This is a genomic window from Sphingobium lactosutens DS20 (assembly GCF_000445105.1).
GTDB classification, from domain to species: Bacteria; Pseudomonadota; Alphaproteobacteria; order Sphingomonadales; family Sphingomonadaceae; genus Sphingobium; species Sphingobium lactosutens.
Window position 1 is genome coordinate 1 of record NZ_ATDP01000099.1, and the last position, 53,691, is coordinate 53,691.

The 53,691-nt window shown below is 62.2% G+C and carries 57 protein-coding genes and 6 pseudogenes; 36 read left to right on the forward strand and 27 right to left on the reverse strand.

Translation table 11 applies throughout. The features are described 5' to 3' along the window. Positions 1-61: 61 nt before the first annotated feature. From RLDS_RS45720 to RLDS_RS45730, 4 genes and pseudogenes are all read left to right on the forward strand, one after another. A complete protein-coding gene (locus RLDS_RS45720) occupies positions 62-826 on the forward strand; it encodes an IS6-like element IS6100 family transposase (RefSeq protein ID WP_001389365.1) in 765 nt (254 codons plus the stop codon). Between the two features lie 100 nt (positions 827-926). Continuing rightward, the gene (locus tag RLDS_RS56040; protein WP_152528079.1) at positions 927-1,247 is read left to right on the forward strand and encodes an MDR/zinc-dependent alcohol dehydrogenase-like family protein; all 321 of its coding nucleotides are present in this window, start codon (positions 927-929) and stop codon (positions 1,245-1,247) included. A 37-nt stretch (positions 1,248-1,284) separates the two neighbouring features. Further along, positions 1,285-1,416, forward strand: a pseudogene (locus RLDS_RS56045) (IS5/IS1182 family transposase); the annotation flags it as partial. A gap of 99 nt (positions 1,417-1,515) precedes the next feature. Next, complete coding sequence (locus RLDS_RS45730; protein ID WP_021227154.1) at positions 1,516-2,901, forward strand: OmpP1/FadL family transporter; 1,386 nt, start codon at positions 1,516-1,518, stop codon at positions 2,899-2,901. A 70-nt stretch (positions 2,902-2,971) separates the two neighbouring features. Here RLDS_RS45730 and RLDS_RS55420 read toward each other — a convergent pair whose 3' ends face one another. The 3 genes and pseudogenes from RLDS_RS55420 to RLDS_RS45740 all read right to left on the reverse strand — a co-directional run. Next, positions 2,972-3,616, reverse strand: coding sequence for an IS66 family transposase (locus tag RLDS_RS55420; RefSeq protein WP_079640072.1), 645 nt, complete (start codon positions 3,614-3,616; stop codon positions 2,972-2,974). 119 nt (positions 3,617-3,735) lie between these two features. Then, positions 3,736-5,190 (reverse strand): annotated as a pseudogene (tnpC, locus tag RLDS_RS45735) (IS66 family transposase); the annotation flags it as partial. 48 nt (positions 5,191-5,238) lie between these two features. Further along, positions 5,239-5,559 (reverse strand): annotated as a pseudogene (locus tag RLDS_RS45740) (IS66 family transposase); the annotation flags it as partial. Positions 5,560-5,588: 29 nt separating this feature from the next. Between RLDS_RS45740 and RLDS_RS45745 the strand changes: the two are divergent. The 11 genes from RLDS_RS45745 to RLDS_RS45795 all read left to right on the forward strand — a co-directional run bounded on the left by RLDS_RS45745 (position 5,589) and on the right by RLDS_RS45795 (position 12,723). Then, positions 5,589-6,227: an ArdC family protein gene (locus tag RLDS_RS45745; protein WP_021227156.1), complete on the forward strand. Its 639-nt coding sequence runs from the start codon at positions 5,589-5,591 to the stop codon at positions 6,225-6,227. A gap of 150 nt (positions 6,228-6,377) precedes the next feature. Further along, a complete protein-coding gene (locus RLDS_RS45750; protein WP_020820227.1) occupies positions 6,378-6,638 on the forward strand; it encodes a hypothetical protein in 261 nt (86 codons plus the stop codon). Between the two features lie 3 nt (positions 6,639-6,641). Beyond that, positions 6,642-7,922: a Fic/DOC family protein gene (locus RLDS_RS45755; protein ID WP_025160929.1), complete on the forward strand. Its 1,281-nt coding sequence runs from the start codon at positions 6,642-6,644 to the stop codon at positions 7,920-7,922. 329 nt (positions 7,923-8,251) lie between these two features. Then, a complete protein-coding gene (locus RLDS_RS45760) occupies positions 8,252-8,641 on the forward strand; it encodes a DUF3768 domain-containing protein (RefSeq protein WP_020820229.1) in 390 nt (129 codons plus the stop codon). Between the two features lie 11 nt (positions 8,642-8,652). Beyond that, positions 8,653-8,940 (forward strand): hypothetical protein, encoded by a 288-nt coding sequence (locus RLDS_RS45765; RefSeq protein ID WP_020820230.1) that lies wholly within the window; start codon positions 8,653-8,655, stop codon positions 8,938-8,940. Beyond that, positions 8,937-9,203, forward strand: a complete 267-nt coding sequence (locus RLDS_RS45770) for a hypothetical protein (protein ID WP_020820231.1) — start codon at positions 8,937-8,939, stop codon at positions 9,201-9,203. Before RLDS_RS45765 ends, RLDS_RS45770 begins: the two co-directional genes overlap by 4 nt. Positions 9,204-9,215: 12 nt before the next feature. Continuing rightward, positions 9,216-9,425, forward strand: a complete 210-nt coding sequence (locus RLDS_RS45775) for a hypothetical protein (protein WP_020820232.1) — start codon at positions 9,216-9,218, stop codon at positions 9,423-9,425. After that, positions 9,422-9,961, forward strand: a complete 540-nt coding sequence (locus RLDS_RS45780; RefSeq protein WP_020820233.1) for a hypothetical protein — start codon at positions 9,422-9,424, stop codon at positions 9,959-9,961. The genes RLDS_RS45775 and RLDS_RS45780 overlap by 4 nt, the downstream gene beginning before the upstream one ends. A gap of 469 nt (positions 9,962-10,430) precedes the next feature. Beyond that, positions 10,431-10,667 (forward strand): hypothetical protein, encoded by a 237-nt coding sequence (locus tag RLDS_RS45785; RefSeq protein WP_020820234.1) that lies wholly within the window; start codon positions 10,431-10,433, stop codon positions 10,665-10,667. A 341-nt stretch (positions 10,668-11,008) separates the two neighbouring features. Then, positions 11,009-11,269, forward strand: a complete 261-nt coding sequence (locus tag RLDS_RS45790) for a hypothetical protein (RefSeq protein ID WP_020820235.1) — start codon at positions 11,009-11,011, stop codon at positions 11,267-11,269. 2 nt (positions 11,270-11,271) lie between these two features. Then, positions 11,272-12,723 carry a DUF4942 domain-containing protein gene (locus RLDS_RS45795; protein WP_223811159.1) on the forward strand — a complete coding sequence of 484 codons (1,452 nt, stop codon included), beginning with the start codon at positions 11,272-11,274 and terminating at the stop codon, positions 12,721-12,723. A gap of 94 nt (positions 12,724-12,817) precedes the next feature. Here the strand turns inward: RLDS_RS45795 and RLDS_RS55425 are convergent. Further along, a protein-coding gene (locus RLDS_RS55425) for an IS5 family transposase (protein WP_107395150.1) occupies positions 12,818-13,575 on the reverse strand; the annotation gives its coding sequence in 2 pieces (ribosomal slippage) (positions 12,818-13,248 and positions 13,248-13,575; 759 coding nt in all). A 330-nt stretch (positions 13,576-13,905) separates the two neighbouring features. Between RLDS_RS55425 and RLDS_RS45810 the strand changes: the two genes are divergently transcribed. The 7 genes and pseudogenes from RLDS_RS45810 to RLDS_RS55430 all read left to right on the forward strand — a co-directional run. Next, positions 13,906-14,154 carry a hypothetical protein gene (locus RLDS_RS45810; RefSeq protein ID WP_020820237.1) on the forward strand — a complete coding sequence of 83 codons (249 nt, stop codon included), beginning with the start codon at positions 13,906-13,908 and terminating at the stop codon, positions 14,152-14,154. Next, positions 14,151-14,960: a hypothetical protein gene (locus RLDS_RS45815; protein ID WP_020820238.1), complete on the forward strand. Its 810-nt coding sequence runs from the start codon at positions 14,151-14,153 to the stop codon at positions 14,958-14,960. The genes RLDS_RS45810 and RLDS_RS45815 overlap by 4 nt, the downstream gene beginning before the upstream one ends. Positions 14,961-14,971: 11 nt before the next feature. After that, positions 14,972-15,592 carry a DUF6884 domain-containing protein gene (locus RLDS_RS45820; RefSeq protein WP_021227157.1) on the forward strand — a complete coding sequence of 207 codons (621 nt, stop codon included), beginning with the start codon at positions 14,972-14,974 and terminating at the stop codon, positions 15,590-15,592. A 65-nt stretch (positions 15,593-15,657) separates the two neighbouring features. Beyond that, positions 15,658-15,957 carry a DUF7673 family protein gene (locus RLDS_RS45825; protein ID WP_021227158.1) on the forward strand — a complete coding sequence of 100 codons (300 nt, stop codon included), beginning with the start codon at positions 15,658-15,660 and terminating at the stop codon, positions 15,955-15,957. Positions 15,958-15,980: 23 nt separating this feature from the next. Continuing rightward, positions 15,981-16,256: a hypothetical protein gene (locus tag RLDS_RS45830; RefSeq protein WP_031298590.1), complete on the forward strand. Its 276-nt coding sequence runs from the start codon at positions 15,981-15,983 to the stop codon at positions 16,254-16,256. 269 nt (positions 16,257-16,525) lie between these two features. Beyond that, the gene (locus tag RLDS_RS45835; protein ID WP_021227160.1) at positions 16,526-16,966 is read left to right on the forward strand and encodes a GNAT family N-acetyltransferase; all 441 of its coding nucleotides are present in this window, start codon (positions 16,526-16,528) and stop codon (positions 16,964-16,966) included. Positions 16,967-17,128: 162 nt separating this feature from the next. Continuing rightward, a pseudogene (locus RLDS_RS55430) lies at positions 17,129-17,458 on the forward strand (recombinase family protein); the annotation flags it as partial. 53 nt (positions 17,459-17,511) lie between these two features. On the opposite strand, the gene RLDS_RS0128535 reads toward RLDS_RS55430, so the two are convergent. Then, positions 17,512-18,276 carry an IS6-like element IS6100 family transposase gene (locus tag RLDS_RS0128535; protein ID WP_001389365.1) on the reverse strand — a complete coding sequence of 255 codons (765 nt, stop codon included), beginning with the start codon at positions 18,274-18,276 and terminating at the stop codon, positions 17,512-17,514. A gap of 61 nt (positions 18,277-18,337) precedes the next feature. Between RLDS_RS0128535 and RLDS_RS0128540 the strand changes: the two are divergent. The 4 genes and pseudogenes from RLDS_RS0128540 to RLDS_RS45850 form a co-directional block, all read left to right on the forward strand. Beyond that, positions 18,338-18,592: pseudogene (locus RLDS_RS0128540) on the forward strand (recombinase family protein); the annotation flags it as partial. 361 nt (positions 18,593-18,953) lie between these two features. Continuing rightward, complete coding sequence (locus RLDS_RS45840) at positions 18,954-19,637, forward strand: type IV toxin-antitoxin system AbiEi family antitoxin domain-containing protein (RefSeq protein WP_031298593.1); 684 nt, start codon at positions 18,954-18,956, stop codon at positions 19,635-19,637. Continuing rightward, positions 19,634-20,491 carry a nucleotidyl transferase AbiEii/AbiGii toxin family protein gene (locus RLDS_RS45845; protein ID WP_021227164.1) on the forward strand — a complete coding sequence of 286 codons (858 nt, stop codon included), beginning with the start codon at positions 19,634-19,636 and terminating at the stop codon, positions 20,489-20,491. Before RLDS_RS45840 ends, RLDS_RS45845 begins: the two co-directional genes overlap by 4 nt. Further along, the gene (locus tag RLDS_RS45850) at positions 20,488-21,465 is read left to right on the forward strand and encodes a site-specific integrase (RefSeq protein ID WP_021227165.1); all 978 of its coding nucleotides are present in this window, start codon (positions 20,488-20,490) and stop codon (positions 21,463-21,465) included. Before RLDS_RS45845 ends, RLDS_RS45850 begins: the two co-directional genes overlap by 4 nt. A 51-nt stretch (positions 21,466-21,516) precedes the next feature. Here the strand turns inward: RLDS_RS45850 and RLDS_RS45855 are convergent, their stop codons facing one another. From RLDS_RS45855 to RLDS_RS45865, 3 genes are read right to left on the reverse strand one after another with little or no spacing between them, the layout of a single operon-like run. Continuing rightward, positions 21,517-22,800 carry an NAD(P)/FAD-dependent oxidoreductase gene (locus tag RLDS_RS45855; protein ID WP_052034158.1) on the reverse strand — a complete coding sequence of 428 codons (1,284 nt, stop codon included), beginning with the start codon at positions 22,798-22,800 and terminating at the stop codon, positions 21,517-21,519. Positions 22,801-22,825: 25 nt separating this feature from the next. Further along, on the reverse strand, positions 22,826-23,149 hold the full coding sequence (locus RLDS_RS45860; RefSeq protein WP_021227167.1) for a DUF1476 domain-containing protein: 324 nt from the start codon (positions 23,147-23,149) through the stop codon (positions 22,826-22,828). A gap of 48 nt (positions 23,150-23,197) precedes the next feature. Then, a complete protein-coding gene (locus tag RLDS_RS45865; protein ID WP_021227168.1) occupies positions 23,198-23,434 on the reverse strand; it encodes a hypothetical protein in 237 nt (78 codons plus the stop codon). A 192-nt stretch (positions 23,435-23,626) separates the two neighbouring features. On the opposite strand from RLDS_RS45865, the gene RLDS_RS55440 reads away from it, so the two are divergent. Next, the gene (locus tag RLDS_RS55440) at positions 23,627-23,968 is read left to right on the forward strand and encodes an NnrU family protein (RefSeq protein WP_236616879.1); all 342 of its coding nucleotides are present in this window, start codon (positions 23,627-23,629) and stop codon (positions 23,966-23,968) included. Here the strand turns inward: RLDS_RS55440 and RLDS_RS56050 are convergent. Beyond that, positions 23,883-24,401, reverse strand: coding sequence for a hypothetical protein (locus RLDS_RS56050; protein WP_021227169.1), 519 nt, complete (start codon positions 24,399-24,401; stop codon positions 23,883-23,885). The two genes, RLDS_RS55440 and RLDS_RS56050, sit on opposite strands and share 86 nt — an antisense overlap. 464 nt (positions 24,402-24,865) lie before the next feature. Beyond that, complete coding sequence (locus RLDS_RS45875; protein ID WP_021227170.1) at positions 24,866-26,239, reverse strand: aromatic ring-hydroxylating oxygenase subunit alpha; 1,374 nt, start codon at positions 26,237-26,239, stop codon at positions 24,866-24,868. A 188-nt stretch (positions 26,240-26,427) separates the two neighbouring features. Here RLDS_RS45875 and RLDS_RS45880 point away from each other — a divergent pair, with 188 nt between their 5' ends. Further along, positions 26,428-27,813: an amidohydrolase family protein gene (locus tag RLDS_RS45880; RefSeq protein ID WP_236616880.1), complete on the forward strand. Its 1,386-nt coding sequence runs from the start codon at positions 26,428-26,430 to the stop codon at positions 27,811-27,813. Between the two features lie 353 nt (positions 27,814-28,166). On the opposite strand, the gene RLDS_RS45885 is transcribed toward RLDS_RS45880, so the two are convergent. From RLDS_RS45885 to RLDS_RS45930, 10 genes are all read right to left on the reverse strand, one after another. Beyond that, entirely contained in the window at positions 28,167-28,847 is a 681-nt protein-coding gene (locus tag RLDS_RS45885; RefSeq protein WP_021227172.1) for an OmpW/AlkL family protein, read from the reverse strand. A gap of 529 nt (positions 28,848-29,376) precedes the next feature. Then, a complete protein-coding gene (gene ccoS / locus RLDS_RS45890; RefSeq protein ID WP_021227173.1) occupies positions 29,377-29,568 on the reverse strand; it encodes a cbb3-type cytochrome oxidase assembly protein CcoS in 192 nt (63 codons plus the stop codon). After that, complete coding sequence (locus RLDS_RS45895) at positions 29,565-31,679, reverse strand: heavy metal translocating P-type ATPase (protein ID WP_021227174.1); 2,115 nt, start codon at positions 31,677-31,679, stop codon at positions 29,565-29,567. The genes ccoS and RLDS_RS45895 overlap by 4 nt, the downstream gene beginning before the upstream one ends. Next, the gene (locus RLDS_RS45900; RefSeq protein ID WP_021227175.1) at positions 31,676-32,119 is read right to left on the reverse strand and encodes a FixH family protein; all 444 of its coding nucleotides are present in this window, start codon (positions 32,117-32,119) and stop codon (positions 31,676-31,678) included. Before RLDS_RS45900 ends, RLDS_RS45895 begins: the two co-directional genes overlap by 4 nt. Next, positions 32,116-33,657 (reverse strand): 4Fe-4S dicluster domain-containing protein, encoded by a 1,542-nt coding sequence (locus RLDS_RS45905; RefSeq protein WP_021227176.1) that lies wholly within the window; start codon positions 33,655-33,657, stop codon positions 32,116-32,118. Before RLDS_RS45905 ends, RLDS_RS45900 begins: the two co-directional genes overlap by 4 nt. Continuing rightward, entirely contained in the window at positions 33,641-34,603 is a 963-nt protein-coding gene (gene ccoP, locus RLDS_RS45910; protein ID WP_021227177.1) for a cytochrome-c oxidase, cbb3-type subunit III, read from the reverse strand. Before ccoP ends, RLDS_RS45905 begins: the two co-directional genes overlap by 17 nt. Then, entirely contained in the window at positions 34,596-34,751 is a 156-nt protein-coding gene (locus RLDS_RS45915) for a cbb3-type cytochrome c oxidase subunit 3 (protein ID WP_021227178.1), read from the reverse strand. The genes ccoP and RLDS_RS45915 overlap by 8 nt, the downstream gene beginning before the upstream one ends. Next, entirely contained in the window at positions 34,748-35,485 is a 738-nt protein-coding gene (ccoO, locus tag RLDS_RS45920; protein WP_020820402.1) for a cytochrome-c oxidase, cbb3-type subunit II, read from the reverse strand. Before ccoO ends, RLDS_RS45915 begins: the two co-directional genes overlap by 4 nt. Positions 35,486-35,498: 13 nt before the next feature. Beyond that, entirely contained in the window at positions 35,499-37,160 is a 1,662-nt protein-coding gene (gene ccoN / locus RLDS_RS45925; protein WP_021227179.1) for a cytochrome-c oxidase, cbb3-type subunit I, read from the reverse strand. 23 nt (positions 37,161-37,183) lie between these two features. Beyond that, entirely contained in the window at positions 37,184-37,483 is a 300-nt protein-coding gene (locus RLDS_RS45930; RefSeq protein WP_021227180.1) for a hypothetical protein, read from the reverse strand. 557 nt (positions 37,484-38,040) lie between these two features. Between RLDS_RS45930 and hemN the strand changes: the two genes are divergently transcribed. The 3 genes from hemN to RLDS_RS45945 all read left to right on the forward strand — a co-directional run bounded on the left by hemN (position 38,041) and on the right by RLDS_RS45945 (position 40,742). Then, positions 38,041-39,354: an oxygen-independent coproporphyrinogen III oxidase gene (gene hemN, locus RLDS_RS45935; RefSeq protein ID WP_031298598.1), complete on the forward strand. Its 1,314-nt coding sequence runs from the start codon at positions 38,041-38,043 to the stop codon at positions 39,352-39,354. 90 nt (positions 39,355-39,444) lie between these two features. After that, positions 39,445-40,134: a Crp/Fnr family transcriptional regulator gene (locus tag RLDS_RS45940; protein WP_021227182.1), complete on the forward strand. Its 690-nt coding sequence runs from the start codon at positions 39,445-39,447 to the stop codon at positions 40,132-40,134. Between the two features lie 5 nt (positions 40,135-40,139). Further along, positions 40,140-40,742 (forward strand): DUF308 domain-containing protein, encoded by a 603-nt coding sequence (locus RLDS_RS45945; RefSeq protein ID WP_236616881.1) that lies wholly within the window; start codon positions 40,140-40,142, stop codon positions 40,740-40,742. A gap of 63 nt (positions 40,743-40,805) precedes the next feature. Here RLDS_RS45945 and RLDS_RS45950 read toward each other — a convergent pair whose 3' ends face one another. Further along, positions 40,806-41,372, reverse strand: a complete 567-nt coding sequence (locus tag RLDS_RS45950) for a hypothetical protein (protein ID WP_021227184.1) — start codon at positions 41,370-41,372, stop codon at positions 40,806-40,808. A gap of 323 nt (positions 41,373-41,695) precedes the next feature. Between RLDS_RS45950 and RLDS_RS45955 the strand changes: the two genes are divergently transcribed. Continuing rightward, on the forward strand, positions 41,696-42,688 hold the full coding sequence (locus RLDS_RS45955; protein WP_330217103.1) for a glycoside hydrolase family 130 protein: 993 nt from the start codon (positions 41,696-41,698) through the stop codon (positions 42,686-42,688). A gap of 39 nt (positions 42,689-42,727) precedes the next feature. Here the strand turns inward: RLDS_RS45955 and RLDS_RS45960 are convergent, their stop codons facing one another. Next, the gene (locus RLDS_RS45960) at positions 42,728-43,561 is read right to left on the reverse strand and encodes a universal stress protein (RefSeq protein WP_021227186.1); all 834 of its coding nucleotides are present in this window, start codon (positions 43,559-43,561) and stop codon (positions 42,728-42,730) included. Between the two features lie 349 nt (positions 43,562-43,910). Between RLDS_RS45960 and RLDS_RS45965 the strand changes: the two genes are divergently transcribed. Next, positions 43,911-44,843, forward strand: coding sequence for a 1-phosphofructokinase family hexose kinase (locus tag RLDS_RS45965; protein WP_021227187.1), 933 nt, complete (start codon positions 43,911-43,913; stop codon positions 44,841-44,843). 225 nt (positions 44,844-45,068) lie between these two features. Here the strand turns inward: RLDS_RS45965 and RLDS_RS45970 are convergent, their stop codons facing one another. From RLDS_RS45970 to RLDS_RS45985, 5 genes are all read right to left on the reverse strand, one after another. After that, on the reverse strand, positions 45,069-46,106 hold the full coding sequence (locus RLDS_RS45970; protein ID WP_021227188.1) for a 2-hydroxyacid dehydrogenase: 1,038 nt from the start codon (positions 46,104-46,106) through the stop codon (positions 45,069-45,071). A gap of 373 nt (positions 46,107-46,479) precedes the next feature. After that, positions 46,480-47,301, reverse strand: a complete 822-nt coding sequence (locus RLDS_RS45975; protein ID WP_021227189.1) for a universal stress protein — start codon at positions 47,299-47,301, stop codon at positions 46,480-46,482. Between the two features lie 128 nt (positions 47,302-47,429). Next, positions 47,430-47,804 carry a c-type cytochrome gene (locus tag RLDS_RS0128550; protein WP_020820414.1) on the reverse strand — a complete coding sequence of 125 codons (375 nt, stop codon included), beginning with the start codon at positions 47,802-47,804 and terminating at the stop codon, positions 47,430-47,432. A 32-nt stretch (positions 47,805-47,836) separates the two neighbouring features. Further along, positions 47,837-48,328: a GIY-YIG nuclease family protein gene (locus RLDS_RS45980; protein ID WP_031298600.1), complete on the reverse strand. Its 492-nt coding sequence runs from the start codon at positions 48,326-48,328 to the stop codon at positions 47,837-47,839. Between the two features lie 220 nt (positions 48,329-48,548). Further along, positions 48,549-49,211 (reverse strand): hypothetical protein, encoded by a 663-nt coding sequence (locus tag RLDS_RS45985; RefSeq protein ID WP_020820417.1) that lies wholly within the window; start codon positions 49,209-49,211, stop codon positions 48,549-48,551. Between the two features lie 212 nt (positions 49,212-49,423). On the opposite strand from RLDS_RS45985, the pseudogene RLDS_RS56055 reads away from it, so the two are divergent. The 3 genes and pseudogenes from RLDS_RS56055 to RLDS_RS45995 form a co-directional block, all read left to right on the forward strand. Continuing rightward, positions 49,424-49,618, forward strand: a pseudogene (locus RLDS_RS56055) (ATP-binding protein); the annotation flags it as partial. An 87-nt stretch (positions 49,619-49,705) separates the two neighbouring features. Further along, positions 49,706-52,615: a Tn3 family transposase gene (locus tag RLDS_RS45990; protein WP_021224283.1), complete on the forward strand. Its 2,910-nt coding sequence runs from the start codon at positions 49,706-49,708 to the stop codon at positions 52,613-52,615. Between the two features lie 142 nt (positions 52,616-52,757). After that, positions 52,758-53,624 carry a recombinase family protein gene (locus RLDS_RS45995; protein ID WP_006953933.1) on the forward strand — a complete coding sequence of 289 codons (867 nt, stop codon included), beginning with the start codon at positions 52,758-52,760 and terminating at the stop codon, positions 53,622-53,624. The last annotated feature ends 67 nt before the right edge of the window (positions 53,625-53,691 follow it).

Consider the following 53,691-nt stretch of genomic DNA (forward strand, 5'->3'; position numbering starts at 1 on the left):
GGCTCTGTTGCAAAAATCGTGAAGCTTGAGCATGCTTGGCGGAGATTGGACGGACGGAACGATGACGGATTTCAAGTGGCGCCATTTCCAGGGTGATGTGATCCTGTGGGCGGTGCGCTGGTATTGTCGCTATCCGATCAGCTATCGCGACCTTGAGGAAATGCTGGCGGAACGCGGCATTTCGGTCGACCATACGACGATCTATCGCTGGGTCCAGTGCTACGCCCCGGAGATGGAGAAGCGGCTGCGCTGGTTCTGGCGGCGTGGCTTTGATCCGAGCTGGCGCCTGGATGAAACCTACGTCAAGGTGCGGGGCAAGTGGACCTACCTGTACCGGGCAGTCGACAAGCGGGGCGACACGATCGATTTCTACCTGTCGCCGACCCGCAGCGCCAAGGCAGCGAAGCGGTTCCTGGGCAAGGCCCTGCGAGGCCTGAAGCACTGGGAAAAGCCTGCCACGCTCAATACCGACAAAGCGCCGAGCTATGGTGCAGCGATCACCGAATTGAAGCGCGAAGGAAAGCTGGACCGGGAGACGGCCCACCGGCAGGTGAAGTATCTCAATAACGTGATCGAGGCCGATCACGGAAAGCTCAAGATACTGATCAAGCCGGTGCGCGGTTTCAAATCGATCCCCACGGCCTATGCCACGATCAAGGGATTCGAAGTCATGCGAGCCCTGCGCAAAGGACAGGCTCGCCCCTGGTGCCTGCAGCCCGGCATCAGGGGCGAGGTGCGCCTTGTGGAGAGAGCTTTTGGCATTGGGCCCTCGGCGCTGACGGAGGCCATGGGCATGCTCAACCACCATTTCGCAGCAGCCGCCTGATCGGCGCAGAGCGACAGCCTACCTCTGACTGCCGCCAATCTTTGCAACAGAGCCGGTCAGACTGCATCTGACGGTCAACCTAGAGTCGGATGACATCACTTTGATCCGTATCACGAGTTCGGCAGGTAGTTGCGGCACCATTGCTGCGATCGGAGTTTTCTGCCACCCGGGGTTCGCTCGCAACACCGCTGATGTATTTCTGCGCGACATAAGTCTTCACATGAACGGATTTGCAAACGTTCAACCAGCAATGTGGGAAGGACTTCGGTTGCTCGAAAGAGGCGGGTTGCAGCCTGAAGCTTACTTCAACCATGAGTTTAGGCTCGAAGACATTGGAACGGCATTTTCCACGTTTAACGACAAGGCCGATGGCGCCATGAAAATGGACATCTCGAAAAACTCGTGGCGTCTGACGGTCTGAAGTGATTCACTGCTTTAGCGCGGCAGCGGAGACGATGATGGCAGGGCAGCCGGGTTTCTTCGATCTTTCGGACCGATATGAGGCGTTGAGCGCGGCGGGTGACCCGCTGGAGCGTCTGGCGGCAGTCGTGGATTTCGAGGTTTTCCGGGGACCGCTGGTAGCGGCGCTGCATTATGCCGAACTGAGACGGTTCTTCGAGGTGTCCAAATGCTTATTCGGCCCTAGTGCTATAGTCCTGCTATAAGAAACAAGAAAAGAGAGAGGAAATATGAAAATTAAAACTACGACGGTACTGGCTCTTCTTGCAGCTGAAACAGCTTCTCCGGCTTCGGCAACGGACGTTTTTACACTGGAGGGATTTGGCGCGATCTCACGCGGCCTGGGCGGTGCTGCCGTCTCGCTTGACGTGGGGCCTGCTGGTATCATGAGCAATCCAGCAACTTTATCACTTTCAACGGACAATCTGGATCCCGACTCAGATTCTCAGCTGCTCATCGGTCTCGACATCATAGCCCCCAATATCGATGCTTACAACGATGCAACCGGAGTAAAAGCCGCCTCACACACGCATTCACGTAATCGTGGGCCATATTTCGCCCCGGAGCTAGCGTATATCAGGCGCTCGGGCAAATTTACCTTCGGGATCGGCGCGTTTGCGCTTGGTGGTCTTGGAACCGAATATGGGAAGAGCAGCTTTCTTTCTAGCGGACTTTCGGGTGCGCCGGCGGGTCTGGACAACTCAAGCCGCATGTTGGCCTTGGATATTCCTGCTGCGGCGAGCGTCAAAGTAACCGACCGGCTGACGATCGGTGGTTCGATCGATGCGGTGTGGATCGGGCTGAACCTTGGCCTACAACTCCAGGCCGATCAGGTGGGATCGCTTATCGGCAGCGGAAGAGTCAGTGGTAGCCTCGTACCGGTGCTTGGTGGGATTCCCGGTCTCGACGCCGCCCACTTTGGCTTAACCCGGAATAATTACCTACTTAACGGCGTCGACGGCTGGGGCCTCGGAGGACGTGTTGGCTTTACCTACAAGCTGACGCCCTCTACAATGATCGGCGGCGCATATAATTTCAAAACCGATGTCGCAGATCTGGAAGGTCCTGCGACACTTACGGCAGTGTCGACTATCGCCGGGCAAATCCCGCTCACCGGCAGGATCCGTGTCCGCGACTTTCAGATGCCTGCGCGGCTTTCCGTAGGTGTCACTCAGAGATTTGGCCCCCAGCTCTTGATCACTGCTGAGTATCAACGCGCGTTCTGGAAAGATGCGATGAAGAATATCAATGTCGGATTCGAAGCCGACGCCGCGGGAGACATCAACGTGCTCCTCCCGCAGAACTACAGGAACCAGGACATTGTGGCAGTTGGCGGGGCCTACGAAATGGGTCCTATGACATTCCGCGTGGGCGCGCGATTTGCCTCTCAAGCAACGCCGGGAGCCACGCTTCTGGCGGTTGTTCCCACCATCCCGCGATATCATGCGTCGGCTGGCATGACTTACAAACTTGGCAAGCGCCAAGCCATCGACTTCGCATATTCACATGCCTTTAAGGAAAAGGTATCGAACGATGGCCTACCCAATACCTCACAGCCGCTCAGCGTCACACATTCCCAGAACAACCTTTCGATTGGCTATAGACTGAGCTTCTAGGAAGACGCAGCGCAACCGTGATGACAGGGCAGTTCGAAAATCACTGCGGAAAAAATAGAGCGGTTATGGATTACTGCGTGATTGATAACCGCTCACTCCAACGGTTAACGTGCGAAGCGAGCGCCGAGCCGTCGGCGCCAAACCGGACGCGCGTGGTGGCGGAAACAATCCGATCCGGTTCGGTGCGATCTAAGCTTCTTGGGGCGACACGATTCGCACGGCGGAAAAAGTGGATTTCAGGTTGAACAGTATCCGTCATCCCAGACCCACGTGGCGGAACCGTGTCGGTCAAGCGTCTAAAGAGGGGGCGGTGCGCCCTGCGAATTTTGGGGAAGTTCCAAGGCATGAGGGAATCGAGGTCCTTGTTGCTATGACCGGCGGCAAGCTTTTGCAGGGTGGTGGTGAGCCAGGCGAGTGGATCGACGTCCGAGAGCTTGCACGTTTCGAGAAGACTCGCGATCACCGACCAATTGTCGGCTCCGGCATCGCTGCCAGCGAATAACGAATTGCGGCGCGACAAGGCAATCGGGCGGATGCTTCTTTCGACCGTGTTGGTATCCAACTCGACGCGGCCGTCGAGCAGGCAATAGGTGAGCCGGGGCCAGTGGTTGAGCGTGTAGTTGATCGCCTCGGCCATCTTGCCCTTGGCGCTGAACCGGGCGAGGTTCTTCGAGAGATCGTCGCGCAGGTCGTCGAACAGCGGCTTCAGAATCAGCTGCCGGCCTTATTGTGTTGAAAAAGTCGGCTGCGGGAAGATTTGGACGGCGCTTCGCGACGGATGTGGGGTATCCGTCATCCCAGACCCACGTGGCGGAACCGTGTCGGTCAAGCGTCTTAGGAGGGGGCGTTGCGCCCGGCGATCTTGGGGAAGTGCCAGGGCATGAGGGAATCGAGGTCCTTGTTGCTATGACCGGCGGCAAGCTTTTGCAGGGTGGTGGTGAGCCAGGCGAGTGGATCGACGTCCGAGAGCTTGCACGTTTCGAGAAGACTCGCGATCACCGACCAATTGTCGGCTCCGGCATCGCTGCCGGCGAACAACGAGTTGCGGCGCGACAGGGCAATCGGGCGGATGCTTCTTTCGACCGTGTTGGTATCGAGCTCGACGCGGCCGTCGAGCAGGCAATAGGTGAGCTGCTGCCAGTGGTTGAGCGTGTAGTTGATCGCCTCGGCCATCTTGCCCTTGGTGCTGAACCGGCCGAGGTTCTTCGAGAGATAGTCGCGCAGGTCGTCGAACAGCGGCTTCAGCATCAGCTGCCGGCCTTCGAACCGCCGTTCGGGCGACTTGCCCCTGAGCGTTGCCTCGATCTTGTAGATCGCCGAGAAGCGGCGCAGTACTTCGGCCGCAACGGGCTCCTTCTCGCGAAAATCGTAGAATTTGCGCCGCGCGTGAAGCAGGCAGAATGCGAGGGTGGCACCGTTGCGACGCTTGATCTCGTTGTAGCCGGCATAGCCGTCCACCTGCAGCACCCCGGCGAAGTCGCCGAGATGGTCGATCGGATGCTCGCCGCCGCGGCCGGTGGCGTACATGTAGACGACGGCGGGTGGCGCAGTGCCGCCCCAAGGCCGATCATCGCGGGCATAGGCCCACAGCTGGCCGGTCTTGGTCTTGCCGGTCCCGGGAGCCAGCACGGGCATGCGCGTCTCGTCGGCGAACAGCTTCACCGAACTCCTGAGTTCGGCGAGCAGATGCGCGCGCAGTGGAGTCAGCCACCATCCGACGCGCCCGACCCAGTCGGCGAGCGTTGCCCGGTCGAGATCGATCCCCTGGCGGGCGTAGATCTGGGCTTGCCGGTAAAGCGGAAGGTGATCGGCGTAGCGCGCGACGATGACCTGGGCGACGAGCGCGTCGGTGGGCAGGCCCTGATCGACGATGAAGCTTGGCGCCGGCGCCTGGGTGACGCCGCCCTCGTCGCAGCCGCGGCAGCCATAGCGCGGACGGCGGGTGACCAACACGCGGAAGATGGTGGGCACGACGTCGAGGCGCTCGGTGACGTCCTCGCCGATGACATGAAGATCGCCGCCGCAGCAGGCACACTGCTTGTCTTCGATGTCGACGACCTGCTCGATACGCTCGAGATGGGCGGGCAGCGCTCCACGGTTGTTGCGGCGGCGGCGCTTTGTCTCGCTGGTCGCGTCAGCCTGGTCGATCAGCGCCTCGAGCCCGGCCTCGGCGCGCGACAAGGCAGCTTCGAGCTCTTCGAGCACGAGCTGGTACTGGTCGGGATCGAGCCGCTCGGCGCTCTGGCCGAAACGGTGGCGCTTTAACTGGTCGAGAATGTCGTTGAGGCGTATCCGTCATCCCAGACCCACGTGGCGGAACCGTGTCGGTCAAGCGTCTTAGGAGGGGGCGTTGCGCCCGGCGATCTTGGGGAAGTGCCAGGGCATGAGGGAATCGAGGTCCTTGTTGCTATGACCGGCGGCAAGCTTTTGCAGGGTGGTGGTGAGCCAGGCGAGTGGATCGACGTCCGAGAGCTTGCACGTTTCGAGAAGACTCGCGATCACCGACCAATTGTCGGCTCCGGCATCGCTGCCGGCGAACAACGAGTTGCGGCGCGACAGGGCAATCGGGCGGATGCTTCTTTCGACCGTGTTGGTATCGAGCTCGACGCGGCCGTCGAGCAGGCAATAGGTGAGCTGCTGCCAGTGGTTGAGCGTGTAGTTGGCTGACATTCAAGCAGGCGTTGGAGTTGGGCGGCAACGTCAAGAAGGGCAGCAAGGGCACCACCGTTGTCTATGCCAACAAGCTGGTTGTGAAGGACGCGGAAACCGACGACGAGCGCGCGATTCCGTTCCTGAAACGATACACCGTTTTCAATGCCGATCAGATTGAGGGACTGGACGGCAAATATCCCGTGCCCGCGCCGATCATCGTCAATCCCGAAACCCGCGATGTAGAGCTTGAAGTGATGTTCGGCCGCATCGACGCAACCGTTCGCGTTGGCGGATCGCAAGCCTTCTATCACACCCGCGACGACTACATTCAGATGCCGCCCTTCAAGGTGTTTCATTCCGCCGATGATTATTATGCCACGCTCGCTCATGAGGCAGTGCATCTTGCAGGCCATGAAAGCCGTCTGAACCGCAAGACGCTGATTTCAACAAGCCGCGCGGACTATGCGAGGGACGAGTTAGTGGCGGAGCTGGGAGCCTGTTTCATCGGCGCCATCGTCGGTTTCAAGGTCGAGGAACGGGAAGACCATGCAGCTTACCTTGAACACTGGTTGACCGCGCTCCGCAACGATAAGCGAGCCATTTTCGAGGCCGCGCGCGAAGCGCAGAATGCCGCCGATTACCTCTTGGCGATGATGCTGGATCAAGGGGGCTGAAACGGTCCCCCGCGCCAAAAAAACGGGCGGACGCCGCGTTATCGCGGCGTCCCAATTTTGAACTAGGATTTTTGCGGTCTGCCCAAGTGGTTTATATACATATCCCGATATGGTAACTATATTGCAGCCTAGGTCGTTATCAGGTGCAAAATGGAAAATATCATCAACACCTATCAGAATCGCATAAAGGCGATGGGCTTCAAGCCTCGGCGCAAGGAAGACGTTCCTGTCGTCATGGACGTCTATTGCGAAGCACTCGCAAATGCCAAAATTGAAGGGCTGGAATTGCTTGCCGATGACCATGCCTTTTGTTTGTTATTGGTAGAAACTGAAATCCCCGTCGATGTGGCGATCAATCTAGCGCAGGAATACAACCGCGATGTTCTGTCGCGGCAGAAGATTGCTGCATGACAGGTGGGTGATCCATATACCTGGCGAGACAGCACCGTTCTTAGGAACAAGCTGGGTTTACGCGACGATAAGACTCTTTCGGAACGAGAAGCCTTCTTCTCGGTCGTCCGGCATGGTGAGCTGACGTTACAGCGCGCCGCGCCGGCGATGACGGCGCGCGAGTATGGCGCCATCCACAAGCATATGTTCCAAGACGTCTATGAGTGGGCGGGCCGATTCCGCACCGTGGACATTAGCAAGCCGGGCAGCACCTTTGCGCGGGCGCACTTCATCGCGCGCAGCATGGACCATGAGTTCCGCCAGCTGCCGGATCTTCAAACTCTCAAATCCATGGACCGTGATCGCTTCGCCGACACGATGGCGCGCCATATCTCCGAGCTGAACGCCATTCACCCGTTCCGCGAAGGGAACGGCCGCACAATGCGCCTGCATTTGCAGCTTCACTCCCTCGCGGCAGAGAAGTTCGTTTCGATTCAGGCAATGGGGCCGATGGATTGGATGGAGGCGAGCCGAGACAGCTTCCATACCGGCAATCATGCCTCGCTCGCCAAGGTCATTCGGGACGCGATGCCGCAGGAGCAATCGCGCCGGGAACCGGCGCGAGGCCCCGCGGGCATCGCCATGCCGCCCGCCATGGATTCTCTTATGCCAGCGGGCGAGCGCCGCGCCATGAGCATCGAGCAGGCCAAGGAGCAGATCAATCGCTACTTGCCGACCGCGCAGGCCGTGGCCGCGCGGCAGTATGAGCAGCTGAACCGCCTCGCAGCGACTTCCGGCGACATGCGCCAGCTCGCCGAGCGTTCCGCGCAAGAGCTGGCATTCTTTCGCGATCCGAAAGGACCGCTCCACCATGTGCAAATTATCGAGCAGCGCCGCTATCACCAGATCGAGGTCAATTGGGCCGAGGGGATGGACCCCCTTCAACGGGTTCGCGCGATCAGTGCCGGCGCTGCATCCTTCCTGGACAAGATGAGCCCGCGCGACGTTCAAGCCGCCGATCGCGCGCTCCGGATGCAGGTCATGCCTCCCGGCGTCAGCCAAGTGGACTTGCGCCTTGCCGAGCAGTTCCAGAAAAATTCGCCCGAGCAGAACCGCGACGACGCGCGGCTTGCCCCCTTTCAGATCGCCATCGACAAGCGGGTTGCCGACGCCGTTGGAAAGGGCGCGTCCAAGGAGCAGCTGGCGGCGATCACCGAGAGCGCGAAATCCAATGTCGTCTCCGCGTTGCGCGAAGGTAAAATCCCTACGCAGAAGGCCGACAAGCCGAAGGATCGCGAGCGCTAGTCAATCGAGCGGCCGAGGGCCGCGCGCTGATAGTTTGTCAGCTGCCACATAGGATCGAGCGGCCCAGGGCCGCGCCCCGTCAGTGGTGGCAGCTGCCACCGGGGAACACCAAGGGCACCCGCCCTTTCGTTCCCGAAGCATAATCGACAGGACCGGGTTGCCCGACAAGTTCGGCCAGTTCCGGCGCGCTCGCGCGCGCCGGGGCCTCCCTAGTCGCGCCGCCCGCACCACTCCCATCGATTTTGCTCCCCCCTCCCCATCCCGCGCTTCGCCAGCGGGTCAGAGCCGCAGGCCGCAGGCAGCGGCTTCGCCTGAAGGAGTGAGGAAGAATGGAGATTACCCCCGAGCAGATCGCGACCATCGCGGCGCTTAACGACCTTGCGCGGCGGACCATGGGCGTCACTTGCCGCACCGTGGTTACGCAGGGAATCGGGGCGCTCGATGCCAGCGCGCAGACCGACATTTTCAAGCTGATCGAGAGCTTCGAGGATTTCACCCCGGACAATGACCCGAGGGGCGAGCATGACGCCGGTTTCCTTTATCGCGACGTGACCGGCCAATGGCATACCCGCTGGACCGACGACGACACGCGGCCCGCCCTCTCCGTCATGTGGAAGATCGACTATTACGACCGCGAGCTAGAGTTTGGCAGCGCCGAACCTTGGAATCCCGACGCCACGACGCGCGTGCTCACGATCCTTCTCGCCAACGAATATTGAAGGAGGCAGTCATGAGCAAAGCCCGTCCGGAGATCGAATTGAACTGGCGTGATGAGAATTACGGTTCCGTCTATGCCGTCGCCGCCTTCCGCAACTATGCGGGCACCTTCGATTGGAGCGAACGCACCCACCAGCGGTTTCGCGGATGCCTGAAACGCGCAGGCTTCGCCTTCCATCAGGGCCGGTGCAGCTACATCGCAAGCAGCGGCTCCCGCGAGGAAAGGAAGCGCGCTCTTTGTGACGAGCTGGACCGCGCAGGTTTCCAGATCGTTCGCGGCGACGTGAGGGGGGCAGCATGAACCGCGAGCGCCGCAAGCAGATCGCCGCAGCGCGCGCCCTGATCGATCAGGGCAAAGCCCTCTTTGATGAGGCGCGCGAAATGCTCGAAACCGTCAAGGACGACGAGCAGTCCGCCCGCGACAATCTTCCCCCGAGCCTTGCTGACGGCGAAGGCGCGGAGAAGATGGACGCCGCAATATCCGAACTCGAGAACGCGATTTCAGCCCTTGAGGACTTCGACGCCGACGAGATCGGCAACACCCTCGACACCGCCAGCGAATAGGAAGGATCGACCATGGAGCCCATGCGCCACCTTGATAGAGACACCCGCCGCGCGCGCCTCCTAGCCGCGCGGACGCGGCCCGTTGGCGGTATCAACCGCCGGGGCATCTTCACCGGCCATTGGGATGGCGGCGACGTTGTGCGCCAGTTCCGCGGCGGCACCGGATCATGGATCGGCCTTGCGCCCTACAAGGCCAAGGCGGACCCGGAGCCGCAGCCATGAAAGTCAGCAACACGGCGAGCGCGGTTCGCGCTACCCTGTCCCCAACTGAGATCAGCGAGTTGCAATTCGTGATCGAGGCGGCCGAGCGCGCGGGGCATTACATGCCCGCGCGCGTCCCCAACATGATTGCGGCGCTGGCGAGCAGCGCCGACGATGTTCGGATGAAACAGGCCGCGAAGCGCGCGGAGAAAGATCGCGTGAAGCGGATCGAACAGGATCGACGCGCGCGCGATCGTCAATTCATGCTGGGCGAACGATACAGCGTCATGGCGGGCCGCGCCGACTTTGCTGACGCGGCATCCGATCCGGACATTCGCCAATGGGTTGACCTGACATTCCACGAGATCATGGGAAGGCCGCTACCCGATCAATGCGAAATTCGCCGCGATGTTTGGCTTGTCCGCGTCGTCCAACTCAACGGCGGTTCGTTTGACGCTGTTGTGGGGAGCGATTGCACCGAAACCTCCGATCCCGCCGAAATCAACTCCCTTGCCGAGCAGCTGATCGCGCGCTTCGAGGGTGCAATCATGGAATGATGGCGTGGGTTGGCGGTGGCAGCTGCCACCGGCATCACGAAATTGTGAAGCCCGTCGCCACACACGCGCGGCGATTTTGTGTATCATAGCTTTGGGCGGTGGCATCGGAGGTTCGCAGTCTCCGGCGCAAATCCTACCGCTCAAAGGAGGTGCATTTGATTGACTACATATGAAGCCATGCAATTGACGATCGCAGCCGTTGCGCTCGTGATCGCGATTGTAAAGCTGGGGCAGCGTAAAGACTGACCCAGCGGGCGGGGGCCTTCGCAGGGTCTCCGCCCATCTATCTAACGCTTGGCGGGGCGGAAAGTTTGAGCCCGCCACGTTCGCAGCATGGCGGGCTCAGGTAGGTGCATTGACTGACCGTCAATGAAGCCATCCCCTATATAGCGCAAAATCCTTGCCGTTCCAATAAGCGGTCTATCGCGAGAATGTTCCGCTCTTGTTCTCTTTGGCGCATAAGCGCGGCATGGCCGCGAACTACAACCGCCCCAAGCCCGTTGATCCGATCTGGTATCGGCAAAGCTGCTATCTGCGCATCCATTGCGCTTGCGGGCGGCATGTCGCCGTGCCCCTGGGCGAGTTTGCCCGCTCCCGGCGCATTTCCTTCGATACGCGTATATACGAGCTGATCGCGCGGCTCCGGTGCAGCCAGTGCCGGCGCAAGCCTCATGCGGACGTGACGCGATACCGCGCCGGCAACTAAATGACGGAGGATCCGATTACTCGGATTCTTCCGGTGCTGTTTGTTGGCATGTCACAAGCGACATGCAGTATTGAGGCGGACGAGCCGCCGCGTCATTCATTCGATCTAGGGGCCTGTTCCGGCCCCCTGGCGCAAGGGCTGGACCGTCTCGGCCGCAAACGGCCTCGCTTGGCGACCATGGGGGTTTCCCCGCCCTTCCTTCGCTACGCTCCGTGCAGGCCGGGTGATCCCCCTCCCCATGCTCGGCCCTCATTTGCGCCATTCCCCGACCCCGCTCGCCGCTGGGCAGAAGTCGATGACCCGTCATCGCCTTCGGCTCCATTCTAGGCAGGGAACAGCACATGACCGACATTCCGCTGGCAACGATCCTTCGGATCAACGCCGCCCGCACCATTTCGCTCGCGCGCTATGAGGAAGAGGGCAACTTTGATCGCTTCGGCTACATCAAAGACCTTGCCGAGAACCATGGCGCTGACCTTCCCGCCGTCATCGAGATTGCCGAGCTGCTAGGGCCGGAGGAAGATTTTGACGGCCTCGTGACCACCATCGAGGACGCCGCCGAGGGCTTCGGCTTTGGCGCTCTCATTGCCGGGGAGGCGTGAGCATGGGGCAAGAGCTTATGACGCCCGCGCAGATCGCCGACATTTGCGAGGGCCGGGACAAGGCCATAACCCTTTGGCTGAACCTGTATGACACCTACCATTCGACCCGCGATGAGGCGGCGCGGCTTACCGTTGGCGGCGCGCTTTCGCTCTCATGTGGACGGGACTGGACCGAGGACACATTGACGCGCGCTTTCATCCAGTCGCAGCCTATCGAGCGGCGCGACAAGGAGACGGGATCGCGCGAGACTATCGAGGCACGCGACAATTTCGCGCGCGTCCTAACCGAAACGATGGACCGGCGATGCTGGACCGCTCTCATGGAGCAGCTGGGCTTTGACCAGCTGCTAGACCAGCAGGCCCGAAAGGAATTTCATGACGGGCTACGCGATGCCCCCGTTCCGTTCACGCCCGACAATTGCACCGCCACTTTCGGCCATATCTGGACAAATCGCCGCGACCTCTATTTGCGCGGGATCGCCAATGTCTTCGCCAAGCTGGACCGCCGCTTTCGTTCGCACAACGGTTTCAAGATCGGCGCGCGGCTCATCATCGAAGGCGCGATAAACACATGGGGATCATGGGAGCGCTACGAGCGCCGCGACACGCTGCGCGACGTGGAGCGCGTTTTTCTCGAACTGGACGGCAAGCCCCCCGTCGCCGAGGCGGCAAGCATCGCTAGTCTTGTCGGCCAGGCCGCGCGTGACCGCGCGTCACTGCCGACCGTTCTGCAGGGCGATTATTTCCGCGTCCGAATCTTCAAGAATGGCAATCTGCACATTTGGTTCGAGCGCGACGATATGTTGCAGAGCGTCAATCTCTTGCTCGCGGAGTATTACGGCGAAGCCATTGGCGACAGCTACGATACGACCGAGGCCGAAACCGCCCCCGCCTATCACGTCACGCCTGCCAAGAATTTCGGCGCGTTCATGACCTCGCCAGAGATCGCGGCGCAAGTGATCGAACATGCGAGGATCGGCCAAGGCCAGCGCGTTCTAGAACCAAGCGCAGGCAAGGCCGCGCTCGCGACTGCCGCGCGCGATGCCGGCGCCGATGTTACGTGCGTCGAGCTGCAACCCGGCTTCGCTCACGAATTGCGCGTCGTGCATGGTTTTGCGGATGCGATCGAGGGGGACTTTCTCGCCCTGGACCCGCAGCACTTCACACCGTTTGACGCGGTGATAATGAATCCGCCGTTCGATCGCGGCCGAGACTGTGACCATGTGCGCCACGCGCTCGCCTTCCTGAAACCCGGTGGCGTGCTGGTGGCGATCATGAGCGCCCGCGCCGAATATGGCGAGGATCAGCGCCATAAGGCCCTGCACCGCATGATCGAGGGGTGCAGCGCTATCTATTTCCATGGTCGGAAATGGATCGACCTTCCTCTCGGCTCTTTCGCCCACGCCGGAACCAACGTGAACACCGTTTTGCTGGCGATCCGAAAGCCGGGATGATTGGCGCAGGCGGTGGCAGCTGCCACCGCCTGCCTTGCTGGCAGATCGAGGCGACAAAGCCGCCGCGCCGTTTTCGACTAAGGCCTGTGGACATTCACTTCGCGGCGAGGATTGTCGCGACGAGGTGCCAGTTGGCGGTGTAACTGCAGGCAGTTTTCTCGTAGCGCGTAGCGATGGCTCGGAACTCCTTGATCTTCGCGAAGAAGTTCTCGACCAGGTGTCGCCACTTATAGGCATGCCGGTCGTAATTGCGCTTGATCTTGCGGTTCGCTTTGGGCGGAATGACTGCGCTCGCGCCGCGCACATCCAACTCGGCAAGCAGCCAGTCAGCATCGAAGGCCTTGTCGGCCAGAAGCGCATCGAATGCTACGTCCTCGATCAGCGGTGCGACGCCTTTCAGGTCATGAGCCTGACCCGGCAGGAGAACAAGGTTGAACAGGTTTCCAAGCGCATCGACCAGCGCCACGATCTTGGTGGTCAGTCCGCCGCGCGAGCGCCCGATGGCCTGAGCGTGAGTCCCCCCCTTGCGCCGCTCGCCTTCTGGTGAGCCTGAACGATAGTACCGTCGATCAGCGCGTATTCAAAATCCGGCTCGCCGCGGATCTCTCTGAAAAGACGTTCGAAAACACCACCCTTCGCCCATCGCCGGAAGCGCCGGAACACGCTGTTCCAATTGCCGAATTCCGGCGGCAGATCCCGCCATGGAAGACCGGTGCGCACACGCCAGAGAACCGCCTCTAAAAACATGCGATTGTCCTTACCCGTCACACCGCTATCGCTCTTCTTGCCGGGAAGGTGGGGTTCAACGCGCGCCCATATCCCATCCGTCACCACAAATCGCTGCTCGTCCATTCAGAACTCCCCTTGGGAATCCTGAATCAGAAATCAGGCAGCGTGGGAATCCTGAATGTCCACAGGCCTTAGATCGCAAGCGGATCTAGTCCAGGCGAAGGGGGGCGGCCTCCCCCCTTCCCGTCAAGGGCCTGGCCGTCTCGGCCGCAAGCGGCCTCCCTTGGTGATCGCGGCGGTTTCCCCGCCCTTCCGCGCTTCGCTTGTGCAGGGCGGGTGATCCCCCTCCCCCGCGATCAGCCCTCAATGCCGGTTCATCCCCCCCGGCTTCGCCAGCGGGCAGAAGTCGATGACCGTTCATCGCCTTCGGCTCCATTTAAGAAGGGAAAACACATGAAAATCCGCATCTACCGCCAGACCGAGCAGGGACTTGACCGGATCGAGATCGAGGGCGGGACAGTTGAAATCATCGTGAACCGAGCCGCCGTCGAGGGCTTCCAATGCACCGACTATAACAGCAACCCGCGCCAGCGTTTTGAATTGCAGGGCGCGCCGAAGTTCGCAGGCGTTTCCGGTCCTATGTGGGATGGCGATGCTATCCGTTACGAGTGCAGCGCCACCTATGCGGAGTTGAGCGCATGAGCGCCGCCGCCGCGATCCGCACCGAGCAGGCCGACGAGCTGGGCGAACAGATCGTTGCCGCAGGTTTTGCCGCAAGTGGCTTCCTGCTGGACATAAACGGGGCGCTTGATGTGCCCCGCAACTTTCCGCTTCCTGCCCCTTGGAATCTGCCCTCGCGCCTGTTTCAATTCCCGATTGAGGTAATCCGGGCCGAGCAGGACGAACCGCGCAAGATTGGCCTTCGCCATCCCTTGCTTGCCGCCCATCCTTTCGTGCAGCACGTTGAAAGAGTGCTAGGCGTCGAGATCGCCCGCGAAGGCGTGACGAACCGCTACGGCTATAGCAACCGCACCAATGGGCTTTGGCATCATGCCGTTGATCTAATCAGCGCCGGGAAATGGCGCGAATTGCTCGACACACAGGAGTTCACCGAACCGAGCTGCATCTTTCAGGCCGTTGTCTTCGGCTGTCGCTATTCCAACCATGGGGACAGCAACGGTCGCGGCCACATCAACACCGCCGAGGCGCGCCAGATCATGAGCGAAATGGGCGGGACCGAACCGGCAGACCGCAGCTCTATCATCCGCACGTTTTCCGCGCCGAGCATGTGCAAGCAGGATAGCGGCAGCGAGCATTGGCCCATCAATACGGGCCGCATGAATGCAGAGGATCAGGCGTGGGCCTTCATCCACGGCATTGAGGATGGATGGTTTGCGCACGATCGTTCCGGCCATCTGCAATGGACGCCGCTGGGCCGCGATCGTTACGCCGCAGGCGATAGCGCCAGCTTCACCGAGGCGAGCGGCCAGACCGCGTTCGCCTTTTGAGGGGATCGAGCATGGCTCGTCATTGCATCCGCGAAGCGCGCTATATTCCCCCGGTGCAAAACATCGGGGAGCAACCCGACCTGTTCGGCGGCCCGACCCTCTGTCATGTTGCCGAGCGGAAGGGACCGCCGAAAGGATGGCAACGCCAATTGCAGAAATGGGGCCGCTGCACCGTCATGGCCGATCTTGAGACGGGAGAGTTTCCCATGAACGAACCGGCACCCGCGCCGCAGCCGGTCTATCTTGTCGCCTGCGTTGCCGCGAAGCTCGACCACCCCGCCCCCGCCCGCGATCTTTATATCTCCACATGGTTCCAGAAGGCGCGCGCCTATGTCGAGCGACAGGGCGCGCCATGGTTCATCCTCTCCGCCAAGCATGGCTTGATCGCGCCGCATGAAGTGATCGCCCCCTATGACGAGACGCTAGGCCGGATGAAGGTCGGCGCGCGCCGCCTATGGGGCGCGCGCGTCTTCGAGGCCATGGCCGAGCAGATCGACCCCGCAGCGCCGCTGATCGTGCTCGCAGGCCGCAAGTACCGCGACCCGCTTTGGCCGAGCATCAAGCGCCGCGCATCGGTCCCGATGGAGGGCCTTGCCATCGGCCAGCAGCTCGCTTGGCTGAGTAAGAATTGAACCGGAAAGTTACCGCGTTCCACATGCGCGGCCCCCCTGATATGTTGGTGACAGGAGATCGACCGATGACCGTTGAGATACTTGCCGATCGCGAAGTTAGAGCTGCGCTGGACCGTCTCATTGACGTTGCCCGTTCTGATACGGGCCAGTCCGCCCGCGTCGCCAACTTCTTGCTGGCATGGTGGAACGGCGATGAATGGGGCCACTTTCCCATTTCCGACCTGTTCGGAGTAGATCGTCCCATTGCGGCCGACATGGCGACCATTTTCGCTTTCATCGGCCAGTATCCCGGCGCGATTTATCCCAATGCCTTCGACTATCGCGATGCCATGGCCGATCTTGTCGAGCAGTGGCGCGCACCTTGACTGCCACCGGCCCCGCCTTCCCCTTGTGGACCCAAGATCAGGCCGTTGCCTACGAGGCGGCGCTTGAGGCGATCAATGACGTGATCGCCGGTTATAGCGAGCAGATCGCGCTTGAGCAGGCGAGCGGGGCTCCCAATGAGGGGCGCATTGCCTGGCTCGAAATGCGGACAGATCAGGCGACCGCAATCATGCACTCCCTCTATGTTTCGGACGATGAAAATGTTCGGCAAACGCTGATAGAATACAGCGCGATCGTGCGGGCGCGTGACGAAGCAGAGGCGGCCACCATCGCAATCTGATGGACCGCCCTTCGGGCGGGCGTTGGTTTGTTAAATCCCCCCGTGTCCTTTGACACCAAAACTGATTCTCTGACGCCGGAACAGATCTTGATTTGTCACGCCACTGTGACAGGAAACTTGCCCGAAAGAGGCAATTTTTGACAGAGGTTACGATCGATTATTGCCCATTCTATGCCGCAAATCACCTGATTGTCGGTCGAGACAGTTTTCGCAGGGTTGTAAAAGAACGACCGCGAAGATAGGCCGCGCCCATATTCAGGGAGCGTGCATTGAAGGTTCGTCAGGCAAGTATCGGAGATTTGACACAGCTTACAGGGCTGTTTGACGGATATCGCCAATTCTACGGTCAGAAATCTGACGTGGTTGCTGCCCGCCGCTTTCTTTCAGATCGCTTTGAGCATCAACAGTCTGTTATATTCATCGCAAATGATGGAGAAACGGGCTTAGGGTTCACGCAACTCTATCCCTCTTTTTCTTCAACGCGCATGACGCGCACTTTAATCTTGAATGATCTTTATGTGATCCCGGATGCGCGCAAGCGGGGTGTGGCCAAGGCGTTGCTATCGGCAGCAACAGACTATGCCCGTCAGATTGGCGCGGTGCGGTTATCTTTGTCCACGGCGAACGACAACCTGAGTGCACAGGCTCTTTACGAGGCAGATGGCTGGGTCAGAGAAGCACTTTTTGTTGGTTACAACAAAAGCCTCTGATTGCTGTTCGCTTTTGGAAGGCGACCCTGCCGGAAATCACATGTTTTCGGACACCCTTGGGTGATCCCTCGGCTTTGGTCGGCAATCCTGCGCCTGAATAGTCGACAAACCCTGTCGCTTTGATGTAGTGTACGACAAAGTGGTTTTGAGGGTTTGTCGTACATGCTGGTCGGATATATGCGGGTGTCATCGGCCGATGATCGCCAAACTGTCGATCTTCAGCGCGACGCTCTGGTCGCGGCGGGTGTCGATCCGCGTAATTTGCATACTGATAAGGCATCGGGAGCACGCGACGATCGACCGGGCCTGAAGGACTGCCTCGATTATCTGAGTGCGGGCGATACGCTGATCGTGTGGAAACTCGATCGGCTTGGGCGATCGTTGCCGCATTTGCTGGCGATCGTCACTGACCTGAAGGCGCGTGGCATCGCGTTCCGTTCGCTGACTGAGCAGATGGATACGAACACGCCGCACGGCGAACTGCTATTTTCGGCTCTGTTGCAAAGATTGGCGGCAGTCAGAGGTAGGCTGTCGCTCTGCGCCGATCAGGCGGCTGCTGCGAAATGGTGGTTGAGCATGCCCATGGCCTCCGTCAGCGCCGAGGGCCCAATGCCAAAAGCTCTCTCCACAAGGCGCACCTCGCCCCTGATGCCGGGCTGCAGGCACCAGGGGCGAGCCTGTCCTTTGCGCAGGGCTCGCATGACTTCGAATCCCTTGATCGTGGCATAGGCCGTGGGGATCGATTTGAAACCGCGCACCGGCTTGATCAGTATCTTGAGCTTTCCGTGATCGGCCTCGATCACGTTATTGAGATACTTCACCTGCCGGTGGGCCGTCTCCCGGTCCAGCTTTCCTTCGCGCTTCAATTCGGTGATCGCTGCACCATAGCTCGGCGCTTTGTCGGTATTGAGCGTGGCAGGCTTTTCCCAGTGCTTCAGGCCTCGCAGGGCCTTGCCCAGGAACCGCTTCGCTGCCTTGGCGCTGCGGGTCGGCGACAGGTAGAAATCGATCGTGTCGCCCCGCTTGTCGACTGCCCGGTACAGGTAGGTCCACTTGCCCCGCACCTTGACGTAGGTTTCATCCAGGCGCCAGCTCGGATCAAAGCCACGCCGCCAGAACCAGCGCAGCCGCTTCTCCATCTCCGGGGCGTAGCACTGGACCCAGCGATAGATCGTCGTATGGTCGACCGAAATGCCGCGTTCCGCCAGCATTTCCTCAAGGTCGCGATAGCTGATCGGATAGCGACAATACCAGCGCACCGCCCACAGGATCACATCACCCTGGAAATGGCGCCACTTGAAATCCGTCATCGTTCCGTCCGTCCAATCTCCGCCAAGCATGCTCAAGCTTCACGATTTTTGCAACAGAGCCATCTTCCATGTGTTTGGGGCCATCGCCCATTTTGAGCGACGGCTGATTTCTGAGCGAACCAGAGATGGTATTGCCGCCGCCCGTGCTAAGGGCAAACAGCCTGGCCGTCAGCCGCTGGACATGTCCAAAGTGGATGCGGCCATCAAGCTGGTCGAAGCTCGTATCTCGCCTACCGAAGCAGCGCGGCAACTCGGCATCGGCCGATCGACCATTTATCGCGAAATGCGTAGGATGGGAATCGAACGGCCCGCCTGATTAAGCGCCCGTCCGTTCGCATCGAGCGTTCGCCATGCGTTCTCGCTTAGCGTTGTTTAGCGTACTTTCCACGCTATGCCCTCCAAGACCCCACCCCGGACGAACCGGACATATCTATGTCCGAGAAAGTCGATTCTCGGACAAAGCATTTCCCATTTTCGGAGTGGATCCGGACCTTATCAGCCGCTCGCCTGCATAGCTGGGGCACAGCCGCGCGGCAGCATTCACGCCCCATCATGTCCCCAGGCGCAGATGGCAAATGAAACGCGTTGCCGTGACCGTCATCGTGGCCCATCCACATCGAACGACACGATGCCAAAAATTCTTGAAACTTTCATCGAACGAAAGTATCGGGAATTTTATGAGTTCCCTGGCCTCAGAGGTTGCAAAGGCCGGCTTGGGCAGCCGGATTTTCGACGAGCGGCAACTTGCGCGATTGCTGGGCGGCGGGAGTGCTCGCCGGTACGCGCTTGTTAATCGGGCGTTGAAGGATGGATCGCTGATCCGCCTCAAACGTGGAACTTACGCGCTAGGGAAGCCTTTCCGAAGCGATCCGATCCATCCCTTTGCCATGGCGCAGGCCATTCTGCCGGGCAGCTACATTTCCTTCGAAACCGCCCTCTCCCATCATGGCTGGATCCCCGAAGCGGTCTTCGAAACCTCAAGCGTTACGCCTGGGCGCAAGACGATCGTGCACGAGGCGCCGGGACTTGGCCGGTTTACCTTCCATCCCCTCGCCATCGCCGAGTATCAGTTCTACAGAGCCGTCGAACGACGCCAGTTCGGCCAGTCGACTTCCTTCATCGCCTCTCCCCTGCGCGCGCTGCTCGATCTGGTCGCCTTGCGCAAGGAGCGCTGGACGGACCTGCATTGGCTGACCGGGGGCCTGCGGATCGATGAGCAGCACCTGTCGAGCTTGAGGAAGAAGGATTTCGCAGCCTTGGCGGCCGTCTACAAGCACAAGGCGGTGAACCACTTCCTCCGTTCGCTCGAGGAGGCGGTTGTCGGCGGCGTCACTCGAGCGGCGAACGGGACCGCCCGGTGATCGAGATGATCCAGCAGAGGCTGCGCGGCTACGGCGCGGCGAACGCGGTCGAGGAGGAAAACGCGACCAAGGAGATCATTCAGGAGATCGCGCTCTATGGCCTCTGGCGGGCCGATTTCTTCGACGTGGCCCTGTTCCAGGGCGGAACGAGCCTGCGCATTCTCCACGGGCTTCCACGCTTTTCCGAAGATCTCGATTTCCTTCTGCGAGCGCCCGATCCCGAGTTTCGCTGGGACCGCTATCTTGCAACGCTCGTCGACGTCTTCGCCCAGTTTGGCATCAAGCTCGAGGCATCGCCGAGGGACAGGATGGACAAGGCTGTCCGCGAGGCGGTGCTCAAGAACGATTCCATCGCAAGCCAGCTCGACCTGGAATTCGCGGACTCGCGCCGCGCCAGAACGATCAGGATCAAGCTCGAAATCGACACCAATCCGCCGGCCGGGTCGGGAGAAGAAGGAACCTTCCTCGATTTTCCCGCCGATCACGAGGTCCGCCACCAGGATCTTGCTTCCAACTTCGCCTTAAAGATCCACGCGCTGCTTTGCCGGCCCTATCTCAAAGGGCGCGATTGGTTCGACTTCTCATGGTATGTCGCCAAGGATACGGCTCCCAATCTCGCTCACCTCGAGGCGGCGCTTGTGCAGGCGGGGCCCTGGCAGGGCGAGGCTTTGAGGCTCGATGCCGCCTGGCTGCAGGACAAGCTGACTGCCAGGATCGCTTCGATCGACTGGCGCCATGCGGCAAGCGACGTGCGCCGTTTCCTTCGTCCAGCTGAAGTCAAATCCCTCGATCTCTGGTCCGAACGCTTCTTCCTGGCGAAGCTCGAGAAGATGATGAAGGTCCTGGATCAATGAGCTCAGATCTTCCGGTTCCAAGCGATCCGAATGCAGTGCCTGCCCGACTGCGCGAAGAGATCGATCGCGCTGCGCACTATGCGCGAAGTTCGCGCGCGCCGTCGACGCAGCGCGCCTACGCGTCCGACTGGCGGGTTTTCGAAGAATGGTGCGAGGAGCGCGGCATCGAAAGCCGGCCCGCCTCCCCTGGCGCAGTCGCCACTTTCCTGGCTTTCGAAGCAGACCGAGGTGTCAAGGTTCCGACTATCGGCCGGCGCCTGGCTGCTATCGCCTATCACCATCGACAGTTCGGCTTCGATCCGCCGCAAGAGCAGCCAGGCGCAGGAGCCATCAAGGAAGTCCTCGCCGGCATTCGCACCGCGGTCGGTGTTCGCAAGACGCGCAAGAAGCCCGCCGACGCCGATGCGCTCGCCGCCATGCTGAAGACGATCGAAGGCGATGATCTTCGCGCAATCCGCGACCGCGCCGTGCTTGCGATCGGCATGGCGGCGGCGCTGCGGCGTTCTGAGCTCGTCGCTTTGGCCGTCGACGATGTCGCACTGGCTCCCGAGGGTCTGCAGCTCTTCATCGGGCGGTCAAAGACCGACCAGGCGGGCGAAGGCGCCGTCATCGCCATTCCTGAAGGGCGTCGCATTCGGCCCAAGGCGCTGTTGCTGGAATGGATGGCCGCCGCCGGCCACGAAGAAGGACCGTTGTTCCGGCGGCTGACCCGCGCCGATGGACTGACCAGGCAGCCGATGTCCGACCGGGCCGTGGCCCGCCTCGTGCAGCGCTGCGCCGCTGATGCCGGTCTCGATCCCACCCAGTTCGCAGGTCATTCGCTGCGATCAGGGTTCATCACCGAGGCGGCGCGCCAGGGCGCGAGCATCTTCAAGATGCAGGAAGTGAGCCGGCACAAGTCGGTGCAGGTCCTCTCGGAATATGTCCGCGATGCCGAGCGGTTTCGCGACCATGCCGGCGAGAGATTCCTGTAAGCCCGCACAAGCGCCAACGGGCGGCGGCGTGCGCTGGTCTCTCTCCGGAACTCAGGCCGGCAGCAGCTGCTTGAGCGGCACCTCTGCATCGGCCAGCTGCTTTCGATCCGGGCTGGTGGCAGCTTCAACCAGTTTGCGGCCCTGGACATAGTCCTTGACCGCGTTGACGCAGTCGAGGGCGATGACCTTGCCGTCCTTGAGGTAGACCACCGAGAAGCTGCGCGCCGCCGGATCGCCGCGGACGATCGTCTCGGTGTAGCCGAGCGAGATGCCGGCGGTCTGGAGGCGCAAGTCGTACTGGTTCGACCAGAACCAGGGGAAGGCATGGTAGGGCTGCGGCTCGCCGCAGATCGCCTTGGCGACGCAGGTCCCCATGTCGTTGGCGTTCTGCACCGATTCGACGCGCATCACCGTGCCGCCGGCATAGGAGCAGGCGAAGGCGGCGCAGTCGCCGATCGCATAGATGTCGGGCAGCGAAGTGCGGCAGTATTCATCGACGTCGACGCCGTTGCCGCCCGCCGCGCCCGCGGCAATCAGCGGTCCGACCGCGGGCACGATGCCGATGCCGACAATGACCGCGTCGGCGGGGATGACAGTGCCGTCGGCGAGCCTCACGCCGGTGACCCGGCCCTCACCCTCGAGCCCTTCGACCGCGACGCCGGTGCGCAAGTCGACGCCGTGGCCGCGGTGTTCCGTCTCGTAGAAGGCCGACAGCTCCTCGCCGGCGACGCGCGCGAGCACGCGCGGCAGTGCTTCCAAGAGCGTGACCCTACAGCCGAGCTTCGTCAGCACCGCCGCAGCCTCGAGTCCGATGTAGCCGCCGCCGATCACCACGATGTTGCGCACGCCGCCATCGATCTCGCCCATAAGTTGGTCGCAATCGGCGCGGGTGCGGACAGGGTGAAGTCCGGCAAGCTCGCCGCCGGGGCAATTGAGCCGGCGCGGATCGCCGCCCGTCGCCCAGACCAGCGTGCCGTACACCATCTTAGAGCCGTTGGAGAGAGTTACCTGCTTGGCGGACGGATCGACCGAGACCACCTCGGTCCCTAGGACCAGATCGACACCTTTCTCTTCCCAGAATGTAGGCGGCCGAATGTAGAGGCGGTCGAAGGTCTTCTCGCGCGCAAAATACTCCTTCGACAGCGGCGGCCGCTCATAGGGCGGCTCAGGCTCGCGCCCGATCATCGCGATCGTGCCGCTGAACCCGTTCTGCCGGAGCGCAATTGCGCACTGCGCGCCGCCGTGGCCCGCCCCGACGATAATCACATCGGCTTGCGTAGAGCTTGTCACTTGCGAGCTATCCTTCCGCTGAGCGCCCAGTGCTTGCCTGTCCATGCCGGCGGCAAGTCAGGCGACCTCGTCATCCCTGGCTCGTTACCAGCCGGCGTGCCTCGAGCTCCTTGCTCCGCAGAGCCGTTCGTACCTCCGCTTCTTGGACGGGGATTCCGGCCGACAGCATATCGCCGAGAACCTTGCGCACGACATCATCGTCGCCGACCTCCTCGAAGTCGGCCTGGACGACGGTGGCCGCATAAGCGTCGGTTTCGGCTTCCGAGAGCTCCATCCGCTCCGCCGCCCATTCGCCCAGAAGCCGATTGCGGCGTGCCTTTATCCGGAAGCGCAAGTCTTCGTCGCGCACGAACTTGGCTTCCTCGCCGCGTTCCCGGTCATCGAACATGGTCATCAAGTCTTACTCCCTGGCGCCGATGCACTGATCGTATCGGGTCAGCACCTAGAGGGCGCTCTTGAGCCGTTGGTAGGCTTTGCGCAGCTCTTCGGCGAGCGCCGCCAGCGAGGCCTTCACCTGCTCCTTGCTTTCCTGCAGCCGCGCTTCCGCGACGAAATGGTTCCATTTCGCCTCGAGTTCGTTCCACTCCTCGCGCAGCTCCATCTTGCCGAGCTCGACCTGCACTTTCGCCTCATCGCGGAGGCGCGAAAGGTCGCTCTTCAGTTCGTCGATTTTGCTCATCGTCATCCCCTTGGTTTCAGATCCAGCCGCTAGACAGAGCCAGGATAGTAACGCCGCCGGGCGCGCTGGCACTACGGGATTTCCCGCAGGCGTCTTCTGCCTAGTCCGTCGCATCGGGGCCAAGGCGGGTGCTCGGGAGCTTCCGGATGATTACGGATGCCGAGGGTCCAGGCTCGCATGCATGATGCCCGCATGACCGAATTCCTGGCGGCGCTTGCCGTCTTTCTTTGCAGCCACAGCATCCCGGCAATGCCGCAGGTGCGCGCAGGCCTCGTGCGGCTCCTCGGAGAGCGGCTCTATCTCGCCGTCTATGCCGCGACATCGCTCCTGATCCTCGCCTGGCTCATCGGTGCGGCAAGACGCGCACCCTTCATGCCGTTGTGGGATGTATCGGCATCGGCTTACTGGGCGCCGCTGCTGGCGATGCCCGCGGCGATCTTCCTCCTTGTCAGCGGGTTGCTCGCGGCGAATAGCGGTTCCAGTACCAGGTGCCGCCGAAATTGCCGCCGTGATCGATATTGTAGAAGTCGCTGATGCCCGCCTTCTTGAGCTGGGCCGCAACCATCATGCCGCAGTAGCCGGCGCCGAGAATGACCACCTCGGTTTCACCAGTGATGGGCGCGCGCGGCTTGACCGGCGTGTACGGATCTACCTCATAGATGTCCGCCCATTTGCCGCTCGCGGACACATACTGGTCATTGTGGTTCTTCTTGATCCGACGATCGCGCTCCCGCAGGTATTTGGCGCGCATCGCCGGGATATCGATCTCGCTGGCAGGCGGGCAATCGCTAGGCTTCAGGGGCATGACGACCTCGTGTGTCTGGCTTCGGCCCTGTCGATGGTCCGTCCCGATCACTGGAACCTTGATTGCAATCAAATCCGCTATCTTGCCGAAAACAGGGACGATTTGCCGTGAGTTGATCCGGATCAAGGAACAGAGCTCGCCCGCCGCCATCATGAAACGCATCGGTTCGCCTCCGATCCCCGATCGGACCCGATACTCTCCCCACCTTCGGCTGGCCTCGTGCCAGCCTTTTTTTTCTGGACTGACAGCTGCGTCGCGCAGCGTCGCTCGCGCGGTTCTTTCATGATCGTCCGCTGAGGCGAGCCGCCGTAATCTCACGCGGCCGCGATGGCGTTGGCAGCGGAACACTGGCGGCAAGAATGTCACCGCGAGCAGCCGAAGCTTTGAGCAGGCGCTATCGCGGGGACCGTTCGTGAGACCGCAGGTTCCGACCGCGAACGGCAGCTTCAGCTCAGTCCACTCTGCGTTAAGAGCGGCATGCAGGCATATTGCCAATCAGGGCAGCTGGAACGCCACTGGACGCCGGTCGGTCACCGACCGTGGCAAGCATCGCCTTGACCGCTCCGCCTCTGTGCAGACCGACAGTGGACCGCTGACGTGCTATGGAGCGCAAGCAGTCTGCAAGTTCATGGCACCTTCCGCCGAGCAATCGGCTCGGGACGACCCGTGCCCATGTAGCGGGCAAGATTGCGGTGCAGGCTGATGACGGCGCCCTCCGCCTTCGGATTGGGGATGTTTCCCCGATAGCCGAGATTCTTCATGCCCTGCTGCACCGAAGCCATGTTGGAAAAATCCTGCTGGAGCACGTGCGGGAAGTTCTCCGGCTCGGCGAATGTCCATTCGGTCTCGGGTGCCTGCCCATCCGGGTAGAGTTCGTAGACTGCGACCTCGAAGTAGCACTTGCCGGGATCGAAGCCGTAGGGCCGCGCCTGGTAGCAGAGCATGTTGTTCACGGCATGGCCGATCTGCTGGTTGGGAAAGATCTGCCAGCTCGTGCCGCTCGCGGCGACGTGGGCGGGGTCGACCTCCGGCCAGACGACGCCGCGCTCCGCATCGATGGCCCGCGCGGTATCCAGCCAATATTTGAGCACCTCGCCCGCCGGCGTGCCCTCGGGCAGCACGTCGGGCAATGTCTGCGCGACGTCGACCAACGTCTGCGTCGTGTTGGTGTTCACCCCTTCCCATGTGTATTTCTGCATCTCGGCGGTCGTTGTTCGCGGGTCGCCCGCCCCCAGCCGAAGCTTGGAGGCATTCTCCTTCGGCCCCTCGCCGGTGTCGTACCCGATGTGGCTGTGCTTGCCTTGCGGCCGGCCCCAACCGGTGAAGTCGCCGAACGCCATGAACTCCGGATGGGTGCCGGGCACATGGTAGGTCTCGTTGAAGGCCTCGAGCGCCACCTTCCAGTTGCAGTCGAATACCGTCCAGAAGCGCCAACGCGGCCGCATGTTCTGCAGCTCGAAGGGATCGAGCATCGTCGCGGCGGGTTCGAGATAATCGCGCAGCGGCTCGCAATCAGGATCGAGATTGACCCAGATGAAGCCGCCCCAGGTGTCGCATCTCACCGGGCCCAGGCGGGTATCCTCCTCTCGGAGCGCGCCGCCCCATTCATGCTGCGCCTGAATAAAAGTGCACTGTCCTTCAAGATCGAATGTCCAGGCATGGAAGCCGCAGACGAAGTTCATCTTCCTTCCGCGCGCATTGCGCTGCCCGGCAGGCGTGTCGACGAGGCGGCGGCCGCGATGGGAGCAGACGTTCCAGTAAGCCTTGATCGTATCGGGCCCAGTGCGGACGATGAGAACTGAATCCTCGAGGATGTCGTAGGTAAGGAAGTTGCCGATCTCGGGAATGTCTTCGACGCGGCCCGCCTGCAGCCAGACCTTTCGCCAGAGCCGGTCGCGCTCGGCGCGCGCATAGTCTTCAGAGACATAGGCTTCGACGGGAATCCGCACCGCCTTCGATGCGCGCTCTTCGGCCGCGGCGATCCTGCCCACTTCACCCATATCCAGCTCCCTCGAAGTCGTCGCGACATGCGGCGTTGCTGCAGTCACATGTCTTGCGATCGCCGGGCTTTGATCGAGCGCAATTTCTGCTGCGGTTCGCCAGAGCGATGGCGGGCATGGCGCCGGCGACAAGTTGACCTCGATCAATGTCGCTGGCCTGCAAAGACGGACTAACCGGGGCAGCGCACTTGTCGCTGGCAGAGCGGATTGACGGCGGAGAACTCTCCCCGCCCGGGTGCCCTGCATCGATGCAACGGAGAATTGCCATGCACATGAATGATATGGTGGTCATCAGCACTGACGATCACATCTGCGAGCCCCCGACGCTGTTCGACAATCAGCTTTCGGGCGAGCTTCTCGCCTCGGCGCCAAAGCTCAAGACAGACGCCCAGGGAAAGAACTTCTGGCAGTATCAGGGCTATATCCGCCCCTCGGTCGGGCTTAACGCCGTCGTCGGCCGCCCGTTCGAGGAATACGGGATGGAGCCGACCTCTCTCGATCAGCTCCGCGATGGCTGCTGGGACGTGCACAAGCGCATCGACGACATGGACGTGAACGGCGTCGCCGCCTCGATGTGCTTCGGCAACTCGATCGGCTTTGACGGCCAGACTTTTCATAAGGCGCCGGACAAAGCGCTCTCGCTGCGCCACATGCAGGCCTACAACGACTGGCATTACGACGAATGGTGCATGGCCTATCCCGGCCGCTTCATCCCGCTTGCCATCATGCCCACCTGGGACATGGATGCGACGGTCGCCGAAATCCATCGGTGCGCCAAGAAGGGTTTCCGCGTCGTCTCGATGAACGAGAACCCCACGGTTCAAGGTCTGCCCAGCATCCACAACGACTATTGGAATCCGATGTTCAAGGCGCTGATGGACAACGACATGACCATCGCGCTCCATATCGGTAGCGGCAACCCGGCGCCTCACGCTTCGATGGAAACGCCGATCGAGGCCTGGATCAGCACGATGCCGCTTTCCGTCGCGCAGGGCGTCGCGGACTGGCTCCAGCTCGAGGAACTGCATCAATATCCGGACATGCGCATCATCGTCTCCGAAGGATCGATAGGCTGGGTGCCTTACCTGATGGAGCGCGCCGATTTCTCCAACTGGCGCCACAAGGCCTGGACGCGCTCGCGCTTCCAGGACATCAAGCCCAGCGAGCTGATGAAGCGTCACTTCGCGCACTGCTTCCTATGGGATCCCTATGGCCTGAAGAATTTGGCGGAAGTCGGCGAGGACAATGTCACCTACGAGGTCGACTATCCCCATTCGGATGCGCTCTGGCCAGATGCGGCCGAACTCCTTTGGGAGCAGGTGAAGAACCTCAGCGCCGAGCAGATCGACAAGGTCACGCACCTGAACGCCATCCGCTGGCTACGCCACGACGCCCTGTTCGAACATAACCGCCGTGAGGACATGACGGTCGGCGCCTGCCATGCACGCGCGGCGGCCAAGCAGGTCGACACCGCGCCAAAGAGCTCGGGAGGCTCGGTTCCTACCACCGAAACCCGGCCGGTGACGTCGGGTTTCGGTGGTAGGAACCGAAACCCGGCCGGTGACGTCGGGTGACGTCATGGAAATGTTCAAGGCTCACGCGGAAAAGCGCGCGAAGGAAGTGGAGGTCGCCTGACCGCCGCGAACTGGTGCTGAGAGGCGCGGCGGAAGAGAGTTCCGCCGCGCTTTGTCTGTTCACGCCAATTCAGTAGTTCTCGCGCCGTCCGCTGCTTGCATCAGCCAGGTCCTTGGAAAATGCCTCGGACCTTGCTTGGGGCTCGATGTCGATCCCGCCCTCGCCTTGGAGGAGCGGGGTAAAGCGCTTCGCCCCATTGGCGGTAAGGCCGAGTCCACCCCCCGTTCGGGATGTTGCTCCAGCCGCATACGAAAGGAAGCCCCGCCGGGGCGGGGCTTCCTTCGTCAGCCTCTTAGAACCGGTAGGCCACCCCGGCGCTCAGCACCCAGGGGTCGAGCTTGTGGCGCGTCGCCAACACCTCGGCGCCCGAGGCGTTGGACCAGTGGGCGGTCGGCCGAACCCAGTACCGCTTGGCGTCGAGGCTCAAGCCGAACCCGGAATTGCCGAGCGCTACGTCGACGCCCGCCTGGACGGCCACGCCGAGCTTGTCGTTGAAGGCGAGCTTCGTGGCGCCAAGCAGCGAGCGGGCTGCCGCACCTGGCTTTTCGTCGAAGAAGATGAAATAGGCCGGGCCCGCCCCGACGTAGGGCTTGATCCCGCTCGCCAGGGGCATGTGCAGTTTCACCGTGAGCGTGGCCGGTATGATCTTGCGATCCGCGACGAGCTGGCCGCCGGTGAGTGGCCCGGTAGCGACGTCGACGTCGTGCTGGGTGAGGCAGCAGATCGTTTCGACCGAGACATTTGGTGAAAAGAAATACTCGATCGCAGCGGTAGGCACGTAATTGTCGTCGGCCCTGGTGTCGGTTCCCGCCGGCAGGCCCGGATCGACCAGGACCTTGTCGATCTTGCCGTCCGGCAAGACGGCGGTGCCCATGACCTTGACCTGCCAGCGTCCCGCGGCGTCCCCCGCGAGAGCCGGCGTGGACATGGCGATCGCGGCAATGGTGGCGGCCGTTAGCGTTAGGTTCTTCATCTTCCCTCATCCGCCGCCGCAGCGTTCGCCCCGCGCGAACAAGGATTATTGCGGCGACGACAATACCCTATCGAGGCAGAAAACCGCGCGCCTTGACCCGGCTCAATATTCCGCGCAGGCGGCGTGAACCGGCGGAAGATTGCTCGTCATCAAATTCCCTGCTCGGCCGCCGCCGTATATACGCCGCACAACCTTTCGTTTTACGTGGAAAGTAACAATGACAGTGCTGTATGCCCGGCGACGGAAGAGATTTAAATGAAGCTGACGGCGCTCGTCGGGATAGCGGCGATCCTTCCCGGATCACTCAGCGGCATGCCGTCGTCGCAAACTCTGCTCTGGGTCCAGCTCTGTGCAAGCGACGGCTCTGCGCGAACCGTTCCGATCCCGGTGGACCGGAAGCCGGATCCCAGCGACAGGCAATCCTGCTGCCTGACAGCGTGTCACGCCGATCGGTGCCGCAAGCGTCTTATGCGCGAAAGCTGAGCTGACCGAAGGCGGCTGACTTGTGCCGCTTGCGCCGCTGGGCGGCTCAGCGGTCGTGTTCGCGGCGGTGGGCTGGCGCCTGATCTTGCGATAGTTCGTCGCCTTCATCGAGCAGGATGCGCTCGGCGGCGCCGTCGAGATCGTCATATTGGCCGTTCCGCATCGACCAGTAGAAGGCGGCAAGGCCGAGCAGACCGAGAAACAGCGCTGCCGGTATGAGGATCGTAAGCCCGGTCACCGCGCGGCGTCCCGAAGACGCAGCGAATTGCCGACGACGATGATGGACGAGAGTGACATGGCAAGAGCGGCGACCAGCGGCGTCACCATGCCGGCAACGGCCAGCGGCACGGCCAGCACATTATAGCCGATCGCCATGGCGAAGTTCTGCTTCACGACGCGCATCGTGCGCCTTGCGGCAGCGACGGATGCCGGCACCGCCGAGAGAGAGTCGCCCAGAAACACGAGGTCGGCGGCGCTTTGCCCGACATCGCTTGCCGAAGACGGCGCCATGGAAACGTGCGCGGCATTGAGCGCCGGGCCGTCGTTGAGGCCGTCGCCGACCATCAGGACCCGGTGACCTTGCGCGCTGAGGCGTGCGATCACCTCAAGCTTTCCTTGCGGATCGAGATCGCCCTGCCCGCGCATGCCAAGCTTGACAGCGAGCCGCGCGACACGGCGCTCGCGGTCGCCGGAAACGATGGTAGGCTGCATATGCAGCGCATCGAGGCGGGCGATCGCGGCGTCGGCATCGGGGCGCAGGGCATCTTCGAAGCGCAGCAGGCGGGCCGGCCCACCTCCCAGCCTGAACCCGGTGGTGAGCGCGTGGTTTCCGGGAGCCTCGCCGCCTTCAGGTCCGGCATCGTCGATGCGGCCGAGGAAGGCACGCTGCCCCTTCCAAATCGCGGCGACGCCAAGACCCGGGGCTTCCTCGACATCGCTGATGTCGGCAGCCTCGATACCCTCCAGTGCTGTCGCCAATGCCCTGGCGAGCGGATGGCGGCTTCTCTGCGCAAGCGCCAAGGCCACTGGCCTTTCGTCCGGTGACAAATTCCCGTCATCGATCAGTCTCGGCCGGCCGAGCGTCAATGTTCCGGTCTTATCGAAAAGCGCGACATTCGCTTCAGCAAGACGCTCCAGGCCAGCGCCGTCGCGGATCAGCACGCCGCGGCGCATGAGCGAACCGGCCGCGACGACCTGGGCGACCGGGACGGCGAGGCCAAGCGCGCACGGACAGGTTATGATGAGCACGGCCACCGCAATCAGCACCGCCTGGTGCAATCCGGCGCCGGCGATCAGCCATCCGACCAGCGAGAGCGCGGCAAGGACGTGCACGGCGGGAGCATAATAGCGCGCAGCCCGGTCGGCGAGCCGCACGTACCGCGACTTCGCTCCACTCGCGGCTTCCATGAGGCGGGCGATGCCGGCGATCGCCGTCCCCTCGCCCGCGGCGCTGACTTTTACCGTCAGCGGCGCGGCGAGATTGATCGTGCCGGCAAGGACGGCGTCGCCGATGCCGACATTCTCCGGCGCGCTTTCGCCCGTGACCAGTTGCCGGTCGATGCTCGACGCCCCGCTGACGATCACGCCGTCGGCTGCGAAGGTTTCACCCGCCGCCACGAGCAGAGTCATGCCCGGGGCGATCTCTTCGGCGTTGCGCCATTCGGCAACGCCGTCCTTGCCGACGACCAGGCCCCGCGGCGCGCGCTGGCGCTGCAGCGCGGCGACGCCGTCTTCGGCGCGTACCCGCATCACGCTGTCGAGGAAGCGACCGGCAAGCAGGAAGAACAGCAGCATCACCGCGCCGTCGAAATAGGCGTGCGGACCGCTATTGATCGTCTCGTACAAGCTGGCGGCGCAGGCCATGGTCACGCCGATGCTGATCGGCACGTCCATGTTGGTGCGGCCGTGACGAAGAGCGCCCCAGGCGCTGCGGAAGAAGGGTCGGCCCGCATAGGCCACGGTAGGAAGCGCGATCAGCGCCGAGAGCCAGTGAAACAGGTCGCGCGTCGCGCCCTGCGCCCCGGACCAGACGCTGACGGACAGCAACATGATATTCATTGCCGCAAAGCCGGCGACGCCGAGCGCGATGCCGAGTTCACGGCTTTCCGGCGCGCTGCGCGTCTCCTCCTCGCCGAGGAGGCGCTCCGCCGGAAAACCGATCCTGCCGATGATTTCCCTCAGGTGATCATCGCCAAGCTTGTCCGTATGGGCGATAGCGACCCGGCGCTTGGTGAAGTTGACCCTGGCGCTGATCACGCCGTCCGTCCGCGCCAGTCCGCCTTCGAGCTTGGCGATGCAGCCGGCGCAGTGCAGCCCCGGGACGCTGAACGTGCTGGTGACGGCGCTCACGCCGGCACGTCCTTGACGAAACGCGCCGACTGTCCACCGTTCCGCAGTTCGAGGCGTACGCGCCAGCGTCCCGGCGGCAGCGGGGTTGTCGATCGCCACAAGCCCTGCGGGGATCTCCTGAACGTCAGCGGTTGGTCGGGAGCCCGGCCGAGCGGATGCTCGGCTACGCCGGCCAGCGTGCCTTCCCGCGGCGTTGTCTTGGCCTCGACAATCCGTCCTGGGATCAGAACCAGATCGAGCGTCCAGCCGAGGTCGTCCTGTGCCCGCGCCTCGGCCAGCCAGCGATTGTACGCCTGGCTGGCGACGTAGGAATTCTCGACGACCGTGCCGCCGAACGTCGTGACGGCGAACCGCGCCATCACCAGATTGACGGCGATGATCGTCCCGAACATGCCCAGCATGATGAAGAGCATGTGGCGTCCGGTGAACTCGCGCCTCATCGTTCGCTCTCCGGCCCCTCGAACACGGTGCTCTCGCGATCCGTTGCTCCTTGACCGTCGTTGGCTCGAATGACGAACGCGAAATCACGCTGCTGGCGTTCGGGCGCCGCGACATAGACCCGCGTCTTGCGGGCCTGGTCGGGGCCGATCGCGATCTCCACGGCCTGACCGGCGCCACCGCGCGCCTGCGCATCGGTCCAGATCTGCGCATCGGGCAGGCCCTCGATCGACAAAGTGACCGAGCGCGGCCGCGCTTCCATGTTGCGCACGTTGATGGTGTAGGCATTGCGCACCATGCCATCCGACAGCTGCACCCAGATCGGGTTACGCTCCATACGGACGCTGAGGTCAAGCCGCGTGCGCGATCCGAGCGCGAATAGCATCGCCAGGCCGATCGAGCCCCAGATCAGGAAGTAGATGAGCGTGCGCGGACGGAACAGCCGCTTGAGCGGCGGCTCCGGCGTCTTGCCATTGCCTGCGAGCAGCTCGTCGGCGACCGTCGAATAGCCGATCAGCTTCTTGGGCCTACCGATCCGCTCCATGATGTCGTCACAGGCGTCGATGCACAAACCGCAGGTGATACAGCCGATCTGCGGACCGTTGCGTATGTCGATGCCGGTGGGACACACCGCTACGCAGTTGTTGCAATCGATGCAGTCGCCGATGACACGCGGATTGTTTTCGGGAGCAGACGCCAGCGCCACAAGCGAGGGTAAGCCGTACTGCGCCTGGGCGCCGAGCTCGCCATCGGGCTGGTGCACTGCGGGGCCCGCCCGTTTGATGCCGTGAGTCCGAGGCTCGCCCCGCCAGGCCTTGTAAGTGACCATCAGCGATTTCTCGTCGAGCATCGCACCCTGGATGCGCGGCCAGGGGCAACCATAGATGCAGAACTGCTCGCGCATCAGCCCGCCAAGTATGTAGGTCGTGGCGGTGAGCAGCCCGATCGTGAACCAGGCCTGATAAGGCGCGTCGAGCGCCCAAAGCTGGCGAGCGAGCGTCGGCGCATCGGCGAAGTAGAAGATCCAGGCGCCGCCAGTCGCCACGGCGATGAGCAGCCAGATCGCGTGTTTGGTCACGCGCTTGGCGATCTTCGAAGGCCCCCACGGGGCCTTCTCCAGGCGCAGCTGGGCATTGCGATCGCCCTCGATCGCGCGCTCGACATGCTGGAAGAGGTCGGTCCAGACCGTCTGCGGACAGGCATAACCGCACCATGCCCGGCCGACCGCCGAGGTCACGAGAAACAGGCCGATGCCGGCCATGATGAGCAGGCCGGCGACATAATAGAACTCGTGCGGCCAGATCTCGATCGAGAACATGTAGAAGCGACGGTTGGCGATATCGACAAGCACCGCCTGGTCAGGTGCATAGGGCCCGCGATCCCAGCGCAGCCACGGCGTGACGTAGTAGATCGTCAACGTCACTGCCATGACCAGCCACTTGAAGCGGCGGAACGGCCCGTCGATCGCCTTGGGAAAGACCTTCTGCCGCTTCTCGAACAGCTGCTGCTTGGAGCCGGTCAGATCATCTGGGCTGGACATTGCTCTTGGCCGCCTGGGAGGGAGCCGCTTGCGGCGCCGCGGATGCAGCGGCGCTTGGCGCGGGCTCGGGGATGAAATCCTCGCCGCCCCCCAGCGAGTGTACGTAAGCCGCCAGCATCTTCACCGTGACCGGATCGAGGCGCGCGCCCCAAGCCGGCATGACGCCATAGCGAGAGTTGTTGACCGTTTGCGCGAGCGCCTCCCGGTCACCGCCGAACAGCCAGATGGAATCGGCGAGATTGGGTGCGCCCAACTTGCGATCGCCCTGGCCCTGCGCGCCGTGGCACACTGCACAATTGTCGGCGAACAGCTTCGCGCCGCGCTGGGAGGCTGCGCTCGGCTTCTCCTGACGGGAGATGACGCGAACGTGGCTGACCACGTCCTCCACCTGCTCGGAGGTAAGGATACCATCGCGCCCGAACGCGGGCATCTGGGACATGCGCGTCTCGGCGTGACCGGGCTGGCGAATACCATGGACGAGGGTCGTGTGGATCTGCTTGATGTCCCCGCCCCAGAGCCAGTCGTCGTCGTTGAGGTTCGGATAACCCTTGCTACCGGCGGCGCCAGAGCCGTGGCACTGGACGCAATGCACCTTGAACGCCGCGCGGCCGCCTTCGACCGCCGCCTGCATCAGCCGCGAATCCTCGTTGAGCCGCTCGATCGGGATGCGGGCGAGCGCAAGTTGCATGGGCTCCTTGCGCAGGCGCTCCGCCTCCTCTTCGCCGGCCAATTGCTCGCGGCTCGACCAGCCGAGCACGCCCTTCGTCGCCGAATTGACCAGCGGCCAAGCGGGATAGAGCACCGTATAGGCTATGCCCCAGATGATTGTCGCATAGAGGGTCCACAGCCACCAGCGCGGCATGGGCGTGTCGAGTTCCTCGATCCCATCCCATTCGTGCCCGACCGTGGGCGTCCCCGTCGCCTCGTCGATCCGCTTGTCAGCCATCATCTTCCTCCAGGATCGAACGGGCGGCGCGGTCCTGCCGGGAGCGCGCGCCCTTCCGAAAAGTCCAGCCGACAAAAGCCGCGAACATGATCGCCATGAGCACCAGGCCCCAGCTGTCGGCAAAGTGACGCAGCGCGTCGTAGGTCATCGGCGCCGCTCCTGCGCCGCGGCGGCATTGGTGTCGACCAGCGTGCCGAGCATCTGCAGGTAGGCGACGACCGCATCCATTTCGGTGAGCCTCGACGGATCGCCATCGAAGTCGCGCACCTGCGACTTGGGATAGCGCTTGGCGAGATCGGCCGCGTCGCCGTCCGACGAAGCTTGCAGCTTGGCGTCTGCTTCGGCGCTGTCGATCATTGCCTTGGTATAGGGAACGCCGACCTTGCGCAGCGCGCCTATCTTTCCGTCGATCCCCTTGAGGTCGAGTTCGGTGTCCGCCAGGAAGGCATAGGAGGGCATGATCGATTCCGGCACCACCGATCGCGGATCCTTCAGGTGCTGCACGTGCCATTCGTCCGAATAGCGCCCGCCCACCCGCGCCAGGTCGGGTCCGGTACGCTTCGAGCCCCACTGGAAGGGGTGATCGTACATGGACTCAGCGGCGAGGCTGTAGTGGCCGTAACGCTCCACTTCGTCGCGGAAGGGTCGGATCATCTGGCTGTGGCAGGTGTAGCACCCTTCGCGCACATAGATGTCGCGCCCCGCTTGCTCGAGCGGGGTGTAGGGCCGCATGCCCTCCACTTTCTCGACGGTGGAGTCGATCCAGAACAGCGGCGCGATCTCGACGATGCCGCCGATGGCCACCGCTATGAAGGCGAAGACGCTGAGAAGAGTGACGTTGCGCTCCAGCTTCTTGTGCTGGGTGGCGAGCTGCGATGACATCAGACGTTTCCCTTCATTCAGCCGGGGTCGCGGCCGGCACGATCGGCCGGTCGGCTTCGGGATTGTAGGCGGCGCTCGACATGGGCGCTTCCTTGCGAAGCCGGCCCAGGATCGTCATCCACACGTTGTAGACCATGATCAGCGCACCCAGGAGATAGAGCAGGCCGCCAAGCACGCGGATCGCATAGTAGGGCTTCATGGCCGCCACGATCTCGGCGAACGCGTAGACGAGGTAGCCGTCCGAGCCATACTCCCGCGCCATCAGGCCCTGCGTGATGCCGGCGACCCAGAGCGCGGCCGCATAGAGCACCAGCCCCAGCGTCGCGAGCCAGAAGTGCCAGTTCACCATGCGTAGCGAATAGAGTCGCTCGCGTCCCCAGAGCCGCGGAACGAGATAGTAAAGCGCGGCGAAGGTAATCATCCCGTTCCAGCCAAGTGCGCCCGAATGCACATGGCCAATGGTCCACTCGGTGTAGTGCGACAGCGAGTTGACCGCCTTGATAGACAGCATCGGGCCTTCGAAGGTCGCCATGCCGTAGAAGGCGAGTGCGAAGACCATCATGCGGATGATCGGGTCGGTGCGAATCTTGTCCCAGGCGCCGTTCAAAGTCATCAGGCCGTTGATCATGCCGCCCCAGCTCGGCATCCACAGCACGACCGAGAAGACCATGCCCAGCGTCTGCGCCCAGTCGGGCAGCGCCGTGTAATGGAGGTGATGCGGTCCCGCCCAGATGTAGAGGAAGATCAGCGACCAGAAGTGAATGATCGACAGACGGTAGCTGTAGATCGGCCGCTCCGCCTGCTTGGGCACGAAGTAGTACATCATCGCCAGGAAGCCGGCGGTAAGGAAGAAGCCCACCGCGTTATGGCCGTACCACCACTGCGTGAGCGCATCCTGCACGCCGGCGAAGGCCGAGTAGCTCTTAGAGCCGAAGAGGCTTGCCGGCACCGCGAGGTTGTTCACGATGTGCAGCATCGCGATCGTGATGATGAAGCTCAGATAGAACCAGTTGGCGACGTAGATGTGCGGCTCGGTCCGGCGCAGCAGCGTGCCGACGAAAACGACGAGATAGGCGACCCAGACGATCGTGAGCCACAGATCCACATACCATTCGGGCTCGGCATATTCGCGGCTGGCGGTGACGCCCATCAAGTAGCCCGTCGCGGCCAGGACGATGAAGAACTGGTAGCCCCAGAACACGAAGCGCGCGAGCGCCGGGAAAGCGAGGCGCGCGCGGCAGGTGCGCTGGACGACGTAGAAGCTCGTCGCGATGAGCGCATTGCCGCCGAAGGCGAAGATGACGGCGGACGTATGAAGCGGCCGCATGCGCCCGAAGCTGAACCAGGGCTCGAGGTTCAGGGTCGGGACGACCATCTGCGTCGCGATCACCACGCCGACCAGGAAGCCGACGACGCCCCAGAACAGCGTCGCAATGACGCCGAGCCGGATGAGATCGTCGTCGTACCGGGTCACATCCGGCATTGTCGCCGGCTTGAAGCCTGACAAGACCTGGAAGTCGGCCTTGTACATCGTGATCCACGCGATCAGCAGGGCCGTGGCGGAGGCGATCGCCATGTGGAGCGAAAAGCCCGAATCAAGGGCGAGCGCGCAGGCGAAGAGCGCCAATATGGCCAGCAACAACCAGCCCCCGACCTTGAAGAGTAGTTCGTCCATTCTCGCCGTCCTTTGCTTCTACGTCAGGGCCGTGCCGCGTAGGGATCGTTTTGAGTTTCGTTGGAGCCGATGGTGCGCGAAGCGACCAGCGCGAAGATCGTGAGCGCCCCGATCGTGGCGAGCACGTTGATGGCGAGCACGATCCGCACCTTGGTGCGGCTGGCCGATGGCCTCCGCTTGCGTCCCGGCGCGACCTCGTTGTTCGGCGTGTCCGTCAGTCGGGCCACGTCGCGCGCGCGCAAGAGCAGCCAGGCTCCGCTTGCGATGGCGATGATCCCGAGCACGCCGATGATCATCCCCCACATTCCGATGGGCAGGCTCATGATCACTAACCCCTTGCTGTTGGCTGCCGGCTACGCTCCGCGTCGACAGCAAAGAAGCTGATACGGCTCGGCCGGCAGTCCTGTTCCCACGCTCTGAGGATAGGCAGAAAGCGCGACACTGATGTTGCGGATGGCTTCAGAGAGGCAAACTGGCACATGATCGACCCTTGGACATACGGCGCGCGTGATCGTTCGCGCCGCAGCTGACTGCCAAGGCCCCTCTCCCGCTTGCTTCAAGGCATGCTCGACAAGCATGCCGGAACCGGGCGACCATGTCGTCTCGCTGGTCGTCTCCACAAGGTTCGAGCGATCCGATAGCGGCGCCTTCGACGCCGAACTTTGTTTCAAATCAATATTCTGTCAAATCCAAAAAGATTGTCCTTGCGGCACTTCCCGGCGCCTTTGCGGCCGAACGACTAAGATCGCGATAAGCAGCGGCTTCCTTGAGACCAACGCTCGAGAGCTGCCCTGCCACGAAAACTGAAAGTCACGGGCAATTGGCCAGATTTTTGATGCTCCTCAATGAAACAGGCTGCTTGGCGCAGCAAGATCGCACCATGTGGCCTTACCATCCAGACCTGCTGGCGACCCCGGTCCCGCGCTATACGAGCTATCCCACAGCAGCCGAGTTCGGCAACGATGTGGGGGAACAGGATTTCGCCTCTGCCCTTTCGAGAACAGACGGCGATGTCTCGCTTTACGTCCATATCCCCTTCTGCGAAACGATATGCTGGTATTGCGGGTGCAACACGGGCCGTGCAAATCGCCGGCAGCGGCTGGCCAGCTATCTGGAGGCTTTGCATAGCGAAATCGCGCTGGTCGGCCGAATGCTGCCGAAGACCGCAACGGTCCGCCGCCTGTCCTTCGGCGGCGGCAGCCCCAATGCGATCACGGCCACCGATTTCGTTCGCCTGTTCCTCTCGCTCACGGACAGTTTTCGGCTCGAGAAGCCCGTCGTCTCGATCGAACTGGACCCACGCACTTTGACCTCTGCGTGGGCGCAGGCGATCGCGGGCACGCGGATCAGCAATGCGAGCCTGGGCGTGCAGACTTTCGATCCGCGCCTCCAGGAGGCGATCGGGCGGGTTCAGCCGCTGCAGGACATCGAGCGGTGCACATCGATGCTGCGCGAGGCGGGCGTTACTTCCCTCAACTATGACCTCATGTACGGCTTGCCCGGACAATCCGAGAAGGATCTCGCGGACTCTCTCGCCAAAGCGGTCGAACTAGGTGCCGATCGGATAGCGCTGTTCGGTTATGCGCACGTCCCGCACCTGATCGCCCGTCAACGGCGGATCGATGCGGACGCGCTGCCCGATCAGGCGGTGCGGTTTCGAATGGCCTCGCAGGGACATGAGCTGCTCACGAGGAGCGGCTATGAGGCTGTGGGCTTCGATCATTTCGCGCTGCCGCACGACAGCCTGGCGCAAGCGACGCGCGAAAGCCGGCTGTCGCGCAATTTTCAGGGGTTCACCGACGATGACGCTCCTGTGGTGCTTGGTCTTGGCGCGTCTGCCATAAGCAGCTTCCCCGACCTCCTCATCCAAAACGAAAAGAACGCAGGCCGCTATCGCATGATGCTTTCGCAGCAGCGCCTAACCGGCAATCGAGGCATCCGCCGGAATGCTGACGATCGTCTTCGCAGCGGGGTCATCGAGCAGCTGCTCTGCCAAGGGAAAGCGAGTGTGCCGGCTGATCTCCTCTTGCCCGCTCACGATCGCCTCGCGCCGTTCCTCGACCGCGGCCTGGTGTGCTGGGAGGGCGACACGCTCTCCATCGCCCCTTCCGCGCTCCCTTATGCACGCACTATCGCGGCAACTTTCGACGCCTACCGCCAACCTGACAGCAGGAGGTTCAGCTCGGCCGTGTGACCCGATCCTCCCTTAGGTAAACTACTAATGTCTCCGCCCCGGGGCCGCGGATAGGAACCGTGCACCCACCGACCAACGCGCGGAGAGACCATGAACGCCTGTACGCAATGCGCTGTTCGCGACAAGGCGATCTGCCATTCCTTGCCCGAGGAAAGCCTGGAAGAGCTCAATCGGCTGGGGCGGCATCAAATCGTCAAGAAGGGGCAGGCGCTTGTATGGCAGGGCGACGAGTCGCTCCTTGTCGGCAACGTGCTCGAAGGCGCGCTCAAATTGTCGGTCTCGAGCGCCGATGGCCGCGACCAGACGCTCGGTATCGTGCTGCCCAGCGATTTTATCGGTCGTCCGTTCGGCGCGACGAGCATGCATTCCGTCATCGCCCTCACCGACTCGCGTGTCTGCACCTTCTCGCGCTCGGCGTTCGACACTTTCGCGCAAGATCACCAGCCCCTGGAGCACGGTCTACTGGAAAGGACCCTGACCGATCTCGACAGGGCCAGACAATGGATGATGATGCTGGCGCGCAAGAGCGCCGGCGAGCGCGTCGCGATTTTCCTTCTGCACATCGCCAAGCGCCACTCCAGCGACAAGAGCGATGGACCGCTTCGCTTCGAACTGCCTCTCAGCCGCCAGGACATGGCCGATCTGCTCGGCCTCACGATCGAGACGGTCAGCCGGCAGATCACGCGTCTGCGCGACGACGGCATCATCACGACACCCTCGCGCCGGGCAATCGTCATTCTCGACCAGGACGCGCTTGAGGCTTGCACGGGCGAGTGCTGAAAGCGATGCATCGGCCCTTCCACGTCGCCCCATGGCAGCTGACCTTGGGATGCGGCCTGTTCAAGCTCCTGCTCGCCGCCGGAGCTTTCGCTCTGCCGCTCCTGCACGTCGATGCACTCCCAAAGCTTGTCGGCTGGCTGTTGCTCGCCGGTGGCCTATCCGAGCTTCTGCTCTCATGGACCGGACGCCACAGCTGGGTGGGACGGATCACCTTCGGGTCGGGCGCTCTCACGCTCGTGCTCGGCGCCCTCTTCGTGGGCGGACCGTGGCATGGCCTCTACCCGCTGGCGCCGTTCGTCATGATCTGGTTCCTCCTCCGCGCCTTGCTGTCGATCGACGTCGCGTTTCAGTCGCGCCTTACGCCCATGGCGAACTGGATATGGCTTCTCCTGCGCGGTTTCGTCGATCTCGCCTTGGGGTTGTTGCTCCTGGCTGGCGCGCCGTTTGCCATGCTGGTGATCGCCGTCTTTGGCGAAGCACCGGAATTTGTGAGGCTATTCTCGGCGACGCTCGGCTTGAGTTTCGCGGTTGCCGGCGGAGGCCTTTGTGCGATCGCGCTGACGCAAAGGCGCTATCGCCGCCCTGATCCCTTCATGACCAACACTTGAACTCGGCTGCAGACGGGTGCGCTATCCGGTAGGTAACGCGAGAGCGCTGCTCCTCTGCGTACGTCAGGCGACCAGCTGCGCGGAGAGACCGATGTCGCGAAGGTCGTCTCCGGTGACCGCATTTGTGACCAGGGCGGCTTCGTCGATTTCGAGCTTCATTATCCTGCCGATCGCCCCTGAATAGTCGAAGGCCGCTTGGCTGAGGAAATCCGTCCAGGCGGCAACAATATCTCCGGGTGACTGCGCGGTGCCCAGTTCGCCCACCAGCGTCATGTCTGCTTCGAGACGCCGCGACGCCAACCTCAACGCGTCGCGCTGACATTGCTGTACGAACTGCCCTGCCGCTCCCTGGGCACTGGAAACGAGTTCCGATACGATCGATATGCTTGGTGCAGCAGCCGCAAGCTGGGTTTCCACGAAGGTGTTCCAGAAGTCCGTAGCCATCAAACCGTCGTCAGCCATCGCCTTCTCGCAATCTCGAGTCGTTGTTGCGTTGCAGCAGGGTACAACTTGCAGCGTAGAGATGCGAGACCCGGGGAAGCGGAATTGCCGATCGCGCGTTACGGCCTGCAGCACTCCAGACCTGCCGTCCTCCGCCTGCATCCGCAGCAGGCCAGGCTTGGTCTTCATCGAAGCGGGGATTCGAGTTGATCAACCACAGCCTTGTCCGCGAACTCGGGCCCACCTTGCGCGCAGATCCCTCGCGGGTCGTCATTCGGCCGTTCGTCCCGGGCGACGATCCGACCGTGCCCGATCCTGCGCTGCGATCCAGGATCGGCCGCATCATCGAGCGGATCGTCGCACTTGACGCACAGACATGCCGCTCCGAGCTTGAGCGCATCCTCGCCAGTCTTGCCGGGCGTCACGGCGACGTTGAGCAGGTGCTGCTGCGGCGGTGCAACGACCTTGTCTGCCCCCCTGCAATCCCCTCCCCCGGACTGACGAAGGATCAGATGCTCCTCATCGGCGCCTATATGAGCGCTGAATATTCGTACGAATCCGCCGCCCTTTTCAATCCGAGCATCGTGCCGCACCCCGAGGCGGCGAAGGTCGCCGGAGCGTCCCGCTTCCTGCTCTCGCTCCGCGCTGTCGGAGAAGGTCATCTCTCGTCCATCACTTTCCGGACCGGACATTTCGACGGCTCGCATGTGGAGCTCGATCCGGTCAGCGCCATTTCGACTCCGCCGCGGGTCGAGCCGCTGCCGGGCGGAGAGGCTGACGATCCCGGGGTCCGCCTGACCTGCGGAAGCTTCCCGGACATCTCATCGCTGGTTATTTTCCCCGTGACCTTCCGTCAGAGGCATGGCCTTGAAGATCTGCGGCTTACTCGCTTCGAGGAGGAGAATGGCTACAGCTTCTACCTGGGGACCTATACCGCAGCCGGGGGCGAGACCGTCCGCCAGGAACTGCTGCGGACCACCGATTTTCAAAGCTTTGAATTGAGCGCGCTGCGCACCGATGTATCCGACACCAAAGGAATTGCGATTTTCCCGAGGCGCATTGCCGGGCACTATGCCGCTCTCGCGCGCCTCGATCACGAAAGCATCTGGCTGCTTCGGTCCAATGACCTCTACAATTGGACGGATGGAGCGACCATCCTGCGGCCCTGCTTCCCGTGGGAATTTGTGCAGCTCGGCAATTGCGGGTCGCCGATCGAACTCGACGAAGGTTGGCTCGTGATCACCCATGGCGTCGGGCCTGTTCGTAACTACAGCCTTGGCGCCTGTCTTCTCGACAAGCAAAATCCTGCCCTCGTGCTGGGACGCTCCACGTCCCCATTGATCACCACTGACCCAAAGGATCGGGACGGCTACGTCCCGAACGTGGTCTACAGCTGCGGGGCTCTCCTACATGAGCGGACCTTGCTGCTGCCCTATGGCCTCGCCGACTCTTTCGTCAGCTTCGCCACTGTCGACGTCGATCGGCTGCTGGCCACACTCCGCTGAAGCCTAAACCGGCCAACCGCGCCGATGCGGCGTGAACGATCAGTGAGCCAGCAGGACCGGGCAACTGGGATGGTCGAGAACGGACCGTGTCGCGCCGCCAAGCACGAATTCCCGCGCGCGCGAGTGGCCAAAGGCGCCCATGACCAACAGGTCGCCCTTCATCTCTTCGCGGTAGGCCTGCAAGGCAATGCCCGCATCCCGCCCGCCAGCGGGCACCTCTACCATTTCGGCCGTGATTCCGTGACGCTCGAGAAAGCGGCAGGCGTCGGCAACCGGCGTGTCGCGGCCCACGTCCTTGTCCTGAGTCACGGTGACAAGGGCGACGGAGCTGGCCTGATGGCAAAGCGGCAGCGCATCGGCGAGGGCGCGAGCAGCCACACGGCTTCCATCCCACCCCACGATGATGCGCTCGAACTTCAGAGCTGCCCCCTCCCCTGGAAGGAGCAGCACCGGCCTTGCCGACTCGAATGCCAGGCCCTCAGCCATGGCCGGCGTCGCGGGATGGCCATGGACCGGAACGATGGTCAGGTCAAAAGCGCGCGCTTTTTTTGCAAGCGCCCAGTGGGTCACCTGCCCGGGGCAGTCGATGACGAAGGCCTCGCCGCGTCGCGACTCGTCGACAACTGCGGAAAACTGCTGGACCAGCGCGTCCGCCTGCTCCTCGCTGCGGCGGTTCTCCGCCGCAATGATCTGATCGGCCTGAAGCAATTTGTTCGCCAGCCAGTTCGATACGGGAGGAACGTGCACGCGGCAGACGCCGAGCGACAGCCTCGCTCCGATCAGCGCCGCGGCTGCTTGTGCACGCTCGATCGCTTCCACCGGGGTGACTTCGGCGTAACTGTTCGCCTGAAGAAGTATGTCGCGAATAGCCATCTCAAACCTCCGTTTCGCCTGGTATCGCAGACCCGGCGCCGTGCGCCGATCCGTAATCATCCGGAAAGACCGAAAGGCGCAGCCCGCTAGACTGGCACCGCGACAGCTGCCGCTTGCTCGCAGCGCAGCCCATGCTCGAAACGATTGGGTGAGGACCACGTCTCCGCGGCATCGAAGCAGGCGCGGAAAAAAGGATGAAGATACTCTGGATGGGGCGGAGCGGCGCGGCGTGATGGTGCGAAAATGTGCCGGCCTTGGCGGACGGAGCCTCTGCTCTATTGGCCGATTTGCTTCTTGAACACGCGTACCGTCCTGTCCAGCCTAGATCTCCTGAATAGCGGAGTAATCCATGCCCAGTGTTTCGACGCTCACCCTCAACCCCACAATCGATGTCGCTTACGAAGTGGGGCAGGTCTATCATACGCGCAAGATGCGGACCGAGGCGGAGTTTTATTCGCCCGGTGGCGGCGGCATCAACGTTGCCCGGGTCTTCGTTCGGCTCGGAGGCAACGCACGGAGCTACTATGCCTCAGGCGGCGCCACAGGGCCTGCTCTCGACGGCCTGCTCGACCTGCATCAACTCGTACGCAATCGCATTCCCATCCAGGGTCACACGCGGGTAAGCTCGGCCGTTCTCGAGCGGGAAACCGGCAAGGAGTATCGGTTCGTTCCTCAGGGTCCGAGCTTTACCTCCGCCGAATGGCAGGCCTGCCTCGAACAGCTCGCTCAGGCCAAGGGCGATTTCCTGGTCGCGAGCGGCTCTTTGCCGCCTGGCGTCCCGGAGGATTTCTACGGCCGCGTCGCCACGATCATGGCGACGCGCGGAATACCGATGGTACTCGACAGCTCGGGTCCAGGCCTGAAAGGCGGCCTGGCGGAGGGCGGCTTGTTCCTGATCAAGCCGAGCATCGGCGAACTTCGGCAATTCGTGGGCGAAGATCTCGCCGCGATCGAGGACGTGAGCGAAGCTGCCATGGCGATCGTCCGCGCAGGCCAGTCCAGATATGTCGCAGTGACCATGGGACATGAGGGCGCGCTCCTGGCGACTCCTGACGGCGCGCAGATTCTGCCTGCCCTGGAAGTCGACGCGAAGAGCGCCGTGGGCGCGGGCGACAGCTTCCTCGCGGCGATGGTTTTCGCGCTGAGCTGCAGCTGGTCGATCACGGACGCATTCCGCTTCGGTGTCGCAGCCGGCGCTGCCGCGGTCCTTAACCCGGGTCACGATCTCGCTCAGGCCGAGGAGATCCGCCGCCTCTACCCACAGGTGCCGCAACCGGCCTGATGCTCGGCCGAGCTCGCCGCCCTCCCCCGCACAACTAGACGGCAACGCCCGGCATCCGCTCTTGCCACCTGCAAGGCGACCGAGCCGAAGAGGGCGCAAACATCTTAGCACCGGCGCGAAGCGGATCGACATTGGCCAGGCGCTCGTCCCGCTTGATTGCGCCATGGGAACCCGCCGCGCCGCGGCCACTGTGATCAGCCGGCATGACCGGTTCGACCGGCGGCCCTACCCGTTCCCGCTACCGCCGACGGCAGAAGATCGGGCGCTCGCTACCACGGGGTGGCGCGGCCGCTGGTCCTTTTCGAAACAGGTAAGATTATCGATCGTGGTCGCCGCGATCGCGGTCATCGCCTCGACGGTAAAAAAGGCCTGGTGACCGGTGATCAGCACGTTCGGAAAGGTGAGCAACCGCGCAAAGAGGTCGTCCTGCAGGATCTCGTCCGACAGGTTTTCGAAGAAGAGGTCGCCTTCTTCCTCGTAGACATCAAGACCGAGATAGCCGATCACCCCGGTCTTGAGCCCCTCGATCAAGGCCCGGGTGTCGACAAGCGCGCCGCGTCCGGTGTTGATGAGCATCACGCCCCGCTTCACCAGCGACAGCGCATTGCCGTCGATCAGATGGCGCGTCTCCGGCGTCAGCGGGCAATGAAGAGTAACGATGTCGGAGGAGGCTAGCAGGGTCTGCAGATCGACGATCTCGGCGCCGGCCACGCAAATCTCGGGTGTCGGCGCCGGATCGTGAACAAGGATGCGGCAGCCAAAGCCGGCAAGGATGCGCGCCACCGCGGTGCCGATCTTCCCCGCTCCGACGACGCCTGCGGTGCGGCCCTTGAGATCGAAGCCAAGCAAGCCTTCGAGTGCGAAATTCCCTTCGCGAACCCGCGCATAGGCCCTGTGGATCTTGCGATTGAGCGTCAGGATAAGTCCGACGGTGTGTTCTGCAACCGCATCCGGCGAATAGGCCGGGACCCTACCGACGGCGATGCCGAGCTCATTCGCGGCGGCAAGGTCGACATGATTGAAGCCAGCGCTACGCAAGGCGAGCATTTTCGTGCCGCCGGCAGCAAGCCGCGTGAGGACCGGGCGATCGAGCACATCGTTCACGAACGCGCATATGGCAGAGGTCCCCGCTGCGAGCAGCGCGCTTTCCTCAGTCAGGCGAACATCGAGATAGCGCATGCGGTGCGGCGCGCCTTTCGCCGCATTGGCCTCATCCAGAAAGCGCCGATCATATGCCTTGGTGCTGAAAACCGTCACGTCCATGGCTGCGCTTCCCTTTGTCCTCCACCCTAGCGGCCGTATGTCCCTCAACGCGCAAGCACGTCGCCGAGGTTCCCGGGCTCCTGTGCATTGCCTTGTGGACCTGCTCGCGACAACCTGTGTGTACCGCTTGGATAACCCGGACAGCTTCGTCCGCACGATTGCTGTCATCGCCGCCGCGGAGCGGGAGCGAGGCAGCTGACGCGAGTGGCACCAAACAGATCGTGCGGGCGGCCATCGGGTCCGCCGTCGCAGGCAGCTGCGGTCTTGCAGGAAGAATAAGCGACCCCGCCGCCGGGGGGTCTCGAGAGGCGGCGGGGTCAGGCTCCGGAGCGTGTGGCGAAAACGCCGACAAGCTCCGGGGCGGGGGGTCTTGTCAGTGAGCGAAGAGCAGCGGAATCTCAGCGCCGTCGATGAGGTCCCGGGTCACGCCGCCCAGGATCATTTCGCGCAGGCGCGAGTGCCCATAGGCTCCGAGCGCCAGCATCGCCGCCCCATGCTCCCGCGCGCCGCGGATGAGTGCCTCGGCGTCCGAGCCGTCGCCGCGGGACAATGCGACCACATTGGCATCGAAGCCGTGGCGAGCGAGATGCCGTGCGATGTCGGCGCCAGGCTCGGACCCATGGCCTTTTTCACTAGGCTTGCCGTTCAGCACGAGGACGTCGATCTTCGCGCCGGGCTCGGCCAGCGCCTTGGCTTCCCGCAAGGCGAGCGTCGCCTCACGCGTGGCGTTCCAGCCAATCGCCAGATGGTCGACCGCGCCGGGGCGGTGACCTTGCGGGAGCACGAGGACCGGCCGTCCGGAAGCGAACAGAATACTCTCGATTGTCTCGCGGCGGATCGGCGGATGCTCATAGGCGCTTCTGGGACCAAACAGCACGAGATCGGCATAGCGCGCATAGACGGCCGCCTTCGAGAAGATCACGGCCGGCTGATCGGAGATCGTGCGCACTTCGATGTGTGCGGCGCCGGCTGCCTTGGCGATCCGCGCCTCCTTGGCGCTGACAGCTTCGGCGTAATCGTCGAGGAAGACGTAAGGCGGCCCCATTGTCAGCGCATAGGTTTCCGCGGGCATCGCCGAGAGCACGACGAAGGACAGCCGGGCGTCATGAAAAGCGGCAAAGGCGATCGCGTCTTCCAGAAACTGCCCGTCCTGTTCGCCGGTATCGACAACCGCGAGAAGATCCCTGATCGGCATTCCCGTCCTCCATTTGGCTCACGCGACGAGTTGTAGCCGCCCCGAGAGCCAGCTTCATTTGTGGGATATACGTAGGCGCCCAGGCAGGTTGCATCGGCAGCAAAGCCAGGCGCGGGTGACGTCCGGAGTTACTGGATTGGCGGCCGGTAATCCGCGCTTTGCAGCGTCAAAATATAGGCGGCGAGGTCATCGACATGGCCAGGCGCGATCTCGAACTTCATCACTTCGGGGAAATTGTGCGAATCGCGCAGCCAGGGCTTCAGGGTGTCGAGCGTCAGACCCCGTGCGTTCGCAACCGCTTCGAAGCTTGGCGCTTCCGGTCTTGGCGAGCTGCCCTCGCCGACGCCATGGCAGGCGGCGCAGTGGGCGCGCGCGAAAGCGGCTCCGCGCGACGCGGGCGTGTCCCGTCCGGCCGCAGCGGCGATCGATGACCGGCCGCCCGCCGCCGCGCTGCACGCCGCGGTGAGGATGACGACTGCAGAGAGGAGGCCGGCCTTGCGCATGCGCGCAATCTATCGGGAGCCGCAATTGTGCGTCAACCGGCCGCCGGTCGTAACAGATGCGATTGGCAAGTCGTGCAATCGCTCGCGCCGAAGCCGTTGGCCGTGCAGACGAACAAGCCCGAGCCGATGAGAGTGCCGACGATCGCGCACTCGTTGCCGCCCTTTATCGCAATGGCTTGCGCGGTGGCGGCTACTGAGGTCAGGTGATCGATATGCCAGCGAAGCGTCTTGCTGCGCTTCAGATGCCTTGCGATCCTGGCGCGCAGGCCTCCGGGGCCGTAGGCGCTCCCCGCGTAGACGTACCAGCCGGGCTCGAAGCTATCGGAGCCGGATCGGCGGGAAAAGACCACCTTCTCGTCCAGGCGGAGCAAGATGGCGTAAGCGCCCGTGCTCAATGGCAGGGTCGCGATGCTGTCCGCTGCAACCGGCACTCCGCCGATAAGCTGGCCCATGGCCGCCATGAAGCGGCTCTCATCGGAAGTGATGGCGCATGGCGAACCGAAGTGAACGTCGCTGCGGCTCATGACGAATGGTGAAACTCTCGCGGAGAAATGGTGTGTTTCTGTCGATAAGCATAGGATGTCGGGAGTCGGCAGGAAAGGTCAGGTCGTCTCACCCAGGTTCATGCTGGATCTCTTGACCATGGGAGGGGACGACCGTGCGACCCTGGCCTATACGATGCCTGATTATGGCCAAGCCCAGGAGCGGCGCCGTAGAACCCCATCATTACAAGCAAGCCACGGACTAGCGCTCGAACAAACGGGGATGCTTCTCTATAAAACGCCGGCCCCAGCTATCGAGATAGGCTTTGCGCGGTTGCCGCATATAGCGGTAGCCAGCCAGAGATACGGCGGCCGCTCCAACCGCATCGACGATGAGATCGGTCATCGTGTCCGACAATCCCGTGGGATCGCCGGGTGTCGGCTTCTGCATGGTCAAGCCGGCGAAGCTGTCCATGGCATATTCGAAGATCTCCCAAAGCGCGCCCACGCCGATCGAAAAGAAGAAGGCAAACATGGCGATGAAGGCAGGCGGCATCTGCATGTCGACATGCTCGTTCTTGTTGAGCGCATAGACCAGCATGAAGCCGACCAGGCCAAGTAGCAGCCCGGCGGTTGCGTGCAGGGCGTCGTCCCACCACCAGATGCGTTCGTAATAGTCGAGCACCTCGCCCAGAAAAATGGAAGCAAAGGCGAAAAGAACGCCGACCAGGTGTATCTCGGATGGTATCAGGGCGGCTCCGCTGTGAAGACGCCTCGCAAGCGGTGCGGCGGTGAATACGAGCAGGCAGACCACAAGGAAGCTGTGAAGCCACCGCCCCCGATAGGTCAGGACGATGAGCTCCGCGACGAGGAGGCCGGCAAGGACGAGCGTGATCAGCAGATGGGCGCGGCGAGCAGTTGTCATGCTCCCTGAAAACATTCCTGGCAGACCATGTTCCGTGCCCACCCTCGGTCTAAACCGATCCATGATCAGGGTGGGATCGTGTCCCCAGTCACTGCTGGCTGCAAGTGCTCTTCGGATTCAGGACTTGCTTTCGGGCATGAGGCTTATCGAGCAGCGACGATGCATTGCACGCAAATCAGGCCGAAGAGCGGCGAGCCTGCTGTTCAGCCAGCTTGGTGACACGCCTCGAAGAGGAGACCCGGATCGGCAAGGGCGGGACCCTGGCGGCGCAGCTGTCGCGGCTCGACCTGATCGTGCTCGACGAGCTCGGTTATCTGCCGTTCGCCCGCTCCGGAGGGCAGTTGCTGTTCCACCTCATCAGCAAGCTTTATGGCCCAGTCGGCCCCAAGCTGCGATTTTGGCCAAGTCGGAGAACGTTTTGGGAACGTGGCATTCGGTATTGACGATGGAAATCATAGAAGAGGACAGTTCGCTCCATCATAGGGAGTGGGTTGATGGATCGGAGTATTCCGGGCGGGGATTTGATCGGACGATGGAGCCTGAGCTTTGCCGATATTGATTTTGTAAATTCGAAGCCGGCCCTGACGCGCCTTGGCCTCGCCGCACAGCTGAAATTCTTCGCTTCCCTGGGGTTTTTCGCGATCGATCCCGGCTCAATCCCTACCGATGGCCTCTCGTATCTGGCCGAGCAACTCGGTGTCGAGGCTGGCGAGATAGCCGGTTATGACTTTTCCAGTCGGACAGCACGACGGCATTGTGCGGAGATCCTGATCCATCTTGGATATCACCGCATGAAGCGGGTGGATCGCGCGCAATTGACGGAATGGATTGCTGGCGAGCTGTGCCCGGGCGGCCAGTCGATCAATGCCATGCTTGAGCATGTTTTCCTGTGGTGCCGGGACCGGCGTATTTATGGGCCGTCGCGCAAGGAGCTTGAACGTGTCGTTCGCTCACAACGGCAAGATTATCTGGACACCTGGCTGATCGGAGCCAGTGATCGGCTTTCGTCAGATGCGGTGGCGTTATTGGAAGCCTCGCTTGCCGATCCGGACAGCTCGACCGGATTCAACAGGATGAAGGGTGACGCCGGACAGGCAACGCTCGACAACATTCTCGACGTGACCGAGAAACTCGCCTTTATCCAGAGACTTGATCTTCCCCATGATCTCCTGACGGCTACGGGCAAGCCATGGGTCGATCAGATTGTTCGCCGCGTTGCCGGTGAAAAGGCCTCGGAGATGCGCCGGCATGCGCCGGCGCGACAGCTCGGCCTTTATGCGATTTATCTAATGTCGCGGGAGGCGCAACTCACTGACGCGATGATCGACCTGCTGATCGAAACCGTTCACAAGATCGGAACGCGCTCGAAACGCAAGGTGGTGGGCGATATCGCGAAAGACATCGAGCGGGTCTATGGAAAGGAGCGCCTGCTGGTCGAGATCGCCAGCGCCTCGATCAATGAACCATCGGGGCGCATCTGCGATGTCATTTTCCCGATCGCCGGTAAGGCCAAGCTGGCGGCGATCGTCAAGGAGAGCCATGCGAAGGGCGCTCTGGACCGGCGCATCTACAAGGTGATGCGTGGTTCCTGGGCCAATCATTACCGGCGCATGCTGCCAAGCCTGCTTTCCGTACTTGAGTTCCGGTCGAACAACGCGGTGTGGCGGCCGGTCCTGGCGGCCCTCGACTGGATCAGGAGCAAGGTGGATGGCGGATGCCGCTTCGTGCCATTGCAGGATGTTCCGATCGATGAGGTGATTCCAGCGCGATGGCGCAGTTCCGTCATTGATGACGATGGGCGGGTAAACCGGATCAGCTATGAGCTTTGCGTCCTGACGCAACTGCGCGACCGCATCCGCTCCAAAGAAATCTGGGTGGTCGGGGCGGATCGCTATCGCAATCCCGATGACGATCTTCCCAAGGACTTCGAGATCAGGCGAGATGCGTACTATTCCGGCCTCAGCCTGACGCCAGATGCGCAGGCGTTTTGCGCCTCGATCCGGGAGGAGCTTGAACGGGAACTGTTGCTCCTCAATGCCAATATTCCACAAAACGACAAGGTCCGGCTCCTGTGGCGCGGCGACAACCGGATATCGATTACACCGTTCAAGCCCTTGCCCGAACCGAAGGGTCTCGCTTCGATCAAAAGCGAGATCGGTCAGCGCTGGCCGATGACCGGACTGCTGGACGTGTTGAAAGAGGCTGCTCTGGACACGGGATTGATGGATGCTTTCGAAACGTCGGCCTCGCGGGTTACCCTGTCGAAAGCAGCCTTGGCTCAGCGTCTTTTGCTGTGTCTCTATGGCTTGGGCACGAACGCCGGGCTCAAGCGGGTCGCTGGCGCAACACCCGATGTCAGTTACGAGGAATTGCTGCATGTCCATCGCCGTTTCATCCACGCGCCAGCGCTGAGGGAGGCGTGCGCGCGGGTAGCAAACGCGACACTGGCAATCCGCAATGCCGCAGTATGGGGAGATGCGGGCACGGCATGCGCGTCCGATTCAACGAAGTTCGGCGCGTGGGACCGCAACCTGATGACGGAATGGCACGCCCGCTATGGCGGCCGTGGCGTCATGATCTACTGGCATGTGGAGAAGCGCGCGACCTGCGTTTATTCCCAGCTCAAGCGGTGCTCTTCCTCGGAGGTCGCCTCCATGATCGAAGGCGTGCTACGCCATTGCACCGACATGGAAATCCAGCGCCAGTACGTCGATAGCCACGGCCAGAGCGCAGTCGGCTTTGCGTTCTGCCGACTCCTTGGATTTGAGCTTGCCCCGCGGCTGAAAGCAGTGGCACGCCAGAAACTGGCCCTTCCCCAAGCCGGCATGCGCACGCGGCTTTCCAATTTACTGCCGATCCTCTCCAGCCCGATCGACTGGGACGAGATCGAGCAACAATATGACGAAATGGTCAAATATGCCGCTGCCATGCAATCGCGCACCGCCGATCCGGAAGCGATCCTGCTCCGGTTTGCCAGAGCCGAAGTGATGCACCCGACCTACAAGGCGCTGAGTGAACTCGGCCGCGCGGTCAAAACAATCTTCCTATGCCGGTATTTGCGTCAGGAGGCATTCCGCCGCGAGATCCACGAAGGGCTGAATGTGGTTGAGAACTGGAACGGCGCTAATGGTTTCGTGTTCTTCGGCAAGGGCGGCGAGATCGCCACCAACCGCATCCATGAGCAGGAAATCTCCGTTCTGGCGCTACACCTCCTGCAAGCGTCGCTGGTGTATGTGAACACCCGCATGCTTCAGACCGTACTGGTTGAGCCGAAGTGGGCGGGGCGGATGACGCCGGAAGATTATCGTGGTCTCACGCCGTTGATCTACAGTCATGTGAACCCTTATGGCCGCTTCGACCTCGACCTGAACGACCGGATTGATTTTGGACGGCTTGCAGCGTGAGGCGGCTGATCGGCCTATAACATTTGGGTACACCCCAGAGTGATAGGGCCGAGTGACACCATTCGTCTGTCACAAAAGGGTGGGTTTGCGCTCAATGTGACGATACACTGCAAGAGCCACCCTAATGTGACGGATTTTGCACTTGGCTCGTATCGGATATGCCCGCGTCAGCACCACGGACCAGGATCTGGATATCCAGATTGGCCGCCTCAAGAATGCAGGTTGCGAAATTATCCGTTCCGAGACCGGATCGGGGGCCTCGCGGAGCGGGCGCACGGAACTGGAAACGATCATGCAGTTTATGCACACCGGCGACGAGCTGGTCGTGCTGCGGCTCGACCGGCTCGGCCGCTCCACGCGCGATGTCCTGAACCTGGTGCATGAGCTTGATGAAAAGGGAGCTTCGCTGCGCATCCTTGAGCCAGAGGTGACGACGGCGGGCGACATGGGGCGAATGGTCATCACCATACTCGGCATGGTCGCCGATATGGAGCTGAAGTTCATCAAGGATCGTCAGCGCGCCGGGATCGAAGCGGCGCGCGCCGAAGGCGTTTACAAAGGCCGGAAGAAGAACGTCGATGACGATGAAATCCGCCGTCGCCTTGCCGCCGGCGCCAGCAAGGCCCGCGTTGCCCGCGACCTGAAGGTCTCACGAATGACCGTCTATCGGGCGCTCGACATTATTCCGTCACAGACCAAACTGCCGGAAAAGCCGCCCACTGCCAGCATCGCCCTGCATCTGATTATCGAGAACTTCAACAAGCGTGGAAGAGGTAGAAAACCCGCTCGGGAGCGGATTGAGGCGATGCTGGAACGCGACTACGCCATGGTAAAAAACGGCAATTGTGATTACAAACTGACCGTCGCCTATGACCCCGATCCGGATGGCATTTCCCTTGATGAGGAAATCCAAAGCCTCCTCTCCGAGATGTTCAACATCGCAGAGAGCTACAATTGCTCCATGGAAGCCGATATCTACGAGGTCGGTGGTCAGCAACGGTCCTGGTAGAATCAATCAAGCGTTCAGTGTTCGTTCTTCAACCTGGCCAAAATCGCAGCTTCGGGCCGACTGGGCC

Excerpts from the sequence above, each read along its gene's own strand:
- RLDS_RS45720 (WP_001389365.1), top strand. The coding sequence starts at position 62 with ATGACGGATTTCAAGTGGCGCCATTTCCAGGGTGATGTGATCCTGTGG.
- RLDS_RS45730 (WP_021227154.1), top strand. The coding sequence starts at position 1,516 with ATGAAAATTAAAACTACGACGGTACTGGCTCTTCTTGCAGCTGAAACA.
- RLDS_RS45750 (WP_020820227.1), top strand. The coding sequence starts at position 6,378 with ATGGAAAATATCATCAACACCTATCAGAATCGCATAAAGGCGATGGGC.
- RLDS_RS45760 (WP_020820229.1), top strand. The coding sequence starts at position 8,252 with ATGGAGATTACCCCCGAGCAGATCGCGACCATCGCGGCGCTTAACGAC.
- RLDS_RS45765 (WP_020820230.1), top strand. The coding sequence starts at position 8,653 with ATGAGCAAAGCCCGTCCGGAGATCGAATTGAACTGGCGTGATGAGAAT.
- RLDS_RS45770 (WP_020820231.1), top strand. The coding sequence starts at position 8,937 with ATGAACCGCGAGCGCCGCAAGCAGATCGCCGCAGCGCGCGCCCTGATC.
- RLDS_RS45775 (WP_020820232.1), top strand. The coding sequence starts at position 9,216 with ATGGAGCCCATGCGCCACCTTGATAGAGACACCCGCCGCGCGCGCCTC.
- RLDS_RS45780 (WP_020820233.1), top strand. The coding sequence starts at position 9,422 with ATGAAAGTCAGCAACACGGCGAGCGCGGTTCGCGCTACCCTGTCCCCA.
- RLDS_RS45785 (WP_020820234.1), top strand. The coding sequence starts at position 10,431 with ATGGCCGCGAACTACAACCGCCCCAAGCCCGTTGATCCGATCTGGTAT.
- RLDS_RS45790 (WP_020820235.1), top strand. The coding sequence starts at position 11,009 with ATGACCGACATTCCGCTGGCAACGATCCTTCGGATCAACGCCGCCCGC.
- RLDS_RS45795 (WP_223811159.1), top strand. The coding sequence starts at position 11,272 with ATGGGGCAAGAGCTTATGACGCCCGCGCAGATCGCCGACATTTGCGAG.
- RLDS_RS45810 (WP_020820237.1), top strand. The coding sequence starts at position 13,906 with ATGAAAATCCGCATCTACCGCCAGACCGAGCAGGGACTTGACCGGATC.
- RLDS_RS45815 (WP_020820238.1), top strand. The coding sequence starts at position 14,151 with ATGAGCGCCGCCGCCGCGATCCGCACCGAGCAGGCCGACGAGCTGGGC.
- RLDS_RS45820 (WP_021227157.1), top strand. The coding sequence starts at position 14,972 with ATGGCTCGTCATTGCATCCGCGAAGCGCGCTATATTCCCCCGGTGCAA.
- RLDS_RS45825 (WP_021227158.1), top strand. The coding sequence starts at position 15,658 with ATGACCGTTGAGATACTTGCCGATCGCGAAGTTAGAGCTGCGCTGGAC.
- RLDS_RS0128535 (WP_001389365.1), bottom strand. The coding sequence starts at position 18,276 with ATGACGGATTTCAAGTGGCGCCATTTCCAGGGTGATGTGATCCTGTGG.
- RLDS_RS45840 (WP_031298593.1), top strand. The coding sequence starts at position 18,954 with ATGAGTTCCCTGGCCTCAGAGGTTGCAAAGGCCGGCTTGGGCAGCCGG.
- RLDS_RS45850 (WP_021227165.1), top strand. The coding sequence starts at position 20,488 with ATGAGCTCAGATCTTCCGGTTCCAAGCGATCCGAATGCAGTGCCTGCC.
- RLDS_RS45855 (WP_052034158.1), bottom strand. The coding sequence starts at position 22,800 with ATGGACAGGCAAGCACTGGGCGCTCAGCGGAAGGATAGCTCGCAAGTG.
- RLDS_RS45860 (WP_021227167.1), bottom strand. The coding sequence starts at position 23,149 with ATGACCATGTTCGATGACCGGGAACGCGGCGAGGAAGCCAAGTTCGTG.
- RLDS_RS45865 (WP_021227168.1), bottom strand. The coding sequence starts at position 23,434 with ATGAGCAAAATCGACGAACTGAAGAGCGACCTTTCGCGCCTCCGCGAT.
- RLDS_RS55440 (WP_236616879.1), top strand. The coding sequence starts at position 23,627 with ATGACCGAATTCCTGGCGGCGCTTGCCGTCTTTCTTTGCAGCCACAGC.
- RLDS_RS56050 (WP_021227169.1), bottom strand. The coding sequence starts at position 24,401 with ATGCGTTTCATGATGGCGGCGGGCGAGCTCTGTTCCTTGATCCGGATC.
- RLDS_RS45875 (WP_021227170.1), bottom strand. The coding sequence starts at position 26,239 with ATGGGTGAAGTGGGCAGGATCGCCGCGGCCGAAGAGCGCGCATCGAAG.
- RLDS_RS45885 (WP_021227172.1), bottom strand. The coding sequence starts at position 28,847 with ATGAAGAACCTAACGCTAACGGCCGCCACCATTGCCGCGATCGCCATG.
- RLDS_RS45900 (WP_021227175.1), bottom strand. The coding sequence starts at position 32,119 with ATGAGGCGCGAGTTCACCGGACGCCACATGCTCTTCATCATGCTGGGC.
- RLDS_RS45905 (WP_021227176.1), bottom strand. The coding sequence starts at position 33,657 with ATGTCCAGCCCAGATGATCTGACCGGCTCCAAGCAGCAGCTGTTCGAG.
- ccoP (WP_021227177.1), bottom strand. The coding sequence starts at position 34,603 with ATGGCTGACAAGCGGATCGACGAGGCGACGGGGACGCCCACGGTCGGG.
- RLDS_RS45915 (WP_021227178.1), bottom strand. The coding sequence starts at position 34,751 with ATGACCTACGACGCGCTGCGTCACTTTGCCGACAGCTGGGGCCTGGTG.
- ccoO (WP_020820402.1), bottom strand. The coding sequence starts at position 35,485 with ATGTCATCGCAGCTCGCCACCCAGCACAAGAAGCTGGAGCGCAACGTC.
- ccoN (WP_021227179.1), bottom strand. The coding sequence starts at position 37,160 with ATGGACGAACTACTCTTCAAGGTCGGGGGCTGGTTGTTGCTGGCCATA.
- RLDS_RS45930 (WP_021227180.1), bottom strand. The coding sequence starts at position 37,483 with ATGAGCCTGCCCATCGGAATGTGGGGGATGATCATCGGCGTGCTCGGG.
- hemN (WP_031298598.1), top strand. The coding sequence starts at position 38,041 with ATGTGGCCTTACCATCCAGACCTGCTGGCGACCCCGGTCCCGCGCTAT.
- RLDS_RS45940 (WP_021227182.1), top strand. The coding sequence starts at position 39,445 with ATGAACGCCTGTACGCAATGCGCTGTTCGCGACAAGGCGATCTGCCAT.
- RLDS_RS45945 (WP_236616881.1), top strand. The coding sequence starts at position 40,140 with ATGCATCGGCCCTTCCACGTCGCCCCATGGCAGCTGACCTTGGGATGC.
- RLDS_RS45950 (WP_021227184.1), bottom strand. The coding sequence starts at position 41,372 with ATGAAGACCAAGCCTGGCCTGCTGCGGATGCAGGCGGAGGACGGCAGG.
- RLDS_RS45955 (WP_330217103.1), top strand. The coding sequence starts at position 41,696 with ATGCTCCTCATCGGCGCCTATATGAGCGCTGAATATTCGTACGAATCC.
- RLDS_RS45960 (WP_021227186.1), bottom strand. The coding sequence starts at position 43,561 with ATGGCTATTCGCGACATACTTCTTCAGGCGAACAGTTACGCCGAAGTC.
- RLDS_RS45965 (WP_021227187.1), top strand. The coding sequence starts at position 43,911 with ATGCCCAGTGTTTCGACGCTCACCCTCAACCCCACAATCGATGTCGCT.
- RLDS_RS45970 (WP_021227188.1), bottom strand. The coding sequence starts at position 46,106 with ATGGACGTGACGGTTTTCAGCACCAAGGCATATGATCGGCGCTTTCTG.
- RLDS_RS45975 (WP_021227189.1), bottom strand. The coding sequence starts at position 47,301 with ATGCCGATCAGGGATCTTCTCGCGGTTGTCGATACCGGCGAACAGGAC.
- RLDS_RS0128550 (WP_020820414.1), bottom strand. The coding sequence starts at position 47,804 with ATGCGCAAGGCCGGCCTCCTCTCTGCAGTCGTCATCCTCACCGCGGCG.
- RLDS_RS45980 (WP_031298600.1), bottom strand. The coding sequence starts at position 48,328 with ATGAGCCGCAGCGACGTTCACTTCGGTTCGCCATGCGCCATCACTTCC.
- RLDS_RS45985 (WP_020820417.1), bottom strand. The coding sequence starts at position 49,211 with ATGACAACTGCTCGCCGCGCCCATCTGCTGATCACGCTCGTCCTTGCC.
- RLDS_RS45990 (WP_021224283.1), top strand. The coding sequence starts at position 49,706 with ATGGATCGGAGTATTCCGGGCGGGGATTTGATCGGACGATGGAGCCTG.